Source organism: Amnibacterium endophyticum, assembly GCF_042680685.1.
Classification (GTDB): Bacteria; Actinomycetota; Actinomycetes; order Actinomycetales; family Microbacteriaceae; genus Amnibacterium; species Amnibacterium endophyticum.
Genome location: NZ_JBHUEA010000002.1, coordinates 56,004 through 112,546, shown reverse-complemented (window position 1 = coordinate 112,546; position 56,543 = coordinate 56,004). Strand labels below are relative to the sequence as shown.

The window sequence follows — 56,543 nt, the reverse complement described above, 5'->3', positions numbered from 1 at the left end:
CGCTGCTGCGCTGCAGAGATGTCACCGGCCGCCGAAGAAGCGGGCGGGCTCGGGTCAGTTGTTGACGGAGAGCTCGTGGCTGATCGCGTTCGGGCCGTCGTACTGGCGGTCCGGGATGTTGCCCAGCGCGTCCAGCACCGGCTGGTCGGCGCCCGAGTCCTTCGCCGTCTTCAGGATGGTGTCCTTGCTGACCGGGTAGTCCATCCCGCCCAGGAACTTCTGGACCTGGATCGGGTTCGGCATGTCCGCCATGGCGGGTTCCTTTCCTTCTTGCGGGGACCGGCGGCTCAGCCGGTCGTCTCGTGGGCGAACACGGCGGCCGCCGCGTCCACGGTGCGGTCGGGCACGGTCGTCGGCGCCTCGAGGTGCACGGCGCCGGAGGGCAGCACGCCGGCGCCGCCGAAGCGCTCCATGACCTTCCACTGCGCGGCGACGTCCTCGCCGCCGTGGTTCGGCGGCAGGTCGCGCCAGAAGTCGAAGCCGCCGACCGCCTGCAGCCCCTCGCGGCGGTACAGCACGCAGCCGGCCAGCCAGGCGACCCGGTAGGGCAGCCAGCCCTCCTCGGGCAGGTCGGTGCGCGCCGCGATGTGGGCGAGGTTCGCGGCGTTGTGCAGCGTCCAGCGCTCGGTGCCGGGGGCGTCCTTGCGCAGCCGCTCCGGGCTCACCCCGTCCTCCCACGGCGTGAACGGCGCCTGCTCGGCGGGGCGCTCGTCGCCGAGGTACGACAGGCCCTGCTGCGCGGCGCCGACGACGCCGCAGCCGAGCCGCTCGATCGCCTCGTAGAGGGTGGCGAGGAGGCCGGGCTCCGGCCACACGTCGTCGTCGAGGAACAGCACGTACGGCGAGGTCGCCTGCTCGAGCAGGAAGGCGCGGTGCTCCGCGATGCCGAGGCGAGGGAGGTGCTGCAGCACGCGCACCTCGCGGCCCTGCGCCGTAAGCACCCGGATCATCGCCTGCACGGCTGGCTCGACCGCCATCGCGTGGTCGTCGGACTGGTCGCTGATCACGACGCGGAAGGGCGGGTCGTCCTGCGCGGCGAGGCCCGCCAGCACGGTCGCGAGCTCCGCGAGGCGGCCGGAGGTCGGCACCAGCACGTCGAGCACCGCGTCCGGGCCGACGCTGCGCTCCGCCGCCCAGCGGGCCGCGGTCCGGCGGCTCGTCACGCCTGCGCCTCCACGCCCGCGACGCGCGCCCGGGCGAGCATGCCGCTCGTGGAGTGCGAGCTGACCCAGTCCACGATCCGCACCTCGCCGCCGTGCGCCCGCACGATCGGCGTCTCCACGAGCATCTCGGGCGTGTAGTCGCCGCCCTTCGTGTAGACGTCCGGCTCCACGGTCTCGATGAGGTGGATCGGGGTGTCCTGCCCGAAGACGGTCACGTAGTCGACGCTCGAGAGCTCCGCGAGCACGCCCGCGCGGTCCGCGGCCGTGTTGATCGGCCGGCCCGGGCCCTTCAGGCGGCGTACCGAGTCGTCGTCGTTCACCGCGACGACGAGCACGTCGCCCAGCTGCTTCGCCTGCTTCAGGTACGAGATGTGACCGAGGTGGAGCACGTCGAAGCAGCCGTTCGTGAAGACGATGCGGCGACCCGCCTTGCGGTCCGCCTGCAGCGCCGCGACGAGGGCCCGCTCGTCGAGCAGCCGCGCGCCGTCGGACAGGGAGGCGATCAGCGCGTCCGCGGTGCAGACGCTCGTGCCGGTCTGCCGCACGACCACGTCCGCGGCCAGCTGCGCGAAGACTGCGGCGTCGTGCAGGTCGCAGCCCGCGGCGAGGGCGCGCAGCAGCGCGGCCGCGAACGTGTCGCCGGCGCCGTTCGCCATCGACTCCGGGGCGGGGCGGGCGAAGGTGCGGCTCGGGGCGCCCGGGCCGTGGACGACGGTGCCGTCGCGATCGAGGGTGACGATGACGCCCTCCGCGCCGGTGCGGCCGAGCAGCTCGTCCCGGAGGCCGGCGACCTCGGCGACGCGGTCGGCGCCGAAGGTGCGGCCGAGCAGCCGCTGCGCCTCCCCCGCGTTCGGCGTGACCGCGGTCGGGTGCAGGGGAGCCCACGGCTCCAGGTCGTGCGCGTCGACCACGAGGATCGCGGGGCGGTCGTCGCGCAGCCGCTCCCGCACCGCGCCCTCCGTGGCGCCCATGCCGTAGTCGCAGACCAGCACGCCCTCCGCGCCGTCGAGGGCCGTGTGCAGCGCGGCCGCGACCGCCTCCTGCTGGCCCCCGTCGAGCACCGCGCCCTCGTCGAAGCGGACGAGCACCTGGCCCGCCGCGACCACGCGGGTCTTCAGCGTCGTGGCGAGCCCGGGCAGGCGGACGACGCCCGCGGTGTCGACGCCCGCCTCCTGCAGCAGGCGGACCAGGGAGTCGCCGGCCTCGTCGTCGCCGATCGCGCCGACCACCCGCACGGTCGCGCCGAGCGCCGCGAGGTTCACCGCCGTGTTCGCGGCGCCGCCCGGCACGTCCTGCCGCGTCCGCACCGAGACGACCGGCGCGGGCGCCTCCCGGCTCAGCCGGTCGGAGGGGCCGCTGACGAAGCGGTCGAGCAGCAGGTCGCCCGCGACGACGAGCGGCTCGCAGCAGTGGGCGAGGACCCGGTCGACGAGTCCCGTCTCGCGCGCGTCGCTCACGCGGCACCGCCCGGCAGCCCGAAGTGGACGACGGTCGTCGTGGTCATCTCGTCCAGCAGCTCCGGGCCGTAGCCGAAGCCGGAGCCGGAGGCGCCGCGCGGCTGCGCGCTGCCGCCGGGAGCACCGCCGAAGACGGCGTTCACCTTCACCGTGCCGACGGGCAGCAGCGCCGCGGCCCGGTGCGCGTTGACCATATCGGCCGTCAGCACCGTCGCGGCGAGGCCGTAGCGGTCGGCCGCGGCGAGCCGCAGGCCCTCGTCGAAGTCGTCGACCACGACCACCGGCGCCACGGGGCCGAAGGTCTCCTCCGTCAGCACCTCCGCGTCCTCAGGCACGTCGGCCAGCACGGTCGCCGGGTAGCGGCTGCCCGGGCCCTCCGGCACCGTCCCGCCGGTCAGCAGCGTCGCGCCAGCGGCGACCGCAGCGTCGACCTGACCCGCGACCGCCTCGCGCATCCGCTCGTCGACGAGCGGCTGGCCGGAGGTCGTGGTCCAGGCGTCCGCCGCCGCGACCAGCGCCGACAGGAACGGCTCGGCGACCGCGCGATGCACGTAGATCCGCTCGACGGAGGTGCAGATCTGGCCGGCATTCGCGAACGCCCCGAGCGCAGCCTGACCCGCCGCCCAGACCGGGTCGACGTCGCGGTCGACGATCAGGGCGTCGTTGCCGCCGTTCTCGCGGATGACGTGGACGTCGCGCTCCGCCCCGACCCGGGCGAGGGCGCGGCCGGTGGCGGTGGAGCCGACGTGCGCGATCACCGCGACGTCCGGCTGCTCGACGAGCGCCGCGCCGGTCGCGCCGTCGCCGGTGACGTGCACCAGCACGCCCTCCGGCAGCGCGGCGGCGAGGATCTCGTCGACGAGCGCGCCGGTGTGCGGGCTGCGCTCGCTCGGCTTGTGGACGACGGTGTTGCCGCTGACGATCGCCGCGCCGAGCAGGCCGGCGACGACCGCGACCGGGTCGTTCCAGGGGGTGAGGGCGACGACGACGCCACGGGGCTGCGGCATCGCCACGTCGACGGCCATCCGGCCGCCGCGCAGCTGCCGGCCGCGGTGCACCGGGCCGAGCTCGCTGTACTGCAGCAGGGTGTTCACGGCCGCCTCGACGCCGCCCGCCGCGTCGCCCGCCGGCTTGCCCGTCTCGCGGGTGTTCAGCGCCGCGACCTCGTCCGCGCGCGCCTGCAGCGCGAGCGCCGCGTCGCGCAGGCGCAGGCCCCGCTCCGCCGGCGGCGTCGCCGCCCAGCCCGGGAACGCGAGCGCCGCCCGTTCGACGGCGACGCGCGCCTCGCCGGCGTCCGCGGACGCCAGGACGCCGACCGTCTCGCCGCTCGCGGGGTCGGTGATCGAGATGCCGGTGGCGTGGTCGAGCGCGGGCTGCAGGGTCATGCAGGAGCGTCCTTCCGGGTCGTGGGTCGGCGACCCGCGGGAGACGGGGCCTTGGCACACTAGGGGCGGCGCCCCCCGGGGCACCTGTGAGCAGGCTGGGGCTTGACAGTGGCTCAGGATTGGGGGGTGCCGATGCCTGCTGTCGCCCCGCTCCACGCCTCCTTCGACGACGTCGAGCGCATCGCCGTGCTGCGCGGCGGGGGCATCGGCGACCTCGTCTTCGCGCTGCCCGCGATCGCCGCGCTGCGGGCCGCGTACCCGGGCGCGAAGGTCGTGCTGCTCGGCATGCCCGCGCACGCCGCGCTGCTCGAGGGCCGGGGCGTCGTCGACCGGGTCGAGGTGCTGCCCGCGGCGCCCGGCGTGCGGGCGGGGGAGGAGGACCCGGCCGCGACGGCGGAATTCTTCGAGCGGCTGCCGCGATTCGATCTCGCCGCGCAGCTGCACGGCGGTGGGCGCAACGCGAACCCCTTCCTGCTGCGGCTCGGCGCGCGCCACACGGTCGGCACGGGCACCCCGGACGCGACGCGGCTCGAGCGGACGCTCCACTACGACTTCTTCCAGCACGAGGTGCTGCGGTGGCTCGAGGTGGCGGGGCTCGCGGGTGCCGCGCCCGTCGACCTGGAGCCCCGGCTCACCGCGACCGCGGACGAGCTCGCCGCGGCCCGGGCGCTGCTCGGGCCCGGCCCGGTGGTCGTGCTCCACCCGGGGGCGACCGACCCGCGCCGGCACTGGCCGACCGAGCGGTTCGGCGAGGTCGCCGCGGCGCTCGCGGCCGACGGCGTCGCGGTCGCGGTCGTGGGCGACCCCTCCGAGGTGCCGGTGGCGGAGGCCGTCGTGCGCGCGGCCGCGCACCCCGCCGTGCGGTCGCTCGCCGGCACGCTCTCGCTGACGGACCTGGTCGGGGTGCTCGCGGCCGCGGCCGTCGTGCTCGCGAACGACAGCGGCCCCCGCCACCTGGCGCAGGCGCTCGGCGCCCCGACGGTCGGGATCTTCGTGTTCGGCAACACGATCAACGCGATGCCGTTCGGGCGAGAGCGGCACCGCATCCGCCTCGGCCGGATCACGCGGTGCCCGATCTGCGGCGCCGACGCGACCCAGGTGGGCTGGACCGCGCCGCGCTGCGAGCACGACCCCTCCTACGTGGCGGACGTCCCCGTCGCCGACGTGCTGGAGGACGTCCGCGACCTCCTCCGCCTCCGCGGCTGACCCGCGCCGCAGTCGTCGCCCGCAGCGCCAATCCGCGCCGAGCGCTCGGCGCCATCTGGCGCTGCGGGCGCACATTCGCGCGGCGCGGCGCGGGGCTGGGAGGCGGGTGTCGGGGTGCGGGGCGGACTTGCTGACTCACACGGGCGTGATCGGCGGATCCGGGCGGGTTCGGACGGTCATTCGCGCCCGGATGCGCCGTTCCCGCCCCGATGTCAGTCGTCCCGGCGAGATGCGGGCGAGAACCGACCCTCCGGGCGTTCCGGGGCGCCCGAGTTGTCGGGAGTCGCCCGGGTGCGGCTCGGCTCGGCGGTGCGCGGGCGGGATCCGACACCGCGGGCGCTCCACGGCTCACGGATGGTGGGGAAGCGCGCGGGTTCCGTGCTCCCGGCGCGCGCAGGCACCCGCTCAGGCGGCGCCGAGGGAGACCGCGGCGCGGATCAGGGCCGCGTTCGACGCGGCGCGGGAGCCGTCGGGCAGCAGGAGCGCGTCCTCGAGGCCGATCCGGGTGTCGACGCCGCGGCGCACCGCGTCCTCGAGCGCGATCCACGCCGAGTCGTCTTCGCCGTGCTGCAGCCGCGGCGGCAGCAGGTCGGCGTGGTCGAGCACCCGGTGCACCTCCGCGGCGCGATCGACGACCTCCGCCGCGGGCACGTGCACCAGCTCGATCAGCAGCCGGTGCACGCGGTCGCCGAGGCCGCTGCGCACGAGCGCCGCGGCGTCCTCCGCGTCCTGCAGCCCCGCCTCCACCTCGATGCCGAGCCCGAGCAGGGTGCGGATCAGGTCGAAGGAGTCCTCCTCCTTGACCTCCACCGTCGCGCTGTCGGGGCCGCGCCAGCGTGCGACCGCCGCCTGCCGCGCCCGCAGGTCGACCTCGATCCAGTCCGCCGTCGAGACGCTGACCGGCCAGCGGGTGGCGTCGTGCAGCGCGGTCGCGGCGGCGTCGACCACGGCCGCGTCCATCCGCTCGACGCCCAGTTCGTCGCGCGGATGGACGTGGAAGCCGTGCGCGCCCTCCGCGGCGCACTCGATCGCGTCCCGCTGCAACTCGGCCGCGGTCACCGGCACGCCCTCGTGGTCGCGCTTCGACCGCCTGCCGTTCAACGCCGCCTGCAGCATGCGGGGAGGCTAGGCAGCGGCTCCGAGGAGCGGCTGTCAGTCCCGTCCCTGCCCGCTGAGGGTCACGGCCAGGACGGCTCCTCCTCGTGCATGACCGAGATCTCGCGGATCTCGCTGCCGCGCGGGGAGCGGAGCGCGTAGACGACCGCGTTCGCGACGTTCGCCGGGTCGTTCAGGTTCGCGTCCGGCCCCGGCGCGTACTGCGGGGTGCGGCCGTCGAAGAAGCGCGTCTTCATGCCGGCGGGGATCAGCGTGGTGACGCCGATCTGTCCCCGCGTTTCGGCGGCGAGCGCGCGGCTGAAGCCGATCACGCCGAACTTGCTGGCGGAGTACGCGGTCGCGTCCGACACGGCGCGCACGCCGAGCGACGAGGCGACCGTCACGACGCGGCCGTGGGTCGCAGTGAGGGCGGGCAGCGCGGCGCGGACGACTGCGGCGGTGCCGAGCAGGTTCACCGCGACGACGCGCTCCCACACGTCGCCGGCGATCTCGTCGAGGCGGCCCGGCTTGTCGATGCCCGCGGCGGTCACGACGGCGTCGAGGCCGCCCTGCTCCTCGGCGATCTGCTCGACCAGCCGCTCGATCGCGCGGGTGTCGGTGACGTCGCCCGCCCAGGCCTTGTGCGGGCTGCTCGACGGGTCGAGGTCGATCACCAGCGGCGTGCCGCCGGCCTCCGCGATCGCGTCGGCGACGGCGGCGCCGAGGCCGGCGGCCCCGCCGGTGATCAGGGTGCGGCCGAGGGGCGTGGGCTCGGTGGAGGCGATGGGCATGGTCAGGTCCTTCGGTTGCTCAGTGTTCGTGCCGGAATCAGGCGGTCAGAGCGGCACGAACCCTGACCGAACGGGATCAGGAGACGCGCTGGATCGCCGCGGCGAGGCGCGTGGTCGAGCGGCCGGGGAAGAACGGGACGGTCACGGCGCGGCCGCCCCACTGCTTGATGACCGCGGCCTCGGGCAGGTCGGCGGCGTCGTAGTCGCCGCCCTTCACCCAGATGTCGGGCCGGATGCGGCGGATCGCCTCGACCGGGGTGTCCTCTCCGAACACGATCACGCCGTCGACGACCTGCAGCGCCGACAGCAGGTCGGTGCGGTCGCCCTCCGGCATCAGCGGCCGCTCCGGGCCCTTCAGCCGGCGGACCGAGTCGTCGGAGTTCAGCAGCACGATCAGGCAGTCGCCGAGCGCCCGCGCCGCGGCGAGGGTCTTCGCGTGCCCGGCGTGAATCAGGTCGAAGCAGCCGCCGGTGGCGACGACCGTGCCACCGGCCGCGCGCACCCGCTCGACGACCGCGAGCGCGTCGCGGTCGGCGCCGGGCAGCGCGGCGGGCGGGGTCGCGCCGAGCGCGTTCACGCCGCCGTCGGCGAGGTAGCGACCCGTGGTCCGCACGGCGGCCTGCACCGCTGCGACGGGCGCGGCGCCCTCGCCGAGCGCGACCGCGAGCGCGGAGGCGAACCGGTCGCCCGCGCCGTTCACGTCCGCCTCGGCGACCGCGTCGGCGGCGACGACCATCGGCAGCCCGCCGGGCGTCGTGCGCAGCAGGGCGCCCGCGGCGCCCATCGTCACGATGACGGCGCTCGCGCTCCAGGCCTCCCGCAGCCGGATCGCTGCCTCGTCCGCGAAGGGGACGCCGGAGCCCTCGACGCCGGAGAACAGGCGCGCCTCGCCCAGATTCGGGGTCACCACGGCGCCCGGCACCGGAGTCGCGCCCTTCGGGTGCGGGTCCCAGACGAGCGGGACGCGCGCGCCGACCTCGGCCAGCGCGGCGCGCAGGCCCTCGTCGGCGAGCAGGCGGCGGCCGTAGTCCGCGACCACGACCAGGTCGGCCTCGCGGAGCGCGTCGAGCATCTCGGGCGTCACCTCGGGGGCCTCCGGAGCGGCCGAGCCCTCGTCGATCCGCGCGATCGGCTGCTCGAGGCTCCGCACCCGCGTCTTCACGGGGGTGGGGGAGGGGGAGCGGCCCGCCACCAGCCGCACGCCGGGCAGCAGCCCGGCCAGCTCGCGGCCGCGGTCGTCCTCGGCCAGGGCGGTGACGAGCGTCACCTCGTGCCCGTCGCCCTGCAGCATCGTCGCGACGAGCCCGGCGCCGCCGGCCCGCCGCACCTCGCTGACGACGTCGACCACCGGCACCGGCGCGTACGGCGTCAGCCGCTGCACCTCGCCCTCGACGTCGACGTCGAGCAGCACGTCGCCGACCACGACGGCCCTCATCGGGTCGCCCCCAGCCGGTCGCGCACGATCGCGTCGAAGACCCGGCAGAGCGCGTGGACGGCGACCAGCTGCGCCTCCTGCACGCTCGCGCCGACGCCCGGCAGCACCAGGGCGTCGTCCGCGGCCTCGGTCAGCGGGTTCGGGCCGGGGCCGGTCATCGCCCACACCGTCGCGCCCGCCTCGCGGCCCGCCTGCGCGGCGCGCAGCAGGTTCTCGCTCGTGCCGCTGGTCGACAGCAGCACGAGCACGTCGTCGGGGCGCGCGTGGGCGGTCACCTGGCGGGCGAAGACCTCCGCGTAGCCGTAGTCGTTCGCGATCGCGGTGACCGCGGAGGAGTCGCCGTGCAGGCAGATCGCCCCGAACGCCTTCCGGTCGCCGTCGAAGCGGCCGACGAACTCGGCCGTCAGGTGCTGCGCCTCCGCGGCGCTGCCGCCGTTGCCGCCGGCGAGCAGCCGGGCGCCGCCGAGCAGCCGGTCGGCGAGCAGGCCGCCCCAGTCGGCGAGGCGCTGCGCCTCCGCCTCCAGCGCGTCGAGCGTCGGCCGCAGCGCACCCACGTGGTCCGCGGCGATGCCCGCGGAGGTGCGGGCTCCGTCGATCGTGGTCATGCGTCTCCCGTCAGCGCGGCCGAGCGTCGTGTCGCCGCCGCCAGCCGCGCGTACACCTTCGCCGTGTCGGCCGCGACCCGCCGCCACGAGTATCGCGCCAGCGCCCGCTTGCGGCCGGCCGCGCCGTAGCGCTCGAGCCGCGCCGGGTCGGCCAGCAGGGACTGGAGCGCGTCGGCGAGCGCCTCCGGGTCCCGAGGCGGCACGTGGACGCCCGTGACGTCCTCCACGACCGTGTCGATCAGGCCGCCCACGTGCGTCGCGACGACCGGCCGGCCGCACGCCATCGCCTCGAGCGGCACGATCCCGAACGGCTCGTACCAGGGCGCGCACACGACGACGTCGGCGCTGCGGTACCAGGCGGGCAGCTCGTCGCGGCCGATCCGCCCGGCGAGCACCACGCGGTCCTCGAGCCCGGTCTCCGCGATCACGCGGCGCAGGCGCTCGGTCTCCGGCTCCGCCTCGAGGTGGTTCGCGTCGCCCGCGCCGCCGATCACGACCAGCTCGGCGTCGACGCCGACCTCGACCAGGCGGGCGAGCGCCTCGATGGCGTTGCCGACGCCCTTGCGCGGCACGAGGCGGCTCACCGTCAGCAGGCGGAGGCGCCCGGTGCGGGGCGCGACCGGCCCGTCCGGCGTGAAGTGCGCGACGTCGACGCCGCACGGCACGACCGCGATGCGGGAGGACGGGACGCCCATCTGCTTCAGCTCGAACGCCTCGTCGGAGCAGGTCGCGACGACCGTGTCGACGCGGCGGGCGACGTCCGGCTCGAGCACGGCGCGCTCGAGCGGCGAGGAGTCCTGCGCGCCCTGCTGGCGCCGCTTCACGACGCCGAGGGCGTGGAACGTCTGCGTGACCGGCACGTGGCCGCCGGCCGCGAGGTCGACCCGGGTGACCGCGTCGAGCGCCGCGAGCCCCGACATCCAGAAGTGGCCGTGCACGACGTCGGGCCGCCAGGTCGCCCAGTCCGCGGCGAGCGCGTCGGCGAAGGCGCCCATGTGCGGCAGCAGCGCGTCCTTCGGCACGTGGCCCGCTGGGCCCGCGGTGACCGGGACGACGGTGACGCCGGGCGCCATCGGGATCCGGCCCTGGAGGTCCGGGTCGTCCCGCCGCGTGTAGACGACGACCTCGTGCCCGGCGGCGCCGAGCGCGGCCGCCAGCGCGGCGACGTGGACGTTCTGACCGCCGGCGTCGACGCCGCCGGGGTTCGCCAGCGGGCTGGCGTGCTCGGATACGAGTGCGACTCTCATCAGGGGACTTCTTTCACAACCGCTGGCGTGTCCGCAATCCCCCGTCCAGCCGTTCCCGAGGAACGGGGGCGCCGTGCTAGGGAGCCGAGCAGCGCGTCCCAGTCGGCCAGGAAGCGCGCGAGGCCGTAGCGGGCGAGCGCGGCCTCCCGCGCGATCCGGCCCCGTCTCGCGGCCTCGTCGGGGTCGTCGAGGAGGGTGCGGGCGGCTGCCACCAGCTCGTCGACGTCGGCGGAGAGGGCGCCCGCCTCCGGCGGCACGGCGCGCGGCGCCTCGGTCATCGCGAGCGCGAGCACCGGCATGCCGAGGTGCATCGCCTCGAGCAGCGCGAGCCCGAGGCTCGTCCAGCGCATCGGGTGCAGGTACGCACGGCGCTCGGCGAGCGCGGCGTGCATCGGCGCGGTCTGCACGTCCCCGCGGCCGTGCACGTCGGCGTCCGGCAGGCGGCCGCCGAGCAGGTCGGTGCCCATCCCGTAGACGTCGACCGGAGCGACCTCCGCGAACCGCGGCAGCAGGTCCGTGCCGGTGACGCGCCAGCGCCGCACCGGCTCGTTGATCGCCGTCGCGAAGCGCGGCAGCCCGCCCGTGTAGCGGTGGCCGGGGTCGACGATCCCGTGCTCGATCACCGTGGTGGCCGTGCGGCCCGTGTCCCAGAGCAGGGCGTTCACGTGGGTCACGTGGACGACGGGCAGGTCGTCGCGGTCCGCCATCGGGTGCACCGACGTCGGCACGTCGCCCTTCGGGGTGTTGTGCTCCAGGAAGACCGCGGGCAGGTCCCGCCCGATGCGGCGGCCGGTCAGCCGCTCGGCCTCCGCGAGCTCCTCGGGCCGCTGCAGCACGACGACGTCGACGTCCTCCGCCGCGACGTCCTCCGGGGCGACCTCGCGCGCCGAGGCAGGCCAGTCGCGGCCGCCGCGGCCGAGACCCCAGCCGTCGCGGGCGATCGTCGTCGGCAGCACGTAGTCGTGGTCGCCGCGGACGAAGGCGTCCGTCCATCCGCCGTGCACGTGCCAGAGCAGGATCTTCATGCGGCGGCTCCCATCAGGCGCTCGGCGGCGTCCGCGACCTCGGCCGGCGGCACGGAGGCGAGGCAGGGGTGCCCCGGGACCGGGCAGACGCGGGCGCGCGTGCCGCGGCAGGCGGCCTGCTGGTCACCGAGCAGCGCGACCGGCACGCCCCAGGGCGCCCAGCGGATCGACGGGACCACGGGGGCGAACAGGCTGACGATCGGGGTGCCGACCGCGGCGGCGAGGTGCGCCGGCCCGGTGTTCCCGGTGACGACCACCGCGGCGTCGCGCAGCAGCCGCCCGAGGTCCGCGAGTCCCAGCGCACCGCCGAGGTCGGTGCCCGCGTCCCCGGCGACGGACGCGGTCAGCGCGGCCTCCGCGGGGGCGCCCGTGACGACGACCGCGTGCCCGCGGGCCGTCAGCTCGGCGACGACGGCGCGGTGCAGGTCGGCCGGGTAGGCGCGGGCGGGCACCGCGGCGCCCGGGTGCACCACGACGTAGGGGCCGGCCGGCGCGGCGGGGGAGCGGTCGGCGGGCAGGTCGACCGCGAGCCGGTCGTCCCCCTCTTCCACGGCGTAGCCGGCGGCCGCGGCGATCGCGAGGGCGCGCAGCGGCTCCGGCTGGTCCTCCGTCAGGTCCTCGCCGGGGATCAGCCGGGTGGAGAGCAGGCCGCCGGCCGCGTCGACCGAGGCGCCCGTGATGTCGGTGAGGCCCGCGAGCCGCAGCAGCATCGCGGTCGGCAGCGGCGACTGGTGGAAGCTCGTCAGCAGCACGGCGCGGGTCACGCCGGTCTCGGCGACGATCGCGGCGACCTCCTCGACCAGCGCCGCGTCGACCGCTCGGTCCGTGCTCGTCTGCCACGGGGCGGCGAGCACGCGGACCTCCGCGACGCCGGGCAGCAGGCGTGCGGCGGCGGCGCCCTGCGGGCCGGCGAGCAGCACGACCTCGTCGCCGGAGGCCGCGACCGCGCGCACCGCGGGACCGCAGACGAGCACGTCGCCCATGCTGTCCAGCCGGGCGACGAGCACGCGCGTCACGCCGCGCCGCCTGCGAGGGCCAGCCGCACGGCGGCGAGCAGGTCCGTCGCCACGGCCCCGGCGGCCTCGACCTCCTCGTGCCTGGTCACCGGGGTCGGGACGAGCACGCCCCGGGCGCCCGCGGCGTGGGCGGCGGCGACGTCCGCGCCGATGTCCCCGATCACCACGACGTCGGCCGGGTCGACGCCGAGCGCCGCCGCGGCGTCGAGCACCATCCCCGGGCGCGGCTTCCGGCAGGCGCAGCCGTCGTCCGGTCCGTGCGGGCAGTAGCGGACCGCGTCGAAGCCGCCGAGCAGCTCGCTGGTCCGCGCGTTCACGGCCTCCGCCTGCGCCGCGGTGATGAGGCCGCGGGCGATGCCCGACTGGTTCGAGACGATGCCGGTCGGCAGGCCCGCCTCCCGCACGGCCGCGACCGCCTCGGAGGCCGTCGGCATGAGGGTCACGAGATCCGGGTCGCCGTTGTAGGGCACGTCGACGATCAGCGTCGCGTCGCGGTCGAACAGCACCGCGGCGGGCGTGCGCGCATGCCGGACCACCGGACATGGATAGTGGGCTCCTCGCCACCGAACCTGTGAGTCCGCCTGCTCTTCAGGAAGAGGGCTTGGCACGATGCCTCCCGTGGAGCAGGACGTGCGGCCCGTGGCGGTGGCCTTCCGTGCCCTGCAGCTGGGCGACCTGCTGGTGGCCGTCCCCGCGCTCGCGGCGATGCGGCGCGCGCTGCCGCAGCACCGGATCGTGCTCGCCACGAGCGGGTGGCTCGCCCCCGTCGCGCGGCTGGTCCCGGCGGTCGACGAGCTGCTCCCGGTCGCGGCGCTCGGCGACCCGCTGCCCTTCGCGCCGGGCGAGGTGGACGTCGCCGTGAACCTGCACGGCGGCGGTCCGGAGTCGGCCGGCGTCATCGACGCGCTCGGCGCCCGGCGGACGGTGCGGCACGCGATCCGAGCGGGGGAGCCGGGGCCGCCGTGGCGGGAGGCGACGCACGAGCGGGTGCGCTGGGTGCGGCTGGTCGAGTCGGCCGGGATGCCCGGCGACCCCGCGGACGTGCGGATCGACCGGCCGCCGGTGCCGTCGCCCGCGCCCGCCGCCGTCGTCGTGCACGTGGGCGCCGCCTACCCGTCCCGCGAGTGGCCGGCGGAGCGCTTCGCCGCCGTGGCCCGCGAGCTCGACGGGCGAGTCGGCCGGGTCGTGCTGAGCGGGTCGGCGGGGGAGCGGCCGCGGGCGCTCGCGGTCGCCGCGCTCGCGGGGCTGCCGGAGGACCGCGTGCTGGCGGGGCGGACCGACCTCGACGTCTTCGTCGCGCTGATCGCCGACGCGGCCCTCGTCGTCAGCGCGGACACGGGCGCCGCGCACCTCGCGTCGGCGTACGGCACCCCCTCCGTCGTGCTCTTCGGACCCGTCGGGCCGGAGCGCTGGGGGCCGCCTCCCGGCCCGCACGCCGCGCTGACCCACGAAGCGGTGCGCCTCGGCGACGCCTTCGCGTCCTCGCCGGACCCGGCGCTGCTCGCGGTCACGGTCGACGAGGTCCTCGCCGCCGCGACGAGCGTCCTCCACCCGCGCCGCTGACCGAGGCACGAGCGCAGCACCCGCGCCGCCGATCGAGGTGCGAGCGCGGCCCGCACGGTGATCGAGGTGCGAGCGCAGCGAGCTTCGAGATCGCTCGCGCTCGCGGGGCTGGTCTCGAGGCTCCTGCGTCGCACCTCGACCGGCGGAGGGGTGCGGGCCGCGGGCGAATCGGGGCGTGATCGGCGGATCGGGGCGGGTTTGGACGTCCGATCGCGCCCGTATCCGCCGAAGTCGCCCGGACATGCGCCTGCTCGCCGCTGCCCGGGGCGCGAGCGCAGGAGCCTCGAGATCGCTCGCGCTCGCGGGGCTGGTCTCGAGGCTCCTTCGTCGCACCTCGACCGGCGGAGGGGCGCGGGCTGTGGTGCCGGAGTTCCGGGCGTGATCGGCGGATCGGGGCGGGTTCGGACGTCCGATCGCGCCCGGATCCGCCGGACTCGCCCGGAACTGCGCGCGCCGCTGCCCGGGGCGCGAGGCCGCGCTCGCTCGCCGTTGATCGAGGTGCGAGCGCAGCGAGCCTCGAGATCGCCCGCGCTCGCGGGGCTGGTCTCGAGGCTCCTTCGTCGCACCTCGACCGGCGGAGGGGCGCGGAGGGCGCGCGGGTCAGCGGAGCTCGGTCGCGAGTGCGGGGGCCAGGTCGCCGCGGGGGACCACGTCGATCGCGTCGAGGCCCTGCCATGCGGCCGCCTCGCGCAGCACGGGTGCCAGGCGTGCGGCGACGCCCGGGTCCTCGCCCTCCTCGAGCCAGGCCGCCTGCACCCGGAGGACTCCCGCCTGCCGGTCGGACTTCAGGTCGACCCGCCCCACCAGCCGGTCGTCGACCAGTACCGGCAGCACGTAGTAGCCGTGCTCGCGCTGCGCCGCCGGCGTGTAGATCGAGATCCGGTAGTGGAACCCGAACATCCGGAGGATCCGGTCGCGCTGCCACACGACCGGGTCGAACGGCGACAGCACGGCCGCGGCCCGCATCCGGGTCGGCGGCGCGGCGTCGACGTGCCGCCACACCCGCAGCGGGCGCCCGTCGGCTCGGGTCCAGCCCGGCACGGACACGGGGACCAGCTCGCCCGCGTCCTCCAGCTGCTGCGCCGCGACCGCCGTGTCGTCGGAGCGCAGCCGGTAGTAGTCCGCGAGGTCGGGCAGCGCTGCGACGCCGTGCGCGACCGCGGCCCGCCGCACCAGCTCGCGCACCGCGTCCGCCTTCGGCACCGGTTCGATCGCGCCCCCGAGCACCTGCGCCGGCAGCCCGTACCGGCGCTCGAAGCCGCGGCGCCCCGCGCTGACGAGATCCCCTGACCGGAACAGCATCTCGAGCACCCGCTTGGTGTCCGACCAGCCCCACCACGGCCCCTGCCGCACCGCGGGCCGCTGCTCCACCTCGCTCGCGGCGAGCGGGCCGCGGTCCGCGATCTCGGCGACCAGCGCGGCCGCGAGGTCGCGGTGCGCGGCGAGGTCGTCGGCGTAGCGGGCCCGGAAGTGCGCCATCCGGAAGGCGAGGAGCCCGAGGTCCGCCGCCGGCACGAACGCGGCCTCGTGCGCCCAGTACTCGACGCGGCCGGTCCCCGGCGCGAGCAGCATGCGGTCGAGCAGACGGCGGTCGTACGGACCGAGGCGCGCGAGCACCGGCAGGTAGTGGCTGCGCTCGAACACGTTCACGCTGTCGATCTGCAGCAGGTGCAGCCGCTGCAGCACGGCCTCGATCCGGGTCCGGCCCGCGGTCGGCGGATGCGCGCGGCCGAACCCCTGCGCGGCGAGCGCGATGCGTCGCGCCTCCCGGGCCGACAGGGTCTCCACCCGCCCGACGCTAGGGCCGACCGCCGACGCCCTCACCCGATGGCGGGATCCCGCTCCCCGGGCGCGCCTCCCTAGACTCCCGCCGTGGCACGCCGGTCGGAGCACGAGGAGGAGCGCGACGTCGTCGCGCGCGCCATCCCGGACGCCGTCCGCATCGCGGGCGCCTGGTCGTGGCCGCTGGTCGGCGCGCTGGTCCTCGCCGGACTGGTCGTCTACCTCGTGATCCTGCTGCACGTCGTCGTCGTGCCCGTGCTCGTCGCGGTGCTGATCACCGGCCTCGTGAACCCCGTCAAGGCGCGGCTCGTCACCGCCGGGTTGCCCCGCGGGCTCGCCGTCGCGGTCACGTTCCTCGGGCTGCTCGTCGTGGTGGCGGCGCTCGTCACCCTCGTGGTCCTCACGATCCGATCCGGCTTCGACGGCATCCAGACGCGCACCGTCGAGGCGTACCGAACCTTCCTCGACTACCTGCGGACGTCGCCCTTCGGGGTCTCGGGGCAGGACGTGCAGAGCGCCATCGACAGCGCGACGACCTGGCTCCAGCGCAACAGCGGCACCGTCCTGACCGGCGCGCTCTCCGGCGTCTCGACCGTCGGCGACATCGGCGTCGGCCTCGTGCTCTCCCTCTTCATCACGCTGTTCTTCCTGATCGACGGCGCCGGCATCTGGCGCTGGTGCGTCCGGCTCGCGCCGAAGCGCGCCCGCGCCGCGGTCGACGGCGCCGGCCGGGCCGCATGGCTCTCGGTCGGCGAGTACGTGCGGGTGCAGATCATCGTCGCCCTCATCGACGCGATCGGGATCGGCCTCGTCGCGCTGCTGCTCGGCCTGCCGTTCGTGGTGCCGATCGCGGTGCTGGTCTTCCTCGCCGCCTTCATCCCCTTCGTCGGCGCGATCGTCACCGGAGGCCTCGCGGTGCTGGTCGCCCTCGTCTACGCGGGACCGGTCGCGGCGCTGATCATGCTCGGCGGCGTCATCGGGGTGAACCAGCTGGAGTCGCACGTGCTGCAGCCCCTGCTGATGGGCTCCGCGGTGCGCCTGCACCCGGTGGCGGTCGTCCTCGCCGTCGCGTCGGGCTCGATCATCGCCGGCATCGGCGGCGCGGTCTTCGCCGTCCCGTTCACCGCCGCCGCCAACTCCGCCGTGAAGTACCTGGCGGGCGGCGCGTGGAAGGATGAGCCGCCGCCGCCCGAGGGTCCGATGCCGACCGAGCCCGAGGAGGGCGGGCGTGCGGCCCGCCGCCGGAGGCGGCGTGCGGAGCGACCGGAGGACGTGACGACCGTTGCCTGAGAACGACGTGGCACTCGCCGACTCCGCGGCCGCCGCCCGTCTCGTCCAGGCCCCGGCCGGGTCCGCCGCTCCGTCCCTCGAGCGCATCCAGGACGCCCGTCGCGTCCTCTCTTCCCTCGTGGCCCGCACCCCGATGGAGCACTCCCGCTACCTCGGCGGCGTCGTCGGCGCCCCGGTCCACCTGAAGTGCGAGAACCTGCAGCGCACCGGCTCGTACAAGATCCGGGGCGCCTCCTACCGGCTGTCCCGGCTGACGGACGAGGAGCGTGCGCGCGGCGTCGTCGCCGCCTCCGCCGGCAACCACGCCCAGGGCGTCGCGGCCGCGGCCCGCCTGCTCGGGATCCCGGCCACGATCTTCATGCCGATCGGCGTCGCGCTGCCGAAGCTCGAGGCGACCCGCGACTACGGCGCCCGGGTCGAGCTGGTCGGCCACGTCGTCGACGAGTCGCTCGCGGCCGCCGCGGCGTTCGCGGAGGACACCGGAGCGGTGCTCATCCCGCCGTTCGACCACCCCGACGTGATGGCGGGGCAGGGCACCGTCGGCCTCGAGATCCTGGAGGACGTGCCCGACGTCCGCACCGTCGTGGTGCCGGTCGGCGGCGGCGGGCTGATCGCGGGCGTCGCGGCGGCGATCAAGGCGGCCGCGGGGCACGACGTGCGGATCATCGGGGTGCAGGCGGAGAACGCGGCGCCCTTCCCGGTGTCGCTGGAGGCGGGCGAGGTGCGCACCGTGCCGACCGCCCCGACGATCGCGGACGGCATCGCTGTCGGCACCCCCGGCCGCCTCACCTTCGAGGTCGTGCGCGACCTCGTCGACGAGGTCGTCACCGTCACCGACGACGAGACCGCCACCGCGCTGCTCGTGCTGCTCGAGCGCGGCAAGCTCGTCGTCGAGCCCGCCGGTGCGGTCGGCGTCGCCGCGCTGCTGTCGGGCCGCGTGCCGGACCCGGGCAGCACGGTGGTCGTGCTGTCGGGCGGCAACATCGACCCGCTGATGATGGAGCGCGTCATCAGCCGCGGGCTCGTCGCCTCCGACCGCTACATGACCCTGCGGATCCCCCTGCCCGACCGGCCAGGCCAGCTCGCGGTCGTCTCCGCGATGATCGCGGAGGCCGGCGCGAACGTCGTCGAGGTGCTGCACACCCGGCACGGCATGGGCACGCAGATCGGCGAGGTGCAGATCGACATCGCCATGGAGACCCGCGGGCGCGCCCACCAGTCGCTCGTGATCGAGGCGCTGGAGCAGGCCGGCTACAAGCCCCAGGTCATCGCCGCCTGACCCGCCTCGTCCTCGCGAGTCCCGCCAGGACGGTCGCACGCCGGGCTGCAGCACGGCGCGCGAGCCCTTCAGCAGGAACGGCGACGTTCAGCAGGAAGAAACGGCCCGCTTCTTCCTGCTGAAGGTCACGGTTCCTGCTCGAGGACTCGAGGGCTCCGGCACCCTCCGGGTCCTCGAGGCCTCGAGAACCCGGAGGGGAACCTCGGAGGACTCGGGAGTCGGGCGCTCGCGGGCACCGAGGGTCAGCCCTGGTAGGTGTCGACCTTCTCGATCCGCACCTCGATGGTGCGGCCGTTCGGGGCCTGGTAGCTGACCGTGTCGCCGACCTTCGAGCCGAGGATCGCGGCGCCGAGCGGGCTGCCCTCGCTGTAGACGTCGAGGCCCGAGTCGCCCGCGATCTCGCGGCTGCCGAGCAGGAAGGTCATCGAGTTGCCGGCCACCGACGCGGTCACCACGTTGCCGGACGAGACCTCGTCGCTCGCGCCGTGCGGCTCGCCGACCTCGGCGGTGCGCAGCAGTTGCGTCAGCTGGCGGATGCGCGCCTCGATCTTGCCCTGCTCCTCCTTGGCCGCGTGGTAGCCGCCGTTCTCGCGGAGGTCGCCCTCCTCGCGGGCCTGCTCGATGCGCTTCGCGATCTCGGTGCGGCCGGGGCCCTCGAGCTCGGCGAGCTCGCCCGACAGGCGGTCGTAGGCCTCCTGGGTCAGCCAGGTCGTGGTGTCCTGCGGCAAGAGCGTCCTCGTCTCGGTACGGGGGTCGGGGCCGCAGCAGCCGCTCGCGGAAGGAGGCGGAGGTTCGACGTCGAATCGCCGACACCGGGTGGCGGCCCGGAACGAAACGCCGACTCTACGCGTCCCGGCAGGAGGCGATCAACCCGGTCGCCGCCTTGCGGACCGTGCGCACGACCGTGTCGCCCGCCCGGTTCCCGCTGCCCGTCACCGGAACGGTCTGCTCGACGAGCCCGACCGTGATGCCGCTCGTGTCCCGGGCCTCGATCGCGCAGACGAAGGCCGCGTCCGCACGCCCCGTGATGAGCCAGCGCACCTCGGTCGAATGGTCGTCGATCACGCGGGAGGTGACCGTGTCGGCCTCGTAGGTCGACGTCGACCCGCCGATCCCGGTCCACACGCCCCACGCCGCCGCGGCCAGCGCGACCGCACCGCCGGCCGCGATCGCGACGACCCGACCGCGCCGGCGCCGTTCGGGCGTGCGCCCGTAGCGCACGTCGAGCGCGTTCGACACGGGGCGTCCTTCCGCTTCGGCTAGGTTCGGCGGGCAGGTTAACGCCGACGGGAGGGGCTCATGCGCGCGCTGCTGACCGCCGTCCCGACGCCGTCGCCCTCGCCGAGCCTGAACGTGAACCCGGACTCCGTGACGCCCGGCGTCGTCGGCTTCCTCGCGATGCTGTTCATCACCGCCGCCGTCGTGCTGCTGATCGTGGACATGACGAGGCGCGTGCGGCGGGTCCGGTACCGCGGCGAGCTCGCCGAGCGCCGCGACGCCGCCGAGGGACAGGACGCCGTCGAGCGCTCCCGCGACCGCTGAGCCGCGCCGGCCCTCCCGGAGGACGGTCTCGAGGCTCCTCCGTCGCACCTCGACCGGCGGGGGTCGCGCGAGCGGGGCCGATCAGGCGACGGGGTCGAGCGCGATCAGCAGCGTCGCGGTCCAGTGGCAGAGGAACGCGAGCACCGTGCAGGTGTGGAAGATCTCGTGGAACCCGAAGCGCCCGGGGAACGGGTTCGGGCGCTTCAGGCCGTAGCAGACCGCTCCCGCCGTGTAGAGCGCGCCCCCGATGACGACGAGCACCATCATCGCCGCGTCCGCCTCGAACAGCGGGACGAAGTACGCGATCGCCGCCCACCCGAGCGCGAGGTAGAGCGCGACGTACAGCCAGCGGGGCGCCCCGACCCAGAAGACCCGGAACAGGACCCCGAGCAGCGCGCCGCCCCACACGACGCAGAGCAGCACGACGCCCTGCGCCGGCGGCAGGGCGAGCAGCGCCAGCGGCGTGTAGGTGCCCGCGATCAGCAGGTAGATGTTCGCGTGGTCGACGCGCTTCAGCGCCCGCTTCACCTTCGGCGACCAGTCGACCCGGTGGTACAGCGCGGAGTTGCCGAACAGCAGGATCGATGTCAGGGCGAAGACCACGCACGCCCAGCGCGCCTCCGGACCGTTCGCGAGCGCCACGAGGACCAGCCCCGCGACGGCGGCGACGGGCGCGCTGACCGCGTGGATCCAACCGCGCCAGGTCGGCTTCGTCTCCTGGTGCGCGGGGTCCCGCGCCTCCTCCAGCAGGGGGAGGTGCGGAGGTGCGTCGTCCCGGATCTCCGCCATCCGGGCGAGGGTAGTGGAGGAGCGCGGGCGTACCGTTGCCGCGTGCGGATCCCGGGGGTACGGCTGCGACGCCCCGTCTACTCGCTCTACCAGCGGCGCCTCCGGCGGAACCTGGCGGGCGCACCGCTGCCGCGCCACGTCGCGATGATCCTCGACGGGAACCGCCGGTGGGCCCGGCTCGCGGGGCTCCAGTCCGTCGCGCACGGCCACCGCGCGGGCGCCGACCGGCTGCTCGAGTTCGCCGACTGGGTGGACCGCGTCGGCATCCGGCACGTCACCTTCTACCTGCTGTCGACGGACAACCTCCGGGGCCGCACGGGCGGCGAGCTGACCGACCTCTTCGACATCATCGGGGCGCTCGCGCTCGACCTCTCGAGCCGGTGGCGGGTGCAGCACGTGGGCACCCGGGAGGGGCTGCCGGCCGCGCTGCTCGAGGACCTGGAGGAGGCGGAGCGGCGCGGTGCGGCGCACGACGACGGCCTGCACATCAACCTCGCGGTCGGCTACGGCGGCCGCACGGAGATCGTGCACGCCATGCGCAGCATCGTCCGGGGGCACGCCGCGGGCGGCGGCGGGCTCGAGGACCTCGCCGAGACGCTGACGCCGGAGCTGATCGGCGAGCACCTGTGGACCGGCGGCCAGCCCGACCCGGACCTCGTCATCCGTACCTCGGGGGAGCAGCGGCTGTCGGACTTCATGCTCTGGCAGTCGGCGCACAGCGAGTTCTACTTCGTGGAGGCGCTCGGCCCGGACCTCCGCGAGGTCGATCTGCTGCGGGCGCTCCGGTCGTACGTGCAGCGCCAGCGCCGCTACGGCGGCTGACCGCGCGCCTCCGCGGTCCCCGCCGCGCCGCTTCCTACGGTGCCCGGATGCCAGCCCGTGTCCCGGCCGTGCTCGTCGCGCTGCTCGTCGCCCTCTCCCTGCTGCCCGCCGCGCCCGCGACCGCGGCGACCGCCGGCGTCCACGTCGTCGGCGCGACCGGGGCGAAGCGCCTGCTCGTCGACGGGAAGCGGTGGCAGGTGCGCGGCGTCACCTGGGGGCCGCCGCAGGCCGAGGCGGAGCGGTGGCTGCCCGACGTGCGGCGCCTCGGCGCCAACACCGTCCGCACCTGGGGCGTCGACGGCGGCACCAGGACCCTGCTGCGCGGCGCGGCGAAGCGCGGCATGCGCGTCGTCGTCGGCCACTGGCTGCCGCACGACGCCGACTGGGTGCACGACGCCGCGCTGAAGCGCCGGCTGCGCGCGGAGGTGCTCGGCCGCGTCCGCGACCTGCGCCACGAGCGCGGCGTGCTCGCGTGGGGGCTCGGCAACGAGGTGATGTTCGAGCAGTCCGCCAGGGGCGGGTCCTCCGCCGCAGCGCAGCGCGCCGCCTACGGCCGCTTCCTCGACGGGCTCGCCCGCGCGGTCCACCGGGCCGACCCCGACCACCCGACCCTCTCGGTCGAGGCGATCCCGCGCGACTGGCGCGCGCTCGCGCGGCGGGCGCCGCACCTCGACGTGATCGGCGTGAACGCCTACTCCTCGGTGTCGATCGTCGACGACGTCTTCCGGAAGGCGCGCATCCGCCAGCCCTACCTCGTCACCGAGACCGGCCCGACCGGGTCCTGGGAGGAGGCGCCGGACCCCGCGGGAGGCCCCGCGGACCACGGCGACGCGGCGCGGGCCGCGGGCGTGCGGCACGCGATCAGAGCGGCGACCGCGCACCCCGGCCGCTCCCTCGGCGTCGTCGTCTTCCACTACGGCACCGAGACCGACCTCGCCGGCGTGCGCTTCGGCCTCCGCACCGCGGGGCTGCGCCGCGCCGCCTGGTTCGCCGTGCAGCGGGCGTACCGGGGCGCCACGACGCAGGGCGCGCCCGTGATCCGCACCGCGACGGCGACCTCGACGTCCGTGAAGGCGGGTGCGCCGATCCGGATCCGGGTCGCGGCGCGCGATCCGCAGGGCGACCGCGTGCGCTGGCGCGCCCTCGTGACCACCGCCCCCTGGGGGTCCGGCTCGGGGCTCGCCCGCGCCGCGGTCCGCCGCGTCGGCAGCGGCGTGCTGCAGGTCACGGCCCCGCGCAGCGCGGGGGTCCACCGGGTGGTCGTCGTCGCGGCCGACGGGCACGGGAACGCCGGCATGCGCACGGTGGTGGTGCGGGTGCGCGCCGCGTCCTGAGGCCCGAGCGGCCGGTAGGCTCCTCGACCGCGATGGCTGCTCTCTCCGGCGCTCCGACGGCGCACACCGCGATCACGGCCTACCTGGCGGGGTTCGGTGAGGAGCCCGGCTACCTCGACTTCGCGCGCTTCGGGCCGCTGTCCCGCGCCGTGCTCGCGGAGACCGCCGCGCAGCAGGAGGCGCTGACGCGCGCCCGCCCGGGCGCCTACGACCGGCTGCAGCACGGCACCGCCCGGCTCGCGGCCGCGGCGGCCGCCGTCACCGGGTTCCGCGCCGACCAGGTCGTCTTCCAGCCGAGCACCACGCACGGGATCACGCAGGCCGTCTACGGCGTGACCGGCCCGGTGCTCGTGTCGGCCGCCGACTACCCGAGCCTGCCGATCGCGGTGGCCCGGGCCGCGGAGCTGCTGCAGACCGTCGTGCCCGTCCCGCTGCCGACGTCCGAGGGGCGGGTGACCCCGGCCGGGGTCCGCGAGGCGCTGACGCCCTCGACCGCCGCGGTCCTCGTCAGCGCGGTCGACGCCCGCACCGGCCACGTCGCCGACCTCGACGGCATCCGCCAGGTGATCGGCGACCGCCTGCTGATCGTGGACGCCGTGCAGGCGCTCGGCGCCGTCGACCTGCCCTGGACCGCGGCGGACGTCGTGGCCTGCGGGGGCCAGAAGTGGCTGCGCGCCGGGCACGGCGCCGCCTTCCTCGCCGTCTCCGACCGGGCCGCCGAACGGCTCACTCCGGCGCTGTCGGGCATCGGCGGGTCCGGCGGCGACGCCCTGCCCTGGGACGAGGTGCCGCCCGTGCGCCGCGGCGCGGACGCGCTGCAGCTCGCGCACGCGGACGAGGCCGCCGCCGCGCGGCTCGCCGCGGCGCTGGAGGACCTCGCGACGGCCGGTGCGCGCGAGGTCGCGACCCTCGTGTCGGGGCAGGCGGCGCGCGTGATCGCGCTCGCGGACGAGTTCGGGCTGCCGGTCGTGTCGCCGCGCGCGGCGCTCGAGCGGGCGGGGCTCGTCGTCATCGAGCCGCTGCCGGAGCGCCTCACCGCGCTGACCGCGGCGCTCCACAACCACGGCGTCTCGGTGACGATCCGAGGCGGGCGCGTGCGGGTGTCCCCGCACGCCGGGACGCAGGAGGAGACTCTGAGCATGCTGAGAACCGCACTGACCGCCTACTCCCAGGCAGTGAGGCCCGTCCGATGACGATCACGGGCGAGGGCCGGACCCTCTACGTCACCGACCTCGACGGCACCCTCTTCGACCACGAGGGCCTCAGCACCACGTCCCGCGAGCTGCTCGGGCGGGTGCTGGACGGCGGCACCGCCCTCACCGTCGCGACCGCCCGCTCGCCCCGCACGGCGCTGCAGTCGCTCGGCGGCCTGCCGCTCGCGCTCCCGTTCGTCGCCTACGGCGGCGCCACCGCGGTCGACCCGGACGGCTCCCGCCTCTGGTGGGAGCGGTTCGACGCCCGCGCCCTGCACCCGCTGATCGGCGCCTCGCTGGCGGCAGGCGTGACGCCGCTCGTGTTCTGGCTGCAGGGCGACGACGACCGCATCAGCTGGGTGCGCGGCGCGGAGACCGCGGGCGTGGACGCCTTCCTCGATGCCCGCGAGGGCGACCCGCGCCTGCTGCCCGTGGACGGGTGGGACGAGGTCGACCACGACAGCGCGTTCTTCGTCAGCATCACCGGGGAGTACCCGGTGCTCCGGCGGCTCGCGCGGATGATCCGGGCGATCTCGTGGGGCATCGGCTGCGCGCTCGCGCTGCAGAAGGACCCGAACGACGGGCTCGCCGTGCTCGACGTGACGCCCGCGTCCGCCACGAAGGGCTCCGCGGTGCGGCGCATCGCGGCCGATGGCGGCTTCGACCGCATCGTCGCCTTCGGCGACGGCGCGAACGACCTGCCGCTGTTCGCCGAGGCCGACGAGTCGTACGCGGTCGAGGGCGCCTCGGACGAGGTGAAGGCCGCGGCGACCCGCGTGCTGACCGGGCCCGACGCGGTGGCGCGCTTCCTCGCCGAGCGGCTGCCCCAGCAGGTCTGACGGCGGGGCGCGCGGCGGCGTCCCCGCCCTCACGTACGGTGTCGGCCATCGGGTACTTCACCCGGTCCGGGACGTGCGACGGCTCGAGACGACTGGAGGCGAGCGGGTCCCGGTGACGCACCGATCCGCCGGCGGGAGTCACCGCCGACGGGGGAGAGAGCCCCTGTGACCGACGCGCTGCCCACCCGTCCGATCCGGCCCGCCGACGCCCCGCCCGCGACCTCGACGCGCACCTTCGTGCTCGACACGTCGGTGCTGCTGTCGGACCCGAAGGCGCCGTTCCGCTTCGCGGAGCACGCCGTCGTGCTGCCGGTGGTGGTCGTCTCCGAGCTCGAGGCGAAGCGGAACGACCCGGAGATCGGGTACTTCGCCAGGCAGGCGCTGCGGAACCTCGACGAGCTGCGGGTCAAGCACGAGCGGCTCGACTTCCCGGTGCCGGTCGGCGACGGCGGCTCCCTGCGCGTCGAGCTGAACCACTCGAACATGAGCGTGCTGCCGAACGGGCTGCAGCTCGGCGGCAACGACTCCCGCATCCTCGCCGTGGCGCAGAACCTCGCGAACGACGGCCTCGACGTGACCGTGGTGTCGAAGGACCTGCCGATGCGGGTCAAGGCGTCGTCGATCGGCCTGACCGCCGAGGAGTACCGGCACGAGCTCGCCGTCGACACCGGGTACACCGGCGTCGCGGAGCTCGCCGTCGAGGCCGACGACGTGAACGACCTGTACGAGGAGCACCGGGTCTCGCTCGCCGCCGCCGACGACCTGCCGGTGAACACGGGCGTGGTGCTGTCCTCCGACCGCGGCAGCGCGCTCGGCCGCGTCGTCCGGCGCGGGGAGGTGCGGCTGGTCCGCGGCGACCGCGACGTCTTCGGCCTGCACGGCCGCAGCGCCGAGCAGCGCCTCGCGATCGACCTGCTGCTCGACCCGGAGGTCGGGATCGTGTCGCTCGGCGGCCGCGCCGGCACCGGCAAGAGCGCGCTGGCGCTGTGCGCCGGGCTCGAGGCCGTGCTGGAGCGCCGGCAGCACAAGAAGATCATGGTGTTCCGGCCGCTGTACGCCGTCGGCGGCCAGGAGCTCGGCTACCTGCCGGGTGACGCCGCCGAGAAGATGAACCCCTGGGGGCAGGCGGTGTTCGACACCCTCGGTGCGGTGGTGTCGCAGAACGTGGTCGACGAGGTCGTGGACGGCGGGATCCTCGAGGTGCTGCCGCTCACCCACATCCGCGGCCGCAGCCTCCACGACGCGTTCGTCATCGTGGACGAGGCCCAGTCGCTCGAGCGCAACGTGCTGCTCACCGTGCTGTCGCGCATCGGGCAGAACTCGCGCGTGGTGCTGACGCACGACGTGGCGCAGCGCGACAACCTGCGGGTCGGGCGGCACGACGGCGTCGCGAGCGTGATCGAGACGCTGAAGGGGCACCAGCTGTTCGGCCACGTCACGCTGACCCGCAGCGAGCGCAGCGCGATCGCCGCCCTCGTGACGGACCTGCTGGAGTCGAACGAGCTCAGCTGACGTCGGACGGGATCCGGCCGGGCGACGGCTGGATCCCGTCCTCACACGATCCACAACCGGCTCTCAGCCCGCTCTTCCTACCGTGTGCATCGGCCGCATCGGGTGCGGTCCACGGTGAAGGAGCGTGCGCCACGTCCAGCCCCACGTCGGTCGTGATGGCCGCCGACCCGCTCGCCCTCGACGCGCAGCCGATCGACTACGTCCTGCTCGCCTTCTACTTCGTGCTGGTGCTCGGCATCGGCCTCGCCGCCCGTCGACGCGTCGCGAACAGCCTCGACTTCCTGCTGTCCGGGCGCTCGCTGCCCGCGTGGATCACGGGGCTCGCCTTCGTGTCCGCGAACCTCGGCGCGATCGAGCTGCTCGGGCAGGCCGCGAACGGCGCGCAGTACGGCGAGCAGACCTTCCACTACTACTGGATCGGCGCCGTCCCGGCGATGGTCTTCCTCGGGCTCTTCATGATGCCCTTCTACTACCGGTCCAAGGCCCGCAGCGTGCCGGAGTACCTCGGCAAGCGGTTCGACAAGCCGACGCAGCGGTTCCAGGCGGTCCTGTTCGCCATCGCCTCGGTGCTGATCGCGGGCGTGAACCTGTTCGCGATGGCGATCATCGTGCAGGCGCTGCTCGGCTGGCCGCTCTGGGTGTCGATCGTCGTCGCCGGATTCGTGGTGCTCGCCTACACGTTCCTCGGCGGGCTGTCCGCCTCCATCTACAACGAGGTGCTGCAGTTCTTCGTGATCATCGCGGCGATGGTCCCGGTCACGATCGTGGGCCTCGCGCGCGTCGGCGGCTGGTCCGGACTCACCGAGAAGATCGGGCGGCTGGACGGCGGGCCGGCGACGCTGCAGCCCTTCCCCGGCAGCGAGCTGACCGGCATCGCCAACGGGCTCGGCAGCACCGTCGGCGTCGTGCTCGGGCTCGGCTTCGTGCTGTCCTTCGGCTACTGGACCACGAACTTCACGGAGGTGCAGCGCGCGTTCTCCGCCAAGGACGCCCCGGCCGCCGTGCGCACCCCGCTGATCGCCGCCATCCCGAAGACCTTCGTCGCCCTGATCATCGTGGTGCCGGGCATGATCGCCTCCGTCCTCGTCCCGTCGATCGTCGACCTGAAGCGCGGCGGATCGGGCGGCGGCGCGACCTACAACGACGTCGTGCCGCTGCTGCTCAAGGAGCTGATCCCGAACGGCTTCCTCGGCGTCGCGCTCGCCGGCCTGCTGGCCTCCTTCATGGCGGGCATGGCGGCGAACGTGAGCTCGCTGAACACGGTGTTCACCTACGACATCTGGCAGGACTGGGTGCGCCCGGACCGGGAGGACCGCTACTACCTGAACGTCGGCCGCGTCGTGACGGTGGTCGGCACCCTGCTCGCGATGGGGACGGCCTTCATCGCGGCGGGCTTCAACAACATCCAGGACTACGTCCAGACGCTGTTCTCGTTCTTCAACGTGCCGCTCTTCGCGATCTTCATCCTCGGGCTGCTGTGGAAGCGGATGACCGGGCCCGCGGGCTGGTCCGGTCTGCTCGCCGGCATCGTGGGCGCCACGACGGTGTTCCTGCTGACGCAGACCGGGGTGCTGTCGCTGACCGGCCAGGGTTCGAGCTTCGTCGGCGGCACCATCGGCTTCGCGCTCGCGATCATCGTCGCGGTGATCGTCTCCTACCGGACTGCGCCGCGGCCGGAGCGGGAGCTCGTCGGCCTCGTGCGGGGCCTCACGGACGACTCCGGCAAGCTGCCCGCCGACCCCGGGGTGCTGAAGAACCCGTGGGTCCTCGGCATCGGCATCCTGGTGATCAACGTCCTGCTCTACATCCTCTTCCAGGCGTTCTAGGGGGCACCGATGGCCGACCGACCGAAACCGCACCTGCTCGACCGCGTCTTCGAGCTGCGCACCATCGTCGCGATCCTCTTCGGGGTCTACGGCGTCTTCTGCCTGATCTGGGGCATCGGGTTCACGACCCCGACCGAGATCGAGCACGCCGCCGGCATCAACGTGAACCTGGCGATGGGCATCGTCATGCTCGTGACCTCGATCGCCTTCTCCCTCTGGGTGATCGCGCGCCCCGTCGAGCAGGAGCAGACCGACTCCGACGACTGAGCGCGACCGCCTCGCTGGTCGAGTCCGTCGAGTCCGCGCCTACCCCGGTGGTCGAGCCTGTCGAGACCGACCGGCGCAGCCGCCGCCCGCCCTGTGGAGAACCGCCGCTGCGCCCCTCGCAGCCGCTCTAGCGTGCGGGCGTGCTCGCCGTCGCCCGTCGCGTCCCGATCGACGAGGCCGTCGTGGCGGCGGCCCTCGCACTGCTCGCCGCCGTCGCGGTCGGGCCGCGGCCGCTGCTGCTCGGCGTCCTCTGGCTCGCCGTCACCACCCCGCGGCTCGTCGCCACCGACGTCGCGGAGCACCGCCTCCCCGACGCGGTCGTGCTGCCCGGCTACCCGATCGTGCTCGCTGCGGTGCTGCTCGACGGCGCGGTGGCCGGCCGCGCCGTGCTGCCGGTCCTGCTCGCGGGCGCGACCTATGGGCTCGTGCTCCTGCTGCTGCACGTCACGGGCGGGATGGGCTTCGGCGACGTCAAGCTCGCTCCGCTGCTCGGTGCGCTCGGTGCGGCCGCCGCACCCGGCGGCGCGGTCCTCGCGGTCGTGCTCGCGTTCCTCGTGGGCGGCGCGGCGGCGGTGGTCGTGCTGGTCCGCCGCGGCGCGGGCAGCCGCATGCCGTTCGGACCGCCGATGCTGCTCGGCGCCTGGCTCGCGCTGCTCCTCGCCGCGTGAGCGCCTCGCGGTCCGCGGAGGATCCGCAGGCCGCGAGGCGCGGGGATGGGTCAGCCCGGGCGGGTCATCGACAGGACGTCGAGGGCGGTGTCGAGCTGCTGCTCGGTGACCTCGCCGCGCTCCACGAAGCCGAGGTCGATCACCGCCTGCCGGATCGTCATGCTCTCCGCGACCGAGTGCTTGGCGACCTTCGCCGCGGCCTCGTAGCCGATCACGCGGTTCAGCTTCGTCACGATCGACGGCGACGACTCCGCGAGCGCGCGGGCCCTGGCCTCGTTCACGGTCAGGCCGTCGACCACCGTGTCGGCGAGCAGCCGGGCGGCGTTCGTGAGCAGGCGCACGGACTCGAGCAGCGCGGTGCCCATGACGGGGATCGCGACGTTCAGCTCGAACAGGCCGGACGCGCCCGCCCAGGTGATCGTCGCGTCGTTGCCGACGACCCGGGCGGCGACCATCAGCGTCGCCTCCGGCACGACCGGGTTCACCTTGCCCGGCATGATCGACGAGCCGGGCTGCAGGTCGGGGATGTGCAGCTCGCCGAGCCCGGCGTTCGGGCCGGAGCCCATCCACCGCAGGTCGTTGCAGATCTTGGTCAGGCTCACCGCGACGACCTTCGTCGCGCCGGAGGCCTCGACCAGCCCGTCGCGCGCGCCCTGCGCCTCGAAGTGGTCGGCCGCCTCGGTGATCGGCAGCCCGGTCGTCTCGGCGAGGATCGCGATGACCTTCGGGGAGAAGCCGGCGGGCGTGTTGATGCCCGTGCCGGTCGCGGTGCCGCCGAGCGGCACCTCCGCGAGCCGCGGCAGCATCGCGCGCAGCCGGTCGACGCCGAGCCGCATCTGCCGCGCGTAGCCGCCGAACTCCTGCCCGAACGTGACCGGCGTCGCGTCCATCAGGTGCGTGCGGCCCGCCTTCACGACCTCCGCCCACGCGGACGCCTTCCGCTCCAGCGCCTCGGCGAGGTGCTCGAGCGCGGGGATCAGGTCGCGCTCCACCGCCTCGGTCGCCGCGACGTGCACCGAGGTCGGGAACACGTCGTTCGACGACTGGCTCGCGTTGACCTCGTCGTTCGGGTGCACGGTGCGCCCGAGCCGCTGCGACGCGAGCGAGCCGAGCACCTCGTTCATGTTCATGTTCGACGAGGTGCCGCTGCCGGTCTGGTACACGTCGATCGGGAACTGGTCGAGGTGCCCGCCCGCGATCACCTCGTCGGCCGCGGACACGATCGCCTCGACCACGTCGGCCGCCAGCACGCCGAGCTCGCCGTTGACGATCGCGGCGGCCCGCTTGATGCGCGCGAGCGCGATCACCTGCGCGTCCTCGAGACCCGCCCCGGAGATCGGGAAGTTCTCGACCGCGCGCTGCGTCTGCGCGGCCCACAGGGCGTCGCGCGGCACGCGCACCTCGCCCATCGTGTCGTGCTCGATCCGGTAGGCGGCGTCGTCGGACGTCATCGGGCTCCTTCGCCTCAGGCGGTGCGGTGGGCGGGGCTCACTCCGCCTCGCCCACGGTGAAGCGGCGGTGCACCCGGCCGTCGGCCAGGCGGTACTCGGCCCCGATGACCGCAACGCTACCCTCGGCGACCGCCGCGGCGAGCAGCTCGGACTCCTGCAGCAGGGCGGCGACCGTCGCCTCGAGGTGCGCCTGCCCGACCGCGTCCGCGTCCGTCCCGTCGGCCACCGCGTGCACGGCCGGGACGATCCGGTCGACGTGGGCCGCGATCAGCGGCGGCAGCATCGGGGCGTCGGGCTGCTCCGCGTCGATCGCGGCCTTGACCGCGCCGCACGAGTCGTGCGCGAGCACCACGACGAGCGGCACGTCGAGCACCGCGACCGCGTACTCGATCGAGGCCAGGGCGGAGGCGCTCGCGACCTGCCCGGCGTTGCGGATGACGAAGAGGTCCCCGAGACCGCGGTCGAAGAGCACCTCGGCGGCGACCCGGCTGTCGCTGCAGCCGAGCAGGGCGGCGACCGGGTGCTGCCCCTGCGCGACCTCCGCGCGGCGACGCGCGTCCTGGTTCGGGTGGCGTGGCTCGTCGGCGATGAACCGCGCGTTGCCCTCCGCCAGCTCGCGCCACGCGTCGATCGAGGCTGCGCTCACGGCAGGCTCCCCTCCCCGGTCAGGCCGCGTGCCGCGGCGTCCTTCGCGACGGCCGCCGCGAGATCCCGCACCTGCCCGGCCGACACGGTGCCGTACACCGCGACCCGCACGTCGCCGATCCGCGTCGCGAGCCCGTAGGCGACGTTGCCCGCGGCGTCGCCGAGGTCGCGCCGGTCGTAGACCCGCCACGGCAGGCCGCCGATCTCGGTCGTGCCGGTGGGCTGCGCCCCGTCGAGCGCCGAGCGCAGCGTCTCGTCGGTGCCCGGCAGCCCCTCGGTGAGGCCCGCGTAGCCGGTGCCGTCGACCACCCAGCCGACGTACCAGGAGGCGGCGTCGCCGGCGCCGCGCAGCTGCGCCGCGTTCGCGCGCCACGAGGCGGGCAGGTCCGGGGCGATCAGCGGCTGGCCCGCGGTGTCGCGGTACTGCTGCACCACCTGGGGCACGTCGATGACGGGCTGCTCGACGCCCGTGCCGCGCGGCACGAGCAGGACGATCACGATGACGAGCCCGACCGTCGCGGCGAGGGAGGCGACGAGGTTGCGGGTGTTCTGGCGCGAGCGGCGCAGCGCGCGGTCGCGGGCCTTCCGCGACGCGGTCTCGTCCGGCGTCTCCGGGCGCCCGAGCTCGGCGACGACCCGGGGCGGTCGCTCGCTCACGCGTCGGCAGCGCCCTGCGGCGCCCGGTCCAGCCGCGCGCGGGCACCCGTCAGCCACGTCTCGCAGCGGGTGGCGAGGGCCTCCCCGCGCTCCCACAGGGCGAGGGACTGCTCGAGCGTCGCGCCGCCGCGCTCCAGCTCGTCGACGACGGCGACCAGCGCGTCGCGGGCGGTCTCGTAGCTCATCGACTCGATGTCCGGGCTCGCCGGCTGCTCCGTCCCGCTCATGACCGCCATGCTACGAGCGGGCGCCGACGCCGGCGGCCGAGCGCGACTCCTCGGTGCCGAGCGGGCCCTCGCTCCGCGCGGCCACCGCGCCGTCCACGACCCGCACGACGAGGTGCTCGCCCGCGGGCGCCTGCTCGGTGCGGCGCACCGCCGCGCCCTGCGCGTCCAGCACGATCGCGTAGCCGCGCTCGAGCGTGCGCAGCGGGGAGAGCGCGCGCAGGTGCCCGCGCGCCTCGGCGAGGCGCGCCTCCGCCTGCTCGACGGCCCGGTCCATCAGCTCCGCCGAGCGGGCCGCGTACCGGGTCAGCTCGTCCGCGCGCCGCTCGACGATCCAGGACCCGTCGGCCAGCACCCGCCGGCCGCGCAGGTGCGCGATCCGGTCCGCCTCCGCCGACACGTGGTGCGTCAGGCGGCTGCGCATCCGCGCCCGCGCCGTCGCGACCCGGCTCAGCTCCTCCGTCACGTCCGGCACCACCCGCTTCGCGGCGTCCGTCGGGGTCGAGGCCCGCAGGTCGGCGACCTCGTCGAGCAGCGGCCGGTCGTTCTCGTGCCCGATGGCGCTGACCACGGGCGTCGTCGCGGCGGCCACCGCGCGCACCAGCCGCTCGTCGCTGAACCCGAGCAGGTTCTGGAAGTCGCCGCCGCCGCGCGCGATCACGATGACGTCGACGTCCGGGTCCTCGTCGAGCGCCTTCAGCGCGGCCAGGACCTCCGGCACCGTCCGATCGCCCTGCACGGAGGCGTGCACGACCCGGAAGTCGACGCCCGGCCAGCGCAGCTGCGCGTTGCGCAGCACGTCCTTCTCCGCGTCGCTGTCCTTGCCGGTGATCAGGCCGACCCGCCGCGGCAGGAAGGGCAGCCGACGCTTCCGGGCCGGGTCGAACAGGCCCTCGGCCGCGAGGGTGCGGCGCAGCAGCTCGAGCCGCTCCAGCAGGTCGCCGAGCCCGACGTGGCGCATGGCGAACACCTGCATGGAGAGCGAGCCGCCCTTCAGCCAGTAGTCCGGCTTCACGAGCGCGATCACGCGGTCGCCCTGCTTCAGGTCGTCGGGCAGGCGCGACCGCACGCTCGACCAGATCTGGAACGGCACGGTGACGTCGCGCTCCAGGTCCTTCAGCTTCCCGTAGGCGTTGCCGCCGCGGACGCCCCACTGGGTGATCTCGCCCTCGATCCAGACCTGGCCGAGCCGATCGATCCAGCCCTTCAGCTTCTGCCCGAGCATCGCCACCGGCCAGGGCGCCTCCGCGGTGCCGACCCCGTCGCTCATCAGCGCGCCTCCTAGACTGCCCCGGTGTCTCCTGCCGTCGAACTCGGCCTGCCGGCCGGCCCGAGGAGCGCTGCCACGGTAATCGACCCCGCCGTCACCGGGTCGGGCCGGGTGCTGCTCGCCGCCCCGCGCGGGTACTGCGCGGGCGTCGACCGCGCCGTCGTCGCCGTCGAGAAAGCGCTCGAGCGGTACGGGTCGCCGGTGTACGTGCGCAAGCAGATCGTCCACAACGTCCATGTCGTCCGGCGGCTCGAGCAGGAGGGCGCGGTGTTCGTGGACGAGGTCGACGAGGTGCCGGAGGGCGCCCACGTCGTCTTCAGCGCCCACGGCGTCTCGCCCGCCGTCGTGCGAGCTGCGGGGGAGCGCCGCCTGCAGGCGATCGACGCGACCTGCCCGCTCGTCACCAAGGTGCACCGCGAGGCGGTCCGCTTCGCGCGGGACGACCGGCACATCCTCCTGATCGGCCACCACGGCCACGAGGAGGTCGAGGGCACGATGGGGGAGGCCCCGGACCGCACGACCCTCGTCGGCTCGCCGGACGAGGCGGACGTCGTCGAGGTCGCGGACCCCGACAACCTGGTGTGGCTGTCGCAGACGACGCTGTCGGTCGACGAGACGATGGAGACCGTGCGCCGCCTGCGCGTGCGGTTCCCGAACCTGCAGGACCCGCCGTCGGACGACATCTGCTACGCGACGCAGAACCGCCAGGTGGCGGTGAAGAAGGTCGCGCGGGACGCCGACGTCGTGCTCGTCGTCGGCAGCGCGAACTCCTCCAACTCGGTCCGCCTCGTCGAGGTGGCGCTCGAGCACGGCGCGACCAGCGCGCACCGGATCGACGACGCCTCGGAGCTCGACCCCGCGTGGCTCGAGGGCGCCGGCACCGTCGGCGTCACGAGCGGGGCGAGCGTGCCGGAGCGGCTCGTCGAGGAGCTGCTGCGCGTGCTCGCGGGCCTCGGGTTCGGGACGGTCGAGGAGGTGCGGACCGCGGAGGAGGACCTGGTGTTCTCCCTGCCGCGCGAGTTGCGTCGCGACAGGACCGGCGCCCCCGACCCCCGCGCGCTCGGCGGCCGCAGCTGAGCGCCGCGCCGAAGCAGGGGACGGCGCCGGCCTGGGACGCCCCGCTGACGGTCGGGCTGCTCGTCTTCGCGCTGGTCCAGGTGACCCGCACCGTGGCGCAGGCGCGCGACCTCGGCCCGGCGCTCAGCTCCGTCTTCCAGACGCAGGGGTTCGGCGCCTACACGAACACCGAGGCGGCCGCGGTCGGCGGCGTCCTGCTGTCGATCACGCAGGTGCTGTCGCTGGTGCTCGCGATCGGCTTCTCGGTGCCGCGGCTCCGCACGCGCCGCAGGGCTTGGTGGATCCCGGTCGTCTGCGCGGTCGTCGCCTTCCTCGCCGCGACCGCCATCGTCATCGGCCTCGTGCTGGCCGACCCCGCCTACCTCGCCCGCCTGCGCCTGCCCGCCTGACCGCGCTCGCGGACGGGTCGAGCGCTCATCGCTCGGCGCCGTCGACTCGCGGCGGCGCTCCCGTGTCACGAGGTGGAGGCTTGAGCGGCAGATGGAGGCGCCAGCCGCCTCCATCTGCCGCTCAAGCCTCCAACTGAGGGGCAGTGCCACGCCGAGCCGGCTCCGGCCTGCCGCCCTGCATGGACGGTGTGCGTCAGCGCCAGCCGGCGCCGCCGTCGATCAGCTCTGCGACTTGCCGGCGCTGCCGAGCTGCCGCGTCGCCTCCGCGACACGGGCGGCCATCGCCGTCTCGGCGGTCTTGCCCCAGGCGCGCGGGTCGTAGATCTTCTTGTTCCCGACCTCGCCGTCCACCTTCAGCACGCCGTCGTAGTTCGAGAACATCGTCCCGGCGATGGAGCGCGTGAAGGCGTACTGCGTGTCGGTGTCGATGTTCATCTTCACGACGCCGTTCGCGACCGCGCGCGAGATCTCGTCGTCCGTGCTGCCCGAGCCGCCGTGGAACACGAGCTCGAGCGGCTTGGGGCCGCGGCCGTACTTCTCCGCGAGACCCGCCTGGATCTCGCCCAGCAGCTCGGGGCGCAGCTTCACGTTGCCGGGCTTGTAGACGCCGTGCACGTTGCCGAAGGTCAGGGCCGCGATGTAGCGGCCGTGCTCGCCGAGGCCGAGGACCTCCACGACCTTCTCGACGTCGCCGAGCGTCGTGTACAGCGCCTCGTTCGACCCCTCGTGCTGGACGCCGTCCTCCTCGCCGCCGACGACGCCGATCTCGACCTCGAGGATCGCGTCGATCGCCTTCGTGCGCTTCAGCATGTCGGCGGCGATCTCGATGTTCTCGTCCAGCGGCACGGCGCTGCCGTCCCACATGTGCGACTGGAAGATCGGGTTCCGGCCCGCCTTGACCTCCTCCTCGCTCGCCTCGATCAGCGGCAGGACGAAGTTCTCGAGCGCCGGCTTCGGGCAGTGGTCGGTGTGGAGGGCGACCGTGACGGGGTAGTTCTTCGCCACCTCGGTCGCGAACCTCGCGAACGCGATCGCGCCTGCCGCGCGGTTCTTCACCGTGTGCCCGGCGAAGTAGTCGGCGCCGCCCGTCGTGACCTGGATGATGCCGTCGGAGCCGGCCTCGGTCAGCCCCTGCAGCACCGCGTTGATCGTCTGGCTGGAGGAGACGTTCACCGCCGGGTAGGCGAAGCCGCCGTTCTTCGCCCGGTCGAGCATCTCGGCGTACTGGTCGGGGGTGGCGACGGGCATGGCGAACTCCTTCGGTCAGGGCCTGCCCGTCACCCTACTGAGCACGCGGTGAGCGCCGACCGCTAGGTTCCGGGGTGAGCGACGGCGCGAGGGAGGCATCCATGTCCGACAGGAACCTGGTCGCGAGGCCGGACCGCAACCTCGCCATGGAGCTGGTGCGGGCGACGGAGGCGGCGGCGATCCGCGCCGTGCCGTTCATCGGCAAGGGCGACAAGCTCGCCGCGGACGGGGCGGCGGTCGACGCGATGCGGGCCTTCCTCGGCACCGTCGAGTTCGACGGCGTCGTGGTGATCGGCGAGGGCGAGAAGGACCACGCGCCGATGCTCTTCAACGGCGAGCACGTCGGCACGGGGCGCGGCCCGCAGGCGGACATCGCGGTCGACCCGATCGACGGCACCTCGATGACCGCGCAGGGGCGGCAGAACGCGCTCGCGATGATCGCGGCGTCCGATCGCGGCTCGATGCTCGACGCCTCCACCGTGTTCTACATGGACAAGCTCGTCGCGGACGACCGGGGGCACGGCGTGATCTCCCTCGACCAGTCGATCGGCGACAACATCCGCGAGCTCGCGAAGGCGAAGGGCAAGCCGGTCGGCGAGATGGTCGTCGCGGTGCTGGACCGGCCGCGGCACGAGCCGCTGATCGAGGAGATCCGCGCCGCGGGCGCCGGCACCCGGATCCTGCTCGACGGCGACGTGGCGGGCGGCATCAACGCGGCCCGGCACGGCACGCGCATCGACATCTGCGTCGGCAAGGGCGGCAGCCCGGAGGGCGTCATGACCGCGTGCGCGATCAAGGCGCTCGGCGGGTTCATCGAGGGGCGGCTCGCGCCCTCGGACGACGCGGAGCGCGCCCGGGGCGAGGCCGCGGGCCTCGTGTTCGACCGGATCCTCTCGGCCGACGACCTGGTCGCGGGCGACAACACGATGTTCATCGCCACCGGGGTGACGGACGGCGGCCTCGTCGACGGCGTGCGGCTGCTCGGCGACACGATCCGCACGGAGTCCGTCGCGCTCCGCAGCCGTTCGGGCACCTTCCGCCGCATCGTCAGCGAGCACATCGCCGACCGCTGGCTCTGACCCGCGCCGCTCCGCACCCGCACCCGGCGCCCTGAGGTGCATTCGTCGCCGAGCGCTCGGCGCCGATCAGCGCTGCGGGCGCAGATTGTGCGGTGCGCGGTGGACGCGGCTCCGACTAGCGGCGTCGCGGAGCGGGCTCGCTCGCGGCGGAGGCGCGGGGGGCGCGTGCGTGGCGCTCTGAGGTGCAGTCGGCGCCGAGCGCTCGGCGACGATCGGCGCTGCGGGCGCGGATAGCGGGGACGCGCGGGTCAGGCGGCGTCGCCCGCGGCGAGCTCCGGCGCCGTGAAGCCGCGCGGCTGCGCGTCGAGCGGCGCAGCCTCGCCGAGGATCTTCGACTCGTCCATCCGGTTGATCTGCCGGCCCGTCACGAGCACCCGCGACTCGAGCGTGGCGGCGAACTCGTTGTAGGTCGTGACCGTGCGCTCGATCGCGCCCCGCAGCTTCTCCGCCCGCGTCGCCAGCGTCGACAGCCGGTCGTACAGGGTGCGCGACAGCAGGAACAGCCGGTGCGCGTCCTCCGTCAGGGCCTGCTGCGTCCACGTGTAGGCGACCGTCTTCAGCACCGCCCACAGGTTCACCGGGGAGGCGAGCGCGACCCGCTTCGAGAATGAGTAGTCGAGCAGGGAGGGGTCGGCCGCGAGTGCCGCCGACAGCAGCGACTCGCTCGGCAGGAAGGCGACCACGAACTCCGGGCTGTGGAAGTCGGTCCAGTAGCCCTTCGCGGCCAGGGCGTCGATGTGGGCGCGGATCGCGCGGACGTGCTCCTTCAGCAGCGCCGCGCGGCGGTCGGCCGCCACCCCGACCGCGGTCTCGGGGATCTCGTTCGCCTCGATGAACGCGGTCAGCGGCACCTTGGCGTCCACGGCGATGCAGCGGCCCTCGGGCAGCCGGACGACGAGGTCCGGGCGCCGCACGCCGTCGTCGCTGCGGCTGGTGACCTGCATGTCGAAGTCGACGCGGTTCGTCAGGCCCGCCGCCTCCACGAGCCGCCGCAGCTGCGTCTCGCCCCACGCGCCGCGGACCGAGTTGTTGCGCAGCGCCGCGGCGAGTGACTCGGCGGTGGTCCGGACCTGCTCGGTGGAGCGGCGTGCGGCCTGCAGCTGCTCCTCGAGCGCCCCGTACTGCTGCGCCCGCTGCTGCTCGAGGTCGCCGACCTTCGTCTGCATCGCGCGCAGGGTCTCCTGCACCGGCGCCAGGGCGGCGAGCACCCGGTGCTCCTCCTGCTCGCGGCGTCGCCGCTCGACGTCGTCGTGCGCCTTCGCGCGCGCCTGCTCGGCCTCGCGCCGCTCGGCCGCGTCGAGCGCCCGCTCGAGCCCAGCGATCGTCGCCTCCTGCGCCGACAGCTCCTCGCGCAGCCGGCCGCTGGCCGCGTCGGCCTCCGCGCGCAACCGCAGCAGCTCGGTCTCCCGCCTGGCGGTGTCGAGCGCGGGGTCGGCGGCGGGAGCGGGCCGTCGCACCACCAGCGCCGCGAGCGCGCCGATCAGCACGCCGACGACGAGGCCGATGACCAGGGGCAGCACGTCCATGCCGTGGAGGGTCGCAGCCCCGTCCGACACCGACTCGGCGCTTCGCCCGCGATGTCCGCGGCGACGGCCTTGCCCGGGTCCGTCTACCGGCTCAGAACGCCACGCCTCCGCAGCCCGGAGCGTGACGTCTCGAGACGCCGGGGGCGCGCCCTTCGCCTCCGCGGCTCACACGGACACGCACGGCGGGACGACCGGCGTGACGAATCGAGCCGGCAGCGGCGCGGCGACCCCGGAGCGGGGTCGCCGCGGAGCGTCAGGCGAACGCCATCGGCACGGACGTGTGCGGCGCCTGCGGCTGCAGCCGGTTCAGGCGCTCGCCGACCGTCTCGAGCAGGCCGTCGACGTCCTCCGCCCCGTGCCGCTCGGCGGCGTGGACGACGATGCGGGCGCAGGCCTCCGCGTCGGCGAGAGCGTCGTGGTGCGGGAAGTCCTCGAAGCCGGCCGCCATCGCGGCGACAGGCAGGCGGTAGCTGGTGAGCGCGTACGTGCGGCGGGCGAGCCGCAGGCTGCAGAAGTAGTCGAGCGGCGGTGTGCGGACCCCGGTCGCGAAGCAGGCCGCGCGGATGACGCCCATGTCGAAGCGGGCGTTGTGGGCGACGACGGGACGGTTCCCGAGCGCGGCGAGCAGGTGCTCCATCTGGTCGGCCCAGGACAGGGCGTCGACCACGCGGTCCGGAGTGATCCCGTGCACCCGGATGTTCCACTCGCTGAACACGTCGTGGCCGGCGGGCGGCCGGATCAGCCAGCCGACCCGGTCCGTGATCCGGCCGTCCTCGACGACCACCACGCCGACCGAGCAGGCGGACGCCGCGGTCGGCCCCGCGGTCTCGAAGTCGACGGCGGCGAAGTCCAGTGGCACGGCTCGAACGATGGCAGCGCCCTCCGACACCGCCGACGGCCACCCGCTCGGACGCCTACGGTTGAGGCCCGTGGCGCTCACCATCGGCATCGTCGGCCTGCCCAACGTCGGCAAGTCCACCCTCTTCAACGCCCTGACGAAGAACACCGTGCTCGCGGCGAACTACCCGTTCGCGACGATCGAGCCGAACGTCGGGGTCGTCGACCTGCCCGACCCGCGGCTCGGCACCCTGGCCGGGCTGTTCTCGTCCGAGCGCGTCGTGCCCGCCGCCGTGTCGTTCGTCGACATCGCGGGCATCGTCAAGGGCGCGAGCGAGGGGGAGGGGCTCGGCAACCAGTTCCTCGCCAACATCCGGGAGGCGGACGCGATCGCGGAGGTCGTCCGCGGCTTCGCGGACCCGGACGTCGTCCACGTCGCGGGCGGCGTCGACCCGGCCGGGGACCTGGAGACGATCGGCACCGAGCTGATCCTCGCCGACCTGCAGACCCTCGAGCGGGCGGAGCCGCGCGTCGAGAAGGAGGTCCGCGGCAAGAAGGCGCCGCAGGAGACGCTCGACGCGATCCGCGCCGCGATCGCCGCGCTGAACGCCGGGACGCGCCTGTCCGCCTCCGGCCTCGACCTCGCGCCGGTCCGCGACCTCGGGCTGCTGACGGCGAAGCCCGTCCTCTACGTCTTCAACGTGGACGAGGCGGTGCTCACGGACGAGGGGCGGAAGGCGGAGCTCGCCGCCCTCGTCGCGCCCGCGCAGGCCGTCTTCCTCGACGCGAAGATCGAGAGCGAGCTGATCGACCTCGACCCCGAGGACGCGGCCGAGCTGCTCGCCTCCACGGGCCAGGAGGAGAGCGGCCTCGACCAGCTGGCCCGCGTCGGCTTCGACACCCTCGGCCTGCAGACCTATCTGACGGCCGGGCCGAAGGAGGCGCGCGCCTGGACCATCCGCCGCGGCGCGCACGCCCCGGAGGCCGCGGGCGTCATCCACTCCGACTTCGAGAAGAAGTTCATCAAGGCCGAGGTGATCGGCTTCCAGGACCTCGTCGACGCCGGCAGCGTCGCGGAGGCGCGCAGCCGCGGCCGCGCCCGCATCGAGGGCAAGGAGTACGTGATGCAGGACGGCGACGTCGTGGAGTGGCGCCACGGCTGACCCCCCCCCCCCCGGAGCCACGCGGAGCGTGACGCGCCGCAGCGCGCAGGGGCGGGGTCCTACGGCAGGAACGGAGCGCTTCAGCAGGAACAGGTCGGTGAGATCCTCCTGCCGAAGCGCGCCCTTCCTGCTGAAGCGCTCGCATGTTCCTGCTGTAGCGCTCGCACAGTCCTGCTGGAGCGCTCGCTGCGGTGCGCGCCGGGACGTCCGTGCGGCGGGGGAGGATCGACAGATGGCCGTGATGCCGATGTTCCCGCTCGGGTCGGTGCTCTTCCCGCACATGCCGCTGCCGCTGCGCGTGTTCGAGCCGCGGTACCTGGCGCTGCTGCGCGACATCCTCCCCGACGAGCCGGCGGAGTTCGGGGTGCCGCTGATCGAGCGCGGGTCGGAGGTCGGCGGCGGCGACGTGCGCGCCGCCATCGGCACGATCGCCCGCGTCGGCCAGCTCGACAGCGCCGGCCAGGCGGTGCTGATGATCGCGCAGGGCGACCGGCGCATCCGCATCACGGAGTGGCTCGACGACGCCCCGTACCCGCGCGCGGTCGTCGAGGACCTGCCCGAGCCGCCGTGGAAGGAGGAGCTGGCGCCGCTGCTCGACCACGCCGAGCGGGTCGTGCGCCGCGTGCTCCACAAGGCGGAGGAGGTCGGCCAGGAGGTCCGCTGGCCGTCCGACGTCGGCCTCGACGAGGACCCGGCCGCGGCCGCCTGGCAGCTGGCCGCGATCGCACCGCTCGGGCCGCTCGACCAGCTCGACCTGCTGCGCTCGGAGTCGGTCGCCCGTCTGCTCGCCCGCACCGTCGAGCTGACGGAGGAGGCGGAGGTCCTCTACGAGTAGGCGGGCGTACGGTCTGCCGGTGCTGACCTCGACGCTCCACGACGGATCCGACCTGGTGGAAGCTGTGCTCGACGGAGCGCCGGACGGCCCTGCGATCGCCGTGCTGCGGCGGCAGCTGACGGACGCGGCGGGGCGGCACGGCGGCGCGCGGGTGCTGGTCGAGGTGCGGCGCTACGAGGACCCGGTGGCGGCGGCGGACCGGCAGGAGCTGCGCCGCCTCGCAGGGCTGCCCTCCGTGCGGCGGCTCGTGGTCGTGTCGTCCGACGCCGCCTTCCGGACTGCCGCGACGCGGCTGCTCGCCGCCCTGCCGATCGCCTGCGACGTGGTCGGCACCCGCGACGAGGCGCTGGCCCGCCTCGAGCCCTGACCCGTCGGCACCGACGCGTCTGGCCGCGCGTCGCAGCCGCGCAGTACGCTGACCGCACAACCGAAGATCCGGCCGCATCGGCCGACGCGGGAGAGCCGGTCCGCCGGCACCGTAGGAGCAACCGCCCCGGAATCTCTCAGGTCCAGCACCGCGTCGGACGGGTCGCTCTGGAGAGCGGAGCCCGCGGGGCTCCCGCCGACGGGGAAAGGCGTTCTCGCCGAATCTCTCAGGCACCATGACAGAGGGGGAGCACCACCCGGCGCCGCATCGCACGCCGGGCCCCGACGCTCTGGAGCCGCCGTGTCCGATCCCGTCCCGCACCGCTCCCCGCTGCACGACGTGCACGCCGCGGCGGGCGCCTCCTTCACCGAGTTCGCCGGCTGGACGATGCCGCTGCGCTACTCGGGCGACCTCGCCGAGCACCACGCGGTGCGGAACGCCGCCGGGCTGTTCGACCTGTCGCACATGGCGGAGATCGTCGTCCTCGGCGTCGCCGCTCCACAGGCCCTGGACGCCGCGCTGCTCGGCGAGCTGTCGACCGCGCAGGTGGGGCAGGCCCGCTACACGCTGCTGCTGAACGGCGAGGGCGGCGTGATCGACGACCTGGTCGTCTACCGCACGGGGGACGACCGCTACCTCGTCGTCGCCAACGCCGCGAACCGGGAGGTGGTCGCGGCGACGCTGCGCGACCGGGCCGTCGGCTTCGACGCCGTCGTGGAGGACGAGACGGACGAGGTCGGCCTCGTCGCCCTCCAGGGACCCCGGGCGCTCGACGTGCTGCTCGAGACCCCCGGCTTCGGCGTCGAGGGCGACGGCGACGTCACCGAGGCGCATTTCCGCGAGCAGCTGGCGGCGCTGCGCAACTACCGCTTCATGCGCGCCCGCTACGAGGGCCACCCGGTGCTGGTCGCACGCACCGGCTACACGGGGGAGCGCGGCTACGAGCTGTACGCGCCGCCGTCCCTGCTGCCCGCGCTCTGGCGCGCGCTGCTCGAGGTCGGCGCCGGCTCCGGCGTCGTCCCGGCCGGCCTCGCGGCCCGCGACACGCTGCGGCTCGAGGCGGGCATGCCCCTCTACGGGCACGAGCTGACGACGCTCACCCGCCCGCACCAGGCCGGCCTCGGCCGGCTGGTCCGCCCGGCGAAGGCCGCCGACTACGTCGGCCGGGAGGCGGTGGAGCACGCGTCCGGCGGTCGCGTCCTGGTCGGCCTCGCGGCGGAGGGCCGCCGTGCGCCCCGCGCGGAGTACCCCGTGCTCGCGGGCGACCGCGAGGTCGGCGTCGTGACGAGCGGCGTGCTCAGCCCGACGCTCGGCACCCCGATCGCGATGGCCTACCTCGACGAGGACGCGCGCGACGCGGACCTCGCCGTCGACGTCCGCGGCACGCGGCTCCCCGTCCGCGTCGTCCCGCTCCCCTTCTACTCCCGAGAGGCCTGACATGACCGCCCCCGAGCACCTCAAGTACACCGCCGAGCACGAGTGGGTCGACGCGGACGGCGACGTCGCGACGGTCGGCGTCACCGCCTACGCGGCCGCGCAGCTCGGCGACATCGTCTACGTCGACCTGCCGTCCGTCGGCGACGAGGTCACCGCCGGGCAGACGGTCGGCGAGCTCGAGTCGACGAAGTCGGTCGGCGAGCTCTTCTGCCCCGTCTCCGGCGAGGTGGTCGAGGTGAACGAGCAGCTGTCGTCGTCGCCCGAGGTCGTGAACAGCGACCCGTTCGGCGAGGGCTGGCTGATGCGGGTGCGCTTCAGCGAGCTGCCCGAGCTGCTCGACCGCGACCAGTACGACGCGCTGACGGGCGCCGCATGACCGACCTCGCCGCCCGCCCCGCCGTCGCCGTGCCGGCGGACGCCTTCCGCCGCCGGCACATCGGCACGACCCCCGACGCCCAGGAGCGGATGCTGCAGGCCGTCGGCGCCGACTCGCTCGACGCGCTGCTCGACCGCGCGGTGCCGGACGCGATCCGCCCGGAGCCGGCGGAGCACCCGTCCGTGCTGCCGGCCGCCGCGACCGAGCGGCAGGCGATCGCCGAGCTGCGCCGCCTCGCGGCGCGGAACACCGTCCGCACCTCGATGATCGGCCTCGGCTACTCCGGCACGATCACCCCGGCGGTGATCCAGCGCAACGTGCTGGAGAACCCGGCCTGGTACACGGCGTACACGCCGTACCAGCCGGAGATCAGCCAGGGGCGCCTCGAGGCGCTGCTGAACTTCCAGACGATGGTGGCCGACCTGACCGGGTTGACCACCGCGAACTCGTCGATGCTGGACGAGGCGACGGCGGTCGCGGAGGGCATGCTGCTCGCCCGGCGCGCGTCGAAGGCCCGCACCCCGCGGTTCGTGGTCGACGCGGACGCGCTGCCGCAGACGAAGGCCGTGCTCGCCGGCCGCGCCGAGGCCGTGGGCGTCGAGCTGGTCGAGTCGGACCTCGCCGTCGACGGGCTGCCCGACGGCGACCTGTTCGGCGTGCTCGTGCAGTACCCGGGCGCCTCCGGGCGGGTCTGGGACCCGGCCGAGGCAATCGCCGCGGCGAAGGAGCGGGGCGGCCTCGCGGTCGTCGCCGCCGACCTGCTCGCGATGACGCTGCTGACGCCGCCCGGCGAGCTCGGTGCGGACGTCGCCGTCGGCACCACCCAGCGCTTCGGCGTGCCGATGGCGATGGGCGGCCCGCACGCCGGCTACATGGCGGTGCGCGCGGGGCTGGAGCGGCAGCTGCCGGGTCGCCTCGTCGGGGTGTCGAAGGACGCGGACGGCGACCCCGCCTACCGGCTCAGCCTGCAGGCTCGCGAGCAGCACATCCGGCGCGAGAAGGCGACGAGCAACATCTGCACCGCGCAGGTGCTGCTCGCCGTGATGGCGGCGATGTACGCCGTGTACCACGGGCCCGCCGGGCTGAAGCGGATCGCGGAGGACGTCCATGGTGCCGCCGCGCACGCCGCGACGATGCTGCGCGCCGCGGGCGTGCGGGTGCGCGAGCAGGCGTTCTTCGACGTGCTGCTGATCGACGACGTGGACGCCGAGGCCGTGCTCGACGCGGCCCGCGAGCGCGGCCTCTGGCTGCGCCGCGTCGACGACCGCACCGTCGGGATCGCCTTCGACGAGGCGACCGGCGACGTCGTCGACCTGCTGGTCGACCTGCTGGCGGGCGACCGCTCCTCCGACTTCGCCTTCGTCGCCGGCGGCGCCGCGACCCTGCCCGTGCAGCTGCTGCGCACCTCGGCGTACCTGACCCACCCGGTCTTCAACACGTTCCATTCCGAGACCGGCATGATGCGGTACCTCCGCTACCTGGCCGACCTCGACTACGCGCTCGACCGCGGGATGATCCCGCTCGGCTCGTGCACGATGAAGCTGAACGCGGCGACGGAGATGGCCGCGGTGACGTGGCCGGAGTTCGCCGACCTGCACCCGTTCGCGCCGGCGGAGGACGTCGCGGGCTCGCTCGAGCTGGTCGGCCAGCTGGAGGCGTGGCTCGCCGAGCTGACCGGGTACGACGCGGTCAGCCTGCAGCCGAACGCCGGCAGCCAGGGCGAGCTCGCGGGGCTGATGGCGATCCGCGGCTACCACCGCGCGAACGGGGACGAGAGCCGCACGGTCTGCCTGATCCCGTCGTCCGCCCACGGCACGAACGCCGCCTCGGCGGTGCTCGCCGGCCTGAAGGTCGTGGTCGTCGCGTGCGACGAGCTCGGGAACGTCGACCTCGCCGACCTGCGGGCGAAGATCGCGCAGCACGCGGACGCGCTCGCCGCGCTGATGATCACCTACCCCTCCACCCACGGCGTCTACGAGCACGACGTGCGCGAGGTGACCGACGCCGTCCACGCGGCCGGCGGCCAGGTGTACATCGACGGCGCGAACCTGAACGCGCTGCTCGGCCGGGCCCGCTTCGGCGACTTCGGCGGCGACGTCAGCCACCTGAACCTGCACAAGACGTTCTGCATCCCGCACGGCGGCGGCGGGCCGGGCGTCGGCCCGGTCGCGGCCAAGGCGCACCTCGCCGCCCACCTGCCCGGCCACCCGATGGCGCAGCAGGCGGACGGCGTCGCGCACTGGGCGCCCGGCCGCTTCGGCGGGACGCCGGTCTCGGCGGCGCCCTACGGGTCGCCCGGGATCCTGCCGATCTCGTGGGCGTACGTCCGGATGATGGGCGCGGACGGGCTGCAGGCGGCGACCGACGCCGCCGTCCTCGCGGCGAACTACGTCGCCGTGCGGCTGCAGGAGGCGTACCCGGTGCTCTACCGCGGCGAGGGCGGCCTCGTCGCGCACGAGTGCATCCTCGACCTGCGGCCGATGACCGCGGCCACGGGGGTCACGGTCGACGACGTCGCGAAACGCCTGATCGACCACGGGTTCCACGCGCCGACGATGTCGTTCCCGGTGCCGGGCACGCTGATGGTCGAGCCGACCGAGAGCGAGGACCTCGCCGAGATCGACCGGTTCGTCGACGCCATGCTCGCGATCCGCGCCGAGGCCGACCGGGTGCGGGCGGGGGAGTGGCCGGCGGACGACAACCCGCTCGTGAACGCGCCCCACACGGCGCACGCGCTCGCCGCCCCGGAGTGGACGCACCCGTACACGCGCGAGGAGGCGGCCTACCCGTTCGAGGCCTCCGCCGCGGACCGGCACCGCGCGGTGCGCGGGAAGTACTGGCCGCCGGTGCGCCGCATCGACCAGGCGTGGGGCGACCGCAACCTCGTCTGCGCCTGCCCGCCGCCGGACGCCTTCGCCTGACGGTCGCTGCGACGGCGCAGCCTCGGGACCACTCGTCCGCGCCGACGGCGGGGGTGGTCTCGAGGCTCGCTGCGCTCGCACCTCGACCGGCGGGAGGGCGCTGCGCTCGCGCCTCGACGGGCGGGAGGGCGCTGCGCTCGCGCCTCGACGGGCGGGAGGGCGCTGCGCTCGCGCCTCGACCGGCGGGAGGGCCCAGCGTTCGTGCCTCGACGGGCGGGAGGGCCCAGCGTTCGTGCCTCGACGGGCGGGAGGGCCCAGCGTTCGTGCCTCGACCGGCGGGAGGGCGCTGCGCTCGTGCCTCGACGGGCGGGAGGGCCCCGCGCCGCGGGTCAGCCGAGCGGGGTGACCGTCTTCGGGACGGAGTCCCAGAGCCGCGCGCCGGTGAACCGGCAGGGCAGCGGCTCGACGTCGACCGCCTGCAGCGCCTCGCCCAGGCGCTCGGCCGGGACGCGGCGTGCGAGGGTCGCGTGCGCCGTCCAGCGGTCGGGCAGCGTCTGCTCCGACACCGCCGCGTCCGGCGCGTGCGCGGCGAGGGCGCGGTGCAGCGCCGCGTGCAGGGTCAGGAGCGGCCGGCTCGGCACGACCTGGCGCGCGAGCACCCAGCGGTGGCGGTGGCCGCCGAACAGCACGGGGGAGCCGACCACCGCGCCGAACCCGCGACCGCGCAGGTCCCAGCCCTCGAGGACCGCGCCGACCCGGTCCAGCGCCGGGCGCAGATCGCCCTCGTCGGACACCGCGACCGTGACGTGGGGCCGGTTCGTCTCCCCGGTGTGGGTCGCGAGGCTGGGCAGGCCGGCGTCCGCCAGGGCCGCCCACGAGCGCGCCAGCGCCGTCTCGGTCTCGTCGTCGAACAGCAGCTCGATGCTCTGGACCACGCCGTCACGCTAGGCGCGGCCGCCGACAGCGTCCCGCGCGGCCGTGGTCAGGGGAGCAGCCCGGGTGCGACCGCCTGCACGACGTAGTAGCCCACGAAGCTCACGAGGTCGAGCAGGAAGTGCGCCACGACGAGCGGGGCGACGCGGCCGAACCGACGGTAGAAGAGCGCGAAGACGACCCCCATGACGGCGTTGCCGATCGCCGGCCCGAAGCCCTGGTACAGGTGGTACGAGCCGCGCAGGAGCGCGCTCGTCACGACGACCGCGGGCCAGCCCCAGCGCGCGTCCCGCAGGCGGGAGACGAGGAAGGCGACCACGATCACCTCCTCCTGCAGCGCGGCGCGCAGCGCCGACAGCACCAGCACGGGCACCGCGTACCACTGCGGTGCGAGCCCGGCCGCGTGCACCGGGGTGGTGATGCCGAGCGCGACGCCCGCGAAGTACAGCCCCAGCCCCGGCAGCCCGATCGCCAGCGCGAGGAGGGCCCCCGTCCCGGCGTCGAACCCGGGCCGGCGCACGTCGAGCCCGATCCGGCGCAGCACGCCCGGTCCCATCAGGTACAGGGCGAGCAGCACCGGGACGAGCGGGAAGGCGATGGACAGCAGCTGCTCGATCAGGTCGAACAGGGGCCGCACGTTCTGGGTCGGGTTCAGCGTCTGGGGCTGGCTGCGCAGCGGTCCGCGGGAGAGCGTGTCGGCGAGCGACACGACCGCCCACACCGCCGACTGGCCGAGCGAGACGCCCAGCACGAGCAGCAGCTCGGCGCGGGGTCGGTAGGCACGCCCGACCGGTTCGACCGACCCGGCCGGCCCGTCCGCGTCCCGTGCCGCGCCCGGCCTCGCGCTCACCACCGCGCAGCCTGACGGCACGGCCCGACGGATCCTCGCGGCGCGCACCCTGTGCGTCGCCGCGCAACGAAGTTGCCAGAGCGCAAGGACTGCCGCGGCTTTCGTGCGAGCAGGTGCATCGATCCATCGCCCCCGGTTTCCGACGTGTAACAAAGCAGCCCTGGGTTCCAGGGTCCTACCCGTTCATCCTTATGCTTGCCCGGGCATCCGGACGCCGGGAGCCGAGCAGGCCGTTCTGCACCTGATCCGAAGGGGAACCGTGTCCTTCAGCCAGCCCGCCGAGTCCGAGGCCGTCGAGGAGTCCGACGGATTCGGTCGCCGGGATCGGCAGGACGACCGCGGCGACGCCACCGGCGGAGCCATCAAGGGCCGGTCGCTCCTCTCGATCGCCTGGCGCCGCCTGCGCCAGGACAAGGTCGCGATGGCGGGCGGCGTGGTCGTCGTCCTGTTCATCCTGATCGGCGTGTTCGCCGGCGTCATCACGAAGCTGTACGGCACCAGTTACGGCGCACCCGAGGACCCGACGTCGCTCCTCGACCCGAACACGAACCTGCCGCTCGGCGCCGCGGGCGGCATCAGCGGCTCGCACTGGCTCGGCGTCACGCCCAGCACGGCGCAGGACATCTTCGCCCTGCTCGTCTTCGGCGCCCGCACCTCGCTCTTCATCGCCGGCCTCGCGACGCTCTTCTCGCTCGTGCTCGGCATCACGCTGGGACTCATCGCGGGGTACTACCGCGGCTGGGCCGACACGCTGATCTCCCGGATCATGGACGTGATCCTGTCCTTCCCGGTGCTGCTGTTCTCGCTGGCGCTCATCGCCGTCGTCGGCATCATCGTCCCGGCCGGCGACCCGGCGGTCGTGGCCCGCAACGCGATCATCATCGGGGTGCTCGGCTTCTTCGGCTTCCCCTACATCGGTCGGATCGTCCGCGGCCAGGTGCTGTCGCTGCGCGAGAAGGAGTTCGTCGAGGCCGCGCGGAGCCTCGGCGCCTCGGACGCGCGGATCATGTTCCGCGAGATCCTGCCGAACCTGCTCGGGCCGATCCTCGTGTACACCACGCTGACGATCCCGAACTACATCCTCGGCGAGGCGGGCCTCTCCTTCCTCGGCATCGGGATCATCCCCCCGACGCCGTCGTGGGGCCAGATGCTCTCCGACGCGGCGCAGTACGTGCAGGTCGACCCGCTCTACCTCGTGTGGCCCGGTCTCGCGATCTTCATCACCGTGCTCGCGTTCAACCTCTTCGGCGACGGGCTGCACGACGCCTTCGACCCGAAGTCGACCCGATGACGGGCCGACCCACCAGACGCGCGGAGGAAGCGGCCTGCACCGCCCTCCGCCGGGCCGTCAGGCCCACCCCCGGCGGCTCGCGCCGCCGGACACAGCACACCAGGAAGGACGACCTATGAGGTACAAGCGCGGTACTACGGCGCTCGTCGCCGTGTTCGCGGCGGGGGCGCTCGCGCTCACCGGCTGCTCGGGCGGTGGCGGCGGCAACACCACCAACCCCTCCAGCAGCACCGGCGGCGGGTCCGCCACCTTCAACGGCGCGGTCGACGGCGTCGTGAACCCCTCCACGAAGACCGGCGGCACCATCAAGCTGCTCTCGGACTCCGACTGCGACTCGTGGGACCCGGCCCGCACCTACTACGGCTGGTGCTTCAACATGCAGCGGCTCTTCTCGCGCACGCTGATCGGCTACAAGAACGTCAACGGCGACAAGTACGAGCTCGGCCCGGACCTGGCCACCGACATGGGCACCCACAACGCGGACTACACGCAGTGGAAGTACACCCTGAAGGACGGCCTGAAGTACTCCGACGGCACGGACATCAAGGCCGAGGACATCAAGTGGGCGACTGAGCGCATCTTCGCCACCGACCAGATCAACGGCGGTCCGACCCAGTACTTCCTCGACGTCATCAAGGCGCCGAGCGGCTACAAGGGCCCGTACCAGGGCAAGGAGCTCGACAGCATCCAGGTGTCGGGCAACACCATCACCTTCAACCTGAGCAAGCCGTACGCCGACTTCAACTACCTGCTCGCCCTGCCGACGCTCGCGCCGGTCCCGGCGAAGGTCGAGGGCGGCAAGGGCTACGTCGGCGGCACGTACGCCAAGAAGCCCGTCTCGTCCGGCCCGTTCGAGCTCTCCTCCTACACCCCGCAGAAGTCGGCGACGTTCACGCGGAACAAGTACTGGGAGCAGTCGACCGACACGATCCACAAGCCGCTGGCGGACGAGATCGACCTGACGATCGACACCGACCCCAACGACATCGACAACAAGCTGCTGGCCGGCGCCGCCGACGCCAAGGCGAACGTCGACGTGGGCTCGACCCTGCAGACCAAGATCTTCACCGACGCGAAGACCAAGGCGAACGCCGACAACCCGGCCACGCCCTTCACGCGCTACCTGACGATCCCGCAGTCGGTCATCCCGAACCAGGACTGCCGCGCGGCGATCAACTACGCGCTGGACAAGGCCGCGGTGCTCCAGGCCTTCGGCGGCAACTCGCACGGCCAGGTCGCGGCGTCCTTCACGCCTCCGGGCATCCCGGGCCACGAGGACGGCTCCGCCTACGACCCGTACAACACCGCGGCGACCAAGGGCAAGGGCGACATCGCCAAGGCCAAGGAGGCCCTGGCCAAGTGCGGTCAGCCGAACGGCTTCTCCACCAAGATGGCCTACAGCACCCCGAGCCAGACCGGCCCGAAGGTGTTCGCGGCGGTCCAGCAGTCGCTCGCCAAGGTCGGCATCAAGGTCACGCCGGCCACGTCCGACGCGTCGAACTACTACTCCACGTTCGTCGGCTCGCCGGCCAACGTGAAGAACCAGGGCCTCGGCCTGATCCTCGCCGGCTGGGGTGCTGACTTCCCGACCGGGTACGGCTTCTACAACTCGATCGTCAACGGCAAGAACATCCTGCCGACCGGCAACTCGAACTACGGCAGCCTGAACAACCCGACGATCAACAAGATCCTGGACGAGTCCACGGGTGGCAGCACCACCGAGGAGCAGTGGCAGCAGCTCAACCACACGCTGATGGAGACGGGCGCCGACCTGCCGCTGCTGTGGGGCAAGTCGCTGTACTACCGCAACCCGCGCCTGACGAACGTCGCGTGCAACAACGCGCTCGCGTTCGGCATCTACGACTGGGTGAACATGGGCGTCAGCGGCAGCTGACCCTTCCCGCCATCAGAACCACCCACTCGCAGGAAGGGTGACGGGGCCGGCGGTCCGGAGCGATCCGGGCCGCCGGCCCTCCCAAGCGCATGATCCGTTTCCTCATCCGCCGCATCGCCGGCGCGGTCGTGGTGGTCTGGATCGTCAGCGTCGTGACGTTCCTGATCTTCCAGATCGCGCCCGCGCTGTCGAACACCTCGCCCGTCTACTACTACGTCGGCAAGATCCCGTTCAAGCCGGGCTCGACGCAGCTGAAGCTGCTGGAGCACCGGTTCGGGTTCGACCTGCCGATCTGGCAGCAGTACACGAACTTCATCGGCGGCATCTTCGGCAAGCAGATCTCCGACGGGGTGAACACCCCGATCGACTGCCCGTTCCCGTGCTTCGGCTACTCCTTCCGGCAGAACGAGCTGGTCAGCGTGCTGATCGGCCGCGCCATCCCGGTGAGCGCCAGCATCATCGTCGGCGCCGCGATCCTGTGGCTGATCTTCGGCGTCCTGGTCGGCACGCTGTCCGCGCTCAAGCCGGGCTCGATCGTCGACCGCGTCGGCATGGGAGGCGCGCTCGCCGCCGTGTCGCTCCCCATCTTCTTCACGGGGCCGCTGCTGCTGCTCGTCTTCCAGTACACGCTCGGCTGGATCCCGCTCAGCACCGCCTACGTGTCACCGTTCGTGAATCCGCTCGGCTGGTTCCAGAGCATGATCCTGCCCTGGGTCGCGCTCGCGTTCCTCTTCGCGGCCCTGTACGCCCGGCTCACCCGCTCGAACATGATCGAGACGATGAGCGAGGACTTCATCCGCACCGCGCGGGCGAAGGGGCTCTCGCGGCAGACGGTCGTCGTCCGCCACGGCCTCCGGGCGGCGCTGACGCCGATCGTCACGATCTTCGGCATCGACCTCGGCACGCTGATCGGGTCGACCGTCATCACCGAGAGCGTGTTCAACCTGCGCGGGCTCGGCTACCTGTCGATCCAGTCGATCCTGCAGCAGGACCTGCCGGTGATCCTCGGCGTCACGATCATCGCGGCGGTCGCGCTCGTCGTCGCGAACCTGCTGGTCGACATCGCCTACGGCATCATCGATCCGCGGGTGACCGTCTGATGCGGCCGCACGCGAGCGACGAAGGAGACCGCGCATGACCCAGACCGCAGCGGTGCCGGCGAGCCGGTACGCGCCGGACGGCCCCTTCCTGCAGGTCGAGGACCTCCGGGTGCACTTCCCGACCGCGGACGGGCTCGTCAAGAGCGTCGACGGCGTCTCGTTCGAGGTGGAGCGGGGCGAGATCCTCGGCATCGTCGGCGAGTCCGGCTCGGGCAAGAGCGTCACGAGCCAGGCGATCCTCGGCCTTCACAAGAACTCCAAGGCGCGGGTCACCGGCAACGTCTGGCTGAACGGCACGGACCTCGTCGCGGCCAGCGAGGAGGAGATGCGGAAGCTGCGCGGCACGGAGGTCGCGATGATCTTCCAGGACCCGCTGTCGGCGCTGCACCCCTTCTACTCGATCGGCGCGCAGATCAGCGAGGCCTACCTCGTCCACCACAAGGTGGGCAAGAAGGAGGCGCGCAAGCGCACGGTCGAGATGCTCGACAAGGTCGGCATCCCGAACGCCGCCCGGCGCTACGACGACTACCCGCACCAGTTCTCCGGCGGCATGCGCCAGCGCGCGATGATCGCCATGGCCCTGATCAGCGACCCCACCCTGCTGATCGCCGACGAGCCCACCACGGCGCTCGACGTCACGGTGCAGGCGCAGATCCTCGAGCTGATCAAGGAGCTGCGGACCGAGCTGAACAGCGGCGTCATCCTGATCACCCACGACCTCGGCGTCGTGGCGGAGACCTGCGACGACGTCCTCGTGATGTACGGCGGCCAGTGCGTCGAGAAGGGCCCGGTGGACGAGGTGTTCCACCAGCCCGAGATGCCGTACACGTGGGGCCTGCTCAACTCCATGCCCCGCATGGACCGCGTGCGCGCGAGCCGGCTGATCCCGATCGCGGGCCAGCCGCCGTCGCTCATCAACGTCCCCAAGGGCTGCGTGTTCAACACGCGCTGCGGGTTCGTCGACCGCGTCCCCGGCAGCAGGTGCTTCGAGGACCACCCCGACCTGCTGCCGACGGATGCGCGGCACGAGGTGCGGTGCCACATCCCGCCGGAGGAGCGGCGCGAGATCTTCGCCGCCGAGATCCGGCCCAACCTGTGAACGCCGAACCGGTGAAGGGAGCGCGGCCGTGACGACCGCCATCGATCAGGACGCCGAGCGACGGCACGAGGCCGACGGGACCGAGCCGCTGCTCGAGGTGAGCGACGTCCGGAAGCACTTCCCGGGCCGTCGCGAGGGGATCCTCGGCCGGCCGGGCAACCCGATCAAGGCCGTGGACGGGGTCAGCTTCAGCCTCCGCGCCGGTGAGACCCTCGGGCTCGTCGGCGAGTCCGGCTGCGGCAAGTCGACGACCGGCCGGGTCGCCTCCAAGCTGATCGAGCCGACGAGCGGCTCCATCAAGTTCCGGGGCAGGGAGATCGCGCAGCTGTCGAGCCGCGCCATGCGGCCGATGCGCCGCGAGATGCAGATGATCTTCCAGGACCCGTACTCGTCGCTGAACCCGCGGCACACGATCGGCACCGTCATCGGCGCCCCGTACCGGATCCAGGGCCGCAAGCCCGACGGCGGCATCAAGTCGACGGTGCAGGCCCTGATGGAGCGCGTCGGCCTGAACCCCGAGCACTACAACCGCTACCCGCACGAGTTCTCGGGCGGCCAGCGGCAGCGCATCGGCATCGCCCGCGCCCTCGCGCTCGAGCCCGAGCTGATCGTCTGCGACGAGCCGGTCTCGGCGCTCGACGTGTCCGTGCAGGCCCAGGTGGTCAACCTGCTGGAGGACCTGCAGCGCGAGCGCGGGATCGCCTACGTGTTCATCGCGCACGACCTGTCGATCGTCCGGCACATCTCCGACCGCGTCGCCGTCATGTACCTCGGCAAGGTGATGGAGATCACCGACCGCGACTCGCTGTACGAGCAGCCGATGCACCCGTACACGCACGCGCTGCTGTCGGCCGTGCCGATCCCCGACCCGTCGATCGAGTCGCGGCGTGAGCGCATCCTGCTCACCGGCGACCTGCCGAGCCCGTCGAACCCGCCGTCGGGCTGCGTGTTCCACACCCGCTGCCCGAAGTACAAGACGGAGCTCTCCGACTCGCAGCGCGAGCGCTGCCGCGGGGAGGAGCCGGTGCTGGAGGACAAGGCGCCGGGCCACAAGGTGTACTGCCACTTCCCGCAGGTGCGCACCGACCTGATCGACGGCGGGCCGGGCCAGATCCGCACGACGGGCCCGAAGGCCGCCTGACGCCGCGAGGCACCGCCCCGCACCCCTCCGCCCGACCGGGTGGGAGGTGCGGGGCGGAGCCGTGCGCGCGGGAGGACGCCTCCGGCACCCCGCGCCCGGTACCATGGGTCCAGGCGGCGCCGAGGACGGGGCCGCGATCGGCGTGAGCGCGCCCGCCCACAGGGGCAGCGCCGCCGACGCCCGGGGCTGCCGGGCTCCTCGATCCGAAAGGCTCCCTCATGGCGCTCGCCACCCGCTCCGACCTGCGCAACGTCGCGATCGTCGCGCACGTCGACCACGGCAAGACCACGCTCGTCGACGCGATGCTGAAGCAGACGCACAGCTTCGCGGACCACGCCCACGTCGACGAGCGGGCGATGGACAGCAACGAGCTGGAGCGCGAGAAGGGCATCACGATCCTCGCGAAGAACACCGCGGTCACGTACCGCGGTGCGCACGCGACGGACGGCCCGGTCACCATCAACGTGATCGACACCCCGGGCCACGCCGACTTCGGCGGCGAGGTCGAGCGCGGCCTGTCGATGGTCGACGGCGTCGTGCTGCTCGTCGACGCGTCGGAGGGGCCGCTGCCGCAGACGCGCTTCGTGCTGCGCAAGGCGCTCGAGGCGAAGCTGCCGGTCGTGCTGCTCGTCAACAAGACCGACCGCCCCGACGCGCGCATCGACGAGGTCGTGGGGGAGGCGCAGGACCTGCTGCTCGGCCTCGCGAGCGATCTCGCGGACGACGTGCCGGACCTCGACCTCGACGCCATCCTCGACGTGCCGGTCGTCTACGCCTCCGGCCGCAACGGCGCCGCGAGCCGGAACAAGCCCGAGAACGGCGCGCTGCCGGACAACGGCGACCTCGAGCCGCTGTTCGAGGCGATCCTCCAGCACATCCCCGCGCCGACCTACGACGACGAGGCTCCGCTGCAGGCGCACGTCACGAACCTCGACGCGTCCCCGTTCCTCGGCCGCCTCGCGCTGCTGCGCATCTTCAACGGCACCCTGCGCAAGGGCCAGACGGTCGCGTGGGTGCACGGCGAGGGCGCGGTCTCGAACCTGCGGATCACCGAGCTGCTCGCCACCCGGGCGCTCGAGCGCTACCCGACGGACCAGGCCGCGGCCGGGGACATCGTCGCGGTCGCCGGCATCCCGGAGATCACGATCGGCGACACCCTCGCCGACCCGGAGGACGTGCGGCCGCTGCCCGCGATCCACGTGGACGACCCCGCCATCTCGATGCTGATCGGCACGAACACCTCCCCGCTCGCCGGCAAGGGCGGCAAGGGGCACAAGGTCACCGCCCGGCTCGTGAAGGACCGGCTGGACCGCGAGCTGATCGGCAACGTCTCGGTCAAGGTCGTCGACGTGGGCCGTCCGGACGCCTGGGAGGTGCAGGGCCGCGGCGAGCTGGCCCTCGCGATCCTCGTCGAGCAGATGCGGCGCGAGGGCTACGAGCTCACCGTCGGCAAGCCGCAGGTGGTCACGAAGGAGGTCGACGGCCACACGCACGAGCCGTTCGAGCACCTGACCATCGACGCGCCCGAGGAGCACCTCGGCGCGATCACGCAGCTGCTCGCCGCCCGCAAGGGCGTGATGACGACGATGGCCAACCACGGCACCGGCTGGGTGCGGATGGAGTTCCGGGTGCCGTCCCGCGGCCTCATCGGCTTCCGCACCG

52 protein-coding genes, 2 pseudogenes and 2 riboswitches (1 of these 56 only partly in view) are annotated in these 56,543 nt (G+C 74.2%); of the genes and pseudogenes, 28 read left to right on the top strand and 26 right to left on the bottom strand.

What is annotated here, in order from left to right; translation table 11 throughout:
- Positions 1-54: 54 nt before the first annotated feature.
- The 4 genes from ACFSBI_RS01890 to ACFSBI_RS01875 are packed head-to-tail and all read right to left on the bottom strand — an operon-like array spanning position 55 to position 4,005.
- Entirely contained in the window at positions 55-252 is a 198-nt protein-coding gene (locus ACFSBI_RS01890; protein WP_377931489.1) for a DUF2795 domain-containing protein, read from the bottom strand.
- Positions 253-287: 35 nt separating this feature from the next.
- Entirely contained in the window at positions 288-1,163 is an 876-nt protein-coding gene (locus ACFSBI_RS01885; protein ID WP_377931488.1) for a glycosyltransferase family 2 protein, read from the bottom strand.
- Entirely contained in the window at positions 1,160-2,620 is a 1,461-nt protein-coding gene (gene rfaE2 / locus ACFSBI_RS01880) for a D-glycero-beta-D-manno-heptose 1-phosphate adenylyltransferase (protein ID WP_377931487.1), read from the bottom strand. Before rfaE2 ends, ACFSBI_RS01885 begins: the two co-directional genes overlap by 4 nt.
- Positions 2,617-4,005 carry an aldehyde dehydrogenase family protein gene (locus ACFSBI_RS01875; protein ID WP_377931486.1) on the bottom strand — a complete coding sequence of 463 codons (1,389 nt, stop codon included), beginning with the start codon at positions 4,003-4,005 and terminating at the stop codon, positions 2,617-2,619. Before ACFSBI_RS01875 ends, rfaE2 begins: the two co-directional genes overlap by 4 nt.
- A 132-nt stretch (positions 4,006-4,137) precedes the next feature.
- Here ACFSBI_RS01875 and ACFSBI_RS01870 point away from each other — a divergent pair, with 132 nt between their 5' ends.
- Complete coding sequence (locus ACFSBI_RS01870; protein WP_377931691.1) at positions 4,138-5,211, top strand: glycosyltransferase family 9 protein; 1,074 nt, start codon at positions 4,138-4,140, stop codon at positions 5,209-5,211.
- A gap of 405 nt (positions 5,212-5,616) precedes the next feature.
- Here ACFSBI_RS01870 and ACFSBI_RS01865 read toward each other — a convergent pair whose 3' ends face one another.
- The 8 genes from ACFSBI_RS01865 to ACFSBI_RS01830 all read right to left on the bottom strand — a co-directional run bounded on the left by ACFSBI_RS01865 (position 5,617) and on the right by ACFSBI_RS01830 (position 12,961).
- Entirely contained in the window at positions 5,617-6,327 is a 711-nt protein-coding gene (locus ACFSBI_RS01865; protein WP_377931485.1) for a 3-keto-5-aminohexanoate cleavage protein, read from the bottom strand.
- A 62-nt stretch (positions 6,328-6,389) separates the two neighbouring features.
- On the bottom strand, positions 6,390-7,097 hold the full coding sequence (locus ACFSBI_RS01860) for an SDR family oxidoreductase (RefSeq protein WP_377931484.1): 708 nt from the start codon (positions 7,095-7,097) through the stop codon (positions 6,390-6,392).
- Positions 7,098-7,173: 76 nt separating this feature from the next.
- Complete coding sequence (locus ACFSBI_RS01855; protein ID WP_377931483.1) at positions 7,174-8,532, bottom strand: PfkB family carbohydrate kinase; 1,359 nt, start codon at positions 8,530-8,532, stop codon at positions 7,174-7,176.
- Positions 8,529-9,137, bottom strand: a complete 609-nt coding sequence (locus ACFSBI_RS01850) for a D-sedoheptulose-7-phosphate isomerase (protein ID WP_377931482.1) — start codon at positions 9,135-9,137, stop codon at positions 8,529-8,531. The genes ACFSBI_RS01855 and ACFSBI_RS01850 overlap by 4 nt, the downstream gene beginning before the upstream one ends.
- Complete coding sequence (locus ACFSBI_RS01845; RefSeq protein WP_377931481.1) at positions 9,134-10,384, bottom strand: glycosyltransferase; 1,251 nt, start codon at positions 10,382-10,384, stop codon at positions 9,134-9,136. Before ACFSBI_RS01845 ends, ACFSBI_RS01850 begins: the two co-directional genes overlap by 4 nt.
- A complete protein-coding gene (locus ACFSBI_RS01840; protein ID WP_377931480.1) occupies positions 10,384-11,409 on the bottom strand; it encodes a glycosyltransferase in 1,026 nt (341 codons plus the stop codon). The genes ACFSBI_RS01845 and ACFSBI_RS01840 overlap by 1 nt, the downstream gene beginning before the upstream one ends.
- Positions 11,406-12,425 carry a glycosyltransferase family 9 protein gene (locus ACFSBI_RS01835; protein ID WP_377931479.1) on the bottom strand — a complete coding sequence of 340 codons (1,020 nt, stop codon included), beginning with the start codon at positions 12,423-12,425 and terminating at the stop codon, positions 11,406-11,408. Before ACFSBI_RS01835 ends, ACFSBI_RS01840 begins: the two co-directional genes overlap by 4 nt.
- The gene (locus ACFSBI_RS01830) at positions 12,422-12,961 is read right to left on the bottom strand and encodes an HAD family hydrolase (protein ID WP_377931478.1); all 540 of its coding nucleotides are present in this window, start codon (positions 12,959-12,961) and stop codon (positions 12,422-12,424) included. The genes ACFSBI_RS01835 and ACFSBI_RS01830 overlap by 4 nt, the downstream gene beginning before the upstream one ends.
- A gap of 73 nt (positions 12,962-13,034) precedes the next feature.
- Between ACFSBI_RS01830 and ACFSBI_RS01825 the strand changes: the two genes are divergently transcribed.
- Positions 13,035-13,988: a glycosyltransferase family 9 protein gene (locus ACFSBI_RS01825; protein WP_377931477.1), complete on the top strand. Its 954-nt coding sequence runs from the start codon at positions 13,035-13,037 to the stop codon at positions 13,986-13,988.
- A 600-nt stretch (positions 13,989-14,588) separates the two neighbouring features.
- Here the strand turns inward: ACFSBI_RS01825 and ACFSBI_RS01820 are convergent.
- A complete protein-coding gene (locus ACFSBI_RS01820; RefSeq protein WP_377931476.1) occupies positions 14,589-15,776 on the bottom strand; it encodes a winged helix-turn-helix domain-containing protein in 1,188 nt (395 codons plus the stop codon).
- A gap of 84 nt (positions 15,777-15,860) precedes the next feature.
- Between ACFSBI_RS01820 and ACFSBI_RS01815 the strand changes: the two genes are divergently transcribed.
- Both ACFSBI_RS01815 and ilvA read left to right on the top strand, forming a co-directional pair.
- On the top strand, positions 15,861-17,060 hold the full coding sequence (locus tag ACFSBI_RS01815) for an AI-2E family transporter (protein ID WP_377931475.1): 1,200 nt from the start codon (positions 15,861-15,863) through the stop codon (positions 17,058-17,060).
- Positions 17,061-17,067: 7 nt separating this feature from the next.
- The gene (ilvA, locus tag ACFSBI_RS01810) at positions 17,068-18,339 is read left to right on the top strand and encodes a threonine ammonia-lyase (RefSeq protein WP_377931474.1); all 1,272 of its coding nucleotides are present in this window, start codon (positions 17,068-17,070) and stop codon (positions 18,337-18,339) included.
- A 242-nt stretch (positions 18,340-18,581) separates the two neighbouring features.
- On the opposite strand, the gene greA is transcribed toward ilvA, so the two are convergent.
- Positions 18,582-19,067 (bottom strand): transcription elongation factor GreA, encoded by a 486-nt coding sequence (greA, locus tag ACFSBI_RS01805; RefSeq protein WP_377931473.1) that lies wholly within the window; start codon positions 19,065-19,067, stop codon positions 18,582-18,584.
- Positions 19,068-19,182: 115 nt separating this feature from the next.
- A complete protein-coding gene (locus ACFSBI_RS01800; RefSeq protein WP_377931472.1) occupies positions 19,183-19,578 on the bottom strand; it encodes a DUF4307 domain-containing protein in 396 nt (131 codons plus the stop codon).
- 60 nt (positions 19,579-19,638) lie between these two features.
- Between ACFSBI_RS01800 and ACFSBI_RS01795 the strand changes: the two genes are divergently transcribed.
- On the top strand, positions 19,639-19,881 hold the full coding sequence (locus tag ACFSBI_RS01795; RefSeq protein WP_377931471.1) for a hypothetical protein: 243 nt from the start codon (positions 19,639-19,641) through the stop codon (positions 19,879-19,881).
- Positions 19,882-19,962: 81 nt separating this feature from the next.
- Here ACFSBI_RS01795 and trhA read toward each other — a convergent pair whose 3' ends face one another.
- Positions 19,963-20,670: a PAQR family membrane homeostasis protein TrhA gene (trhA, locus tag ACFSBI_RS01790; protein WP_377931470.1), complete on the bottom strand. Its 708-nt coding sequence runs from the start codon at positions 20,668-20,670 to the stop codon at positions 19,963-19,965.
- 42 nt (positions 20,671-20,712) lie between these two features.
- On the opposite strand from trhA, the gene uppS reads away from it, so the two are divergent.
- From uppS to ACFSBI_RS01750, 8 genes are all read left to right on the top strand, one after another.
- On the top strand, positions 20,713-21,492 hold the full coding sequence (gene uppS, locus ACFSBI_RS01785) for a polyprenyl diphosphate synthase (RefSeq protein ID WP_377931469.1): 780 nt from the start codon (positions 20,713-20,715) through the stop codon (positions 21,490-21,492).
- Between the two features lie 47 nt (positions 21,493-21,539).
- The gene (locus tag ACFSBI_RS01780) at positions 21,540-22,826 is read left to right on the top strand and encodes a glycoside hydrolase 5 family protein (RefSeq protein ID WP_377931468.1); all 1,287 of its coding nucleotides are present in this window, start codon (positions 21,540-21,542) and stop codon (positions 22,824-22,826) included.
- A 32-nt stretch (positions 22,827-22,858) separates the two neighbouring features.
- The gene (locus ACFSBI_RS01775) at positions 22,859-24,019 is read left to right on the top strand and encodes an aminotransferase class V-fold PLP-dependent enzyme (protein WP_377931467.1); all 1,161 of its coding nucleotides are present in this window, start codon (positions 22,859-22,861) and stop codon (positions 24,017-24,019) included.
- Positions 24,016-24,858 (top strand): HAD hydrolase family protein, encoded by an 843-nt coding sequence (locus ACFSBI_RS01770; RefSeq protein ID WP_377931466.1) that lies wholly within the window; start codon positions 24,016-24,018, stop codon positions 24,856-24,858. Before ACFSBI_RS01775 ends, ACFSBI_RS01770 begins: the two co-directional genes overlap by 4 nt.
- A 177-nt stretch (positions 24,859-25,035) precedes the next feature.
- Positions 25,036-26,370 (top strand): PhoH family protein, encoded by a 1,335-nt coding sequence (locus tag ACFSBI_RS01765; protein ID WP_377931689.1) that lies wholly within the window; start codon positions 25,036-25,038, stop codon positions 26,368-26,370.
- Between the two features lie 155 nt (positions 26,371-26,525).
- Positions 26,526-28,196 carry a sodium:solute symporter family protein gene (locus tag ACFSBI_RS01760; protein ID WP_377931465.1) on the top strand — a complete coding sequence of 557 codons (1,671 nt, stop codon included), beginning with the start codon at positions 26,526-26,528 and terminating at the stop codon, positions 28,194-28,196.
- 9 nt (positions 28,197-28,205) lie between these two features.
- Positions 28,206-28,463: a hypothetical protein gene (locus ACFSBI_RS01755; protein WP_377931464.1), complete on the top strand. Its 258-nt coding sequence runs from the start codon at positions 28,206-28,208 to the stop codon at positions 28,461-28,463.
- Positions 28,464-28,603: 140 nt separating this feature from the next.
- Positions 28,604-29,131, top strand: a complete 528-nt coding sequence (locus tag ACFSBI_RS01750; protein ID WP_377931463.1) for a prepilin peptidase — start codon at positions 28,604-28,606, stop codon at positions 29,129-29,131.
- A 50-nt stretch (positions 29,132-29,181) separates the two neighbouring features.
- On the opposite strand, the gene ACFSBI_RS01745 is transcribed toward ACFSBI_RS01750, so the two are convergent.
- From ACFSBI_RS01745 to xseA, 5 genes and pseudogenes are all read right to left on the bottom strand, one after another.
- The gene (locus tag ACFSBI_RS01745; RefSeq protein ID WP_377931462.1) at positions 29,182-30,582 is read right to left on the bottom strand and encodes a class II fumarate hydratase; all 1,401 of its coding nucleotides are present in this window, start codon (positions 30,580-30,582) and stop codon (positions 29,182-29,184) included.
- A gap of 37 nt (positions 30,583-30,619) precedes the next feature.
- Positions 30,620-31,228: a carbonic anhydrase gene (locus ACFSBI_RS01740; protein ID WP_377931461.1), complete on the bottom strand. Its 609-nt coding sequence runs from the start codon at positions 31,226-31,228 to the stop codon at positions 30,620-30,622.
- Positions 31,225-31,884, bottom strand: a complete 660-nt coding sequence (locus tag ACFSBI_RS01735; RefSeq protein WP_377931460.1) for a DUF4245 domain-containing protein — start codon at positions 31,882-31,884, stop codon at positions 31,225-31,227. Before ACFSBI_RS01735 ends, ACFSBI_RS01740 begins: the two co-directional genes overlap by 4 nt.
- Complete coding sequence (locus ACFSBI_RS01730; RefSeq protein WP_377931687.1) at positions 31,881-32,111, bottom strand: exodeoxyribonuclease VII small subunit; 231 nt, start codon at positions 32,109-32,111, stop codon at positions 31,881-31,883. Before ACFSBI_RS01730 ends, ACFSBI_RS01735 begins: the two co-directional genes overlap by 4 nt.
- Positions 32,094-33,378: pseudogene (gene xseA, locus ACFSBI_RS01725) on the bottom strand (exodeoxyribonuclease VII large subunit); the annotation flags it as partial. The pseudogene xseA and the gene ACFSBI_RS01730, both read right to left, overlap by 18 nt.
- A gap of 48 nt (positions 33,379-33,426) precedes the next feature.
- Here xseA and ACFSBI_RS01720 point away from each other — a divergent pair.
- Positions 33,427-34,455 carry a 4-hydroxy-3-methylbut-2-enyl diphosphate reductase gene (locus ACFSBI_RS01720; protein WP_377931685.1) on the top strand — a complete coding sequence of 343 codons (1,029 nt, stop codon included), beginning with the start codon at positions 33,427-33,429 and terminating at the stop codon, positions 34,453-34,455.
- Positions 34,356-34,844, top strand: a pseudogene (locus ACFSBI_RS01715) (DUF6264 family protein); the annotation flags it as partial. The gene ACFSBI_RS01720 and the pseudogene ACFSBI_RS01715, both read left to right, overlap by 100 nt.
- A 219-nt stretch (positions 34,845-35,063) precedes the next feature.
- Here the strand turns inward: ACFSBI_RS01715 and fbaA are convergent.
- Complete coding sequence (gene fbaA, locus ACFSBI_RS01710; RefSeq protein ID WP_377931459.1) at positions 35,064-36,092, bottom strand: class II fructose-bisphosphate aldolase; 1,029 nt, start codon at positions 36,090-36,092, stop codon at positions 35,064-35,066.
- Between the two features lie 101 nt (positions 36,093-36,193).
- On the opposite strand from fbaA, the gene glpX reads away from it, so the two are divergent.
- Entirely contained in the window at positions 36,194-37,171 is a 978-nt protein-coding gene (glpX, locus tag ACFSBI_RS01705) for a class II fructose-bisphosphatase (protein WP_377931458.1), read from the top strand.
- Positions 37,172-37,419: 248 nt separating this feature from the next.
- Here glpX and ACFSBI_RS01700 read toward each other — a convergent pair whose 3' ends face one another.
- Both ACFSBI_RS01700 and ACFSBI_RS01695 read right to left on the bottom strand, forming a co-directional pair.
- Positions 37,420-38,697, bottom strand: coding sequence for a DNA recombination protein RmuC (locus tag ACFSBI_RS01700; RefSeq protein WP_377931457.1), 1,278 nt, complete (start codon positions 38,695-38,697; stop codon positions 37,420-37,422).
- A gap of 253 nt (positions 38,698-38,950) precedes the next feature.
- Positions 38,951-39,556, bottom strand: coding sequence for a 3'-5' exonuclease (locus tag ACFSBI_RS01695; protein WP_377931456.1), 606 nt, complete (start codon positions 39,554-39,556; stop codon positions 38,951-38,953).
- Between the two features lie 70 nt (positions 39,557-39,626).
- On the opposite strand from ACFSBI_RS01695, the gene ychF reads away from it, so the two are divergent.
- The 6 genes from ychF to gcvP all read left to right on the top strand — a co-directional run bounded on the left by ychF (position 39,627) and on the right by gcvP (position 46,633).
- On the top strand, positions 39,627-40,697 hold the full coding sequence (gene ychF / locus ACFSBI_RS01690) for a redox-regulated ATPase YchF (protein WP_377931455.1): 1,071 nt from the start codon (positions 39,627-39,629) through the stop codon (positions 40,695-40,697).
- Between the two features lie 232 nt (positions 40,698-40,929).
- Positions 40,930-41,532, top strand: a complete 603-nt coding sequence (locus ACFSBI_RS01685) for an LON peptidase substrate-binding domain-containing protein (RefSeq protein ID WP_377931454.1) — start codon at positions 40,930-40,932, stop codon at positions 41,530-41,532.
- Positions 41,533-41,551: 19 nt separating this feature from the next.
- On the top strand, positions 41,552-41,899 hold the full coding sequence (locus tag ACFSBI_RS01680) for a hypothetical protein (protein ID WP_377931453.1): 348 nt from the start codon (positions 41,552-41,554) through the stop codon (positions 41,897-41,899).
- A 77-nt stretch (positions 41,900-41,976) separates the two neighbouring features.
- A riboswitch (glycine riboswitch) is annotated at positions 41,977-42,060 on the top strand.
- Position 42,061: 1 nt separating this feature from the next.
- A riboswitch (glycine riboswitch) is annotated at positions 42,062-42,148 on the top strand.
- 51 nt (positions 42,149-42,199) lie between these two features.
- Positions 42,200-43,336 (top strand): glycine cleavage system aminomethyltransferase GcvT, encoded by a 1,137-nt coding sequence (gene gcvT / locus ACFSBI_RS01675; RefSeq protein WP_377931452.1) that lies wholly within the window; start codon positions 42,200-42,202, stop codon positions 43,334-43,336.
- A gap of 1 nt (position 43,337) precedes the next feature.
- The gene (gene gcvH, locus ACFSBI_RS01670; protein WP_377931451.1) at positions 43,338-43,712 is read left to right on the top strand and encodes a glycine cleavage system protein GcvH; all 375 of its coding nucleotides are present in this window, start codon (positions 43,338-43,340) and stop codon (positions 43,710-43,712) included.
- Positions 43,709-46,633 carry an aminomethyl-transferring glycine dehydrogenase gene (gcvP, locus tag ACFSBI_RS01665; RefSeq protein WP_377931450.1) on the top strand — a complete coding sequence of 975 codons (2,925 nt, stop codon included), beginning with the start codon at positions 43,709-43,711 and terminating at the stop codon, positions 46,631-46,633. Before gcvH ends, gcvP begins: the two co-directional genes overlap by 4 nt.
- A 329-nt stretch (positions 46,634-46,962) precedes the next feature.
- Here the strand turns inward: gcvP and ACFSBI_RS01660 are convergent, their stop codons facing one another.
- Both ACFSBI_RS01660 and ACFSBI_RS01655 read right to left on the bottom strand, forming a co-directional pair.
- Positions 46,963-47,508, bottom strand: coding sequence for a 2'-5' RNA ligase family protein (locus tag ACFSBI_RS01660; protein WP_377931449.1), 546 nt, complete (start codon positions 47,506-47,508; stop codon positions 46,963-46,965).
- A gap of 47 nt (positions 47,509-47,555) precedes the next feature.
- Positions 47,556-48,356 carry a CPBP family intramembrane glutamic endopeptidase gene (locus ACFSBI_RS01655; RefSeq protein ID WP_377931448.1) on the bottom strand — a complete coding sequence of 267 codons (801 nt, stop codon included), beginning with the start codon at positions 48,354-48,356 and terminating at the stop codon, positions 47,556-47,558.
- A 259-nt stretch (positions 48,357-48,615) separates the two neighbouring features.
- Between ACFSBI_RS01655 and ACFSBI_RS01650 the strand changes: the two genes are divergently transcribed.
- From ACFSBI_RS01650 to typA, 6 genes are all read left to right on the top strand, one after another.
- On the top strand, positions 48,616-49,647 hold the full coding sequence (locus tag ACFSBI_RS01650) for an ABC transporter permease (RefSeq protein ID WP_377931447.1): 1,032 nt from the start codon (positions 48,616-48,618) through the stop codon (positions 49,645-49,647).
- Positions 49,648-49,762: 115 nt separating this feature from the next.
- Positions 49,763-51,541: an ABC transporter substrate-binding protein gene (locus ACFSBI_RS01645; protein WP_377931446.1), complete on the top strand. Its 1,779-nt coding sequence runs from the start codon at positions 49,763-49,765 to the stop codon at positions 51,539-51,541.
- An 89-nt stretch (positions 51,542-51,630) separates the two neighbouring features.
- Positions 51,631-52,641, top strand: coding sequence for an ABC transporter permease (locus tag ACFSBI_RS01640; RefSeq protein WP_377931445.1), 1,011 nt, complete (start codon positions 51,631-51,633; stop codon positions 52,639-52,641).
- Between the two features lie 34 nt (positions 52,642-52,675).
- Positions 52,676-53,740 carry an ABC transporter ATP-binding protein gene (locus ACFSBI_RS01635; protein ID WP_377931444.1) on the top strand — a complete coding sequence of 355 codons (1,065 nt, stop codon included), beginning with the start codon at positions 52,676-52,678 and terminating at the stop codon, positions 53,738-53,740.
- Between the two features lie 28 nt (positions 53,741-53,768).
- Positions 53,769-54,881, top strand: a complete 1,113-nt coding sequence (locus ACFSBI_RS01630; RefSeq protein WP_377931443.1) for an ABC transporter ATP-binding protein — start codon at positions 53,769-53,771, stop codon at positions 54,879-54,881.
- A 218-nt stretch (positions 54,882-55,099) separates the two neighbouring features.
- Positions 55,100-56,543, top strand: partial view of a translational GTPase TypA gene (typA, locus tag ACFSBI_RS01625; RefSeq protein WP_377931442.1) — the 5' portion only. The gene runs 473 nt beyond the window's last position; only the first 1,444 of its 1,917 coding nucleotides appear in the window; it begins with the start codon at positions 55,100-55,102; the stop codon falls past the right edge of the window.

Coding starts and splice junctions, on each gene's coding strand:
- ACFSBI_RS01890 (WP_377931489.1), bottom strand. CDS start 252: ATGGCGGACATGCCGAACCCGATCCAGGTCCAGAAGTTCCTGGGCGGG.
- ACFSBI_RS01875 (WP_377931486.1), bottom strand. CDS start 4,005: ATGACCCTGCAGCCCGCGCTCGACCACGCCACCGGCATCTCGATCACC.
- ACFSBI_RS01870 (WP_377931691.1), top strand. CDS start 4,138: ATGCCTGCTGTCGCCCCGCTCCACGCCTCCTTCGACGACGTCGAGCGC.
- ACFSBI_RS01865 (WP_377931485.1), bottom strand. CDS start 6,327: ATGCTGCAGGCGGCGTTGAACGGCAGGCGGTCGAAGCGCGACCACGAG.
- ACFSBI_RS01860 (WP_377931484.1), bottom strand. CDS start 7,097: ATGCCCATCGCCTCCACCGAGCCCACGCCCCTCGGCCGCACCCTGATC.
- ACFSBI_RS01855 (WP_377931483.1), bottom strand. CDS start 8,532: ATGAGGGCCGTCGTGGTCGGCGACGTGCTGCTCGACGTCGACGTCGAG.
- ACFSBI_RS01850 (WP_377931482.1), bottom strand. CDS start 9,137: ATGACCACGATCGACGGAGCCCGCACCTCCGCGGGCATCGCCGCGGAC.
- ACFSBI_RS01845 (WP_377931481.1), bottom strand. CDS start 10,384: ATGAGAGTCGCACTCGTATCCGAGCACGCCAGCCCGCTGGCGAACCCC.
- ACFSBI_RS01840 (WP_377931480.1), bottom strand. CDS start 11,409: ATGAAGATCCTGCTCTGGCACGTGCACGGCGGATGGACGGACGCCTTC.
- ACFSBI_RS01825 (WP_377931477.1), top strand. CDS start 13,035: ATGCCTCCCGTGGAGCAGGACGTGCGGCCCGTGGCGGTGGCCTTCCGT.
- ACFSBI_RS01795 (WP_377931471.1), top strand. CDS start 19,639: ATGCGCGCGCTGCTGACCGCCGTCCCGACGCCGTCGCCCTCGCCGAGC.
- trhA (WP_377931470.1), bottom strand. CDS start 20,670: ATGGCGGAGATCCGGGACGACGCACCTCCGCACCTCCCCCTGCTGGAG.
- ACFSBI_RS01780 (WP_377931468.1), top strand. CDS start 21,540: ATGCCAGCCCGTGTCCCGGCCGTGCTCGTCGCGCTGCTCGTCGCCCTC.
- ACFSBI_RS01775 (WP_377931467.1), top strand. CDS start 22,859: ATGGCTGCTCTCTCCGGCGCTCCGACGGCGCACACCGCGATCACGGCC.
- ACFSBI_RS01770 (WP_377931466.1), top strand. CDS start 24,016: ATGACGATCACGGGCGAGGGCCGGACCCTCTACGTCACCGACCTCGAC.
- ACFSBI_RS01760 (WP_377931465.1), top strand. CDS start 26,526: ATGGCCGCCGACCCGCTCGCCCTCGACGCGCAGCCGATCGACTACGTC.
- ACFSBI_RS01755 (WP_377931464.1), top strand. CDS start 28,206: ATGGCCGACCGACCGAAACCGCACCTGCTCGACCGCGTCTTCGAGCTG.
- ACFSBI_RS01745 (WP_377931462.1), bottom strand. CDS start 30,582: ATGACGTCCGACGACGCCGCCTACCGGATCGAGCACGACACGATGGGC.
- ACFSBI_RS01730 (WP_377931687.1), bottom strand. CDS start 32,111: ATGAGCGGGACGGAGCAGCCGGCGAGCCCGGACATCGAGTCGATGAGC.
- fbaA (WP_377931459.1), bottom strand. CDS start 36,092: ATGCCCGTCGCCACCCCCGACCAGTACGCCGAGATGCTCGACCGGGCG.
- glpX (WP_377931458.1), top strand. CDS start 36,194: ATGTCCGACAGGAACCTGGTCGCGAGGCCGGACCGCAACCTCGCCATG.
- ACFSBI_RS01700 (WP_377931457.1), bottom strand. CDS start 38,697: ATGGACGTGCTGCCCCTGGTCATCGGCCTCGTCGTCGGCGTGCTGATC.
- ACFSBI_RS01685 (WP_377931454.1), top strand. CDS start 40,930: ATGGCCGTGATGCCGATGTTCCCGCTCGGGTCGGTGCTCTTCCCGCAC.
- gcvH (WP_377931451.1), top strand. CDS start 43,338: ATGACCGCCCCCGAGCACCTCAAGTACACCGCCGAGCACGAGTGGGTC.
- gcvP (WP_377931450.1), top strand. CDS start 43,709: ATGACCGACCTCGCCGCCCGCCCCGCCGTCGCCGTGCCGGCGGACGCC.
- ACFSBI_RS01645 (WP_377931446.1), top strand. CDS start 49,763: ATGAGGTACAAGCGCGGTACTACGGCGCTCGTCGCCGTGTTCGCGGCG.
- ACFSBI_RS01640 (WP_377931445.1), top strand. CDS start 51,631: ATGATCCGTTTCCTCATCCGCCGCATCGCCGGCGCGGTCGTGGTGGTC.
- ACFSBI_RS01635 (WP_377931444.1), top strand. CDS start 52,676: ATGACCCAGACCGCAGCGGTGCCGGCGAGCCGGTACGCGCCGGACGGC.